At 45.1% G+C, this 56,305-nt stretch carries 55 protein-coding genes, 13 tRNA genes, 1 rRNA gene, 4 pseudogenes and 1 other annotated feature (2 of these 74 only partly in view); of the genes and pseudogenes, 48 read left to right on the forward strand and 25 right to left on the reverse strand.

Going from position 1 to position 56,305, the window contains the following annotated elements; translation table 11 throughout:
• The 14 genes from K3F53_RS04895 to K3F53_RS04960 form a co-directional block, all read left to right on the forward strand.
• Positions 1-95 (forward strand): 23S ribosomal RNA (locus tag K3F53_RS04895) (it extends 2,841 nt beyond the left edge of the window).
• Positions 96-190: 95 nt separating this feature from the next.
• Positions 191-266: transfer RNA gene (locus K3F53_RS04900), tRNA-Asn, on the forward strand.
• A gap of 4 nt (positions 267-270) precedes the next feature.
• Positions 271-347, forward strand: a tRNA-Glu gene (locus K3F53_RS04905).
• A 3-nt stretch (positions 348-350) separates the two neighbouring features.
• Positions 351-426 (forward strand) — tRNA-Val (locus K3F53_RS04910).
• 35 nt (positions 427-461) lie between these two features.
• Positions 462-537, forward strand: a tRNA-Thr gene (locus K3F53_RS04915).
• 10 nt (positions 538-547) lie between these two features.
• Positions 548-624, forward strand: a tRNA-Asp gene (locus K3F53_RS04920).
• 6 nt (positions 625-630) lie between these two features.
• Positions 631-704: transfer RNA gene (locus K3F53_RS04925), tRNA-Gly, on the forward strand.
• Positions 705-737: 33 nt separating this feature from the next.
• Positions 738-814, forward strand: a tRNA-Arg gene (locus K3F53_RS04930).
• A gap of 4 nt (positions 815-818) precedes the next feature.
• Positions 819-895 (forward strand) — tRNA-Pro (locus K3F53_RS04935).
• Positions 896-922: 27 nt separating this feature from the next.
• Positions 923-996 (forward strand) — tRNA-Met (locus K3F53_RS04940).
• 90 nt (positions 997-1,086) lie between these two features.
• Positions 1,087-1,160 (forward strand) — tRNA-Trp (locus tag K3F53_RS04945).
• 14 nt (positions 1,161-1,174) lie between these two features.
• Positions 1,175-1,263: transfer RNA gene (locus K3F53_RS04950), tRNA-Ser, on the forward strand.
• A gap of 16 nt (positions 1,264-1,279) precedes the next feature.
• Positions 1,280-1,355, forward strand: a tRNA-His gene (locus tag K3F53_RS04955).
• 3 nt (positions 1,356-1,358) lie between these two features.
• Positions 1,359-1,431: transfer RNA gene (locus K3F53_RS04960), tRNA-Ile, on the forward strand.
• 201 nt (positions 1,432-1,632) lie between these two features.
• Here the strand turns inward: K3F53_RS04960 and K3F53_RS04965 are convergent.
• The 3 genes from K3F53_RS04965 to recU form a co-directional block, all read right to left on the reverse strand.
• Entirely contained in the window at positions 1,633-2,916 is a 1,284-nt protein-coding gene (locus K3F53_RS04965; RefSeq protein ID WP_220559621.1) for an FAD-dependent oxidoreductase, read from the reverse strand.
• 207 nt (positions 2,917-3,123) lie between these two features.
• Positions 3,124-3,537, reverse strand: a complete 414-nt coding sequence (locus tag K3F53_RS04970) for a DUF309 domain-containing protein (RefSeq protein ID WP_220559630.1) — start codon at positions 3,535-3,537, stop codon at positions 3,124-3,126.
• Between the two features lie 48 nt (positions 3,538-3,585).
• Entirely contained in the window at positions 3,586-4,227 is a 642-nt protein-coding gene (gene recU / locus K3F53_RS04975; protein WP_246615687.1) for a Holliday junction resolvase RecU, read from the reverse strand.
• Positions 4,228-4,389: 162 nt separating this feature from the next.
• Here recU and K3F53_RS04980 point away from each other — a divergent pair, with 162 nt between their 5' ends.
• Positions 4,390-4,965 (forward strand): nitroreductase family protein, encoded by a 576-nt coding sequence (locus tag K3F53_RS04980; protein WP_091260143.1) that lies wholly within the window; start codon positions 4,390-4,392, stop codon positions 4,963-4,965.
• A 46-nt stretch (positions 4,966-5,011) separates the two neighbouring features.
• Here the strand turns inward: K3F53_RS04980 and K3F53_RS04985 are convergent, their stop codons facing one another.
• Genes K3F53_RS04985 through K3F53_RS04995 form a run of 3 tightly spaced genes read right to left on the reverse strand, consistent with a single transcriptional unit; the run spans position 5,012 to position 6,102 of the window.
• Positions 5,012-5,581: a manganese catalase family protein gene (locus tag K3F53_RS04985; RefSeq protein ID WP_057899577.1), complete on the reverse strand. Its 570-nt coding sequence runs from the start codon at positions 5,579-5,581 to the stop codon at positions 5,012-5,014.
• Between the two features lie 27 nt (positions 5,582-5,608).
• On the reverse strand, positions 5,609-5,869 hold the full coding sequence (locus K3F53_RS04990) for a spore coat protein CotJB (RefSeq protein ID WP_057899576.1): 261 nt from the start codon (positions 5,867-5,869) through the stop codon (positions 5,609-5,611).
• Positions 5,866-6,102 (reverse strand): spore coat associated protein CotJA, encoded by a 237-nt coding sequence (locus K3F53_RS04995; protein ID WP_057899575.1) that lies wholly within the window; start codon positions 6,100-6,102, stop codon positions 5,866-5,868. The genes K3F53_RS04990 and K3F53_RS04995 overlap by 4 nt, the downstream gene beginning before the upstream one ends.
• A gap of 245 nt (positions 6,103-6,347) precedes the next feature.
• Between K3F53_RS04995 and K3F53_RS05000 the strand changes: the two genes are divergently transcribed.
• Entirely contained in the window at positions 6,348-6,581 is a 234-nt protein-coding gene (locus tag K3F53_RS05000) for a hypothetical protein (RefSeq protein ID WP_057899574.1), read from the forward strand.
• Positions 6,574-7,020 carry a hypothetical protein gene (locus K3F53_RS05005; RefSeq protein ID WP_057899573.1) on the forward strand — a complete coding sequence of 149 codons (447 nt, stop codon included), beginning with the start codon at positions 6,574-6,576 and terminating at the stop codon, positions 7,018-7,020. Before K3F53_RS05000 ends, K3F53_RS05005 begins: the two co-directional genes overlap by 8 nt.
• 155 nt (positions 7,021-7,175) lie before the next feature.
• Here the strand turns inward: K3F53_RS05005 and K3F53_RS05010 are convergent, their stop codons facing one another.
• A complete protein-coding gene (locus K3F53_RS05010; RefSeq protein WP_162265040.1) occupies positions 7,176-8,684 on the reverse strand; it encodes a DUF4127 family protein in 1,509 nt (502 codons plus the stop codon).
• A 135-nt stretch (positions 8,685-8,819) separates the two neighbouring features.
• Here K3F53_RS05010 and K3F53_RS05015 point away from each other — a divergent pair, with 135 nt between their 5' ends.
• The 3 genes from K3F53_RS05015 (at position 8,820) to K3F53_RS05025 (ending at position 11,735) form a co-directional block, all read left to right on the forward strand.
• The gene (locus K3F53_RS05015; RefSeq protein ID WP_057899571.1) at positions 8,820-9,251 is read left to right on the forward strand and encodes a CBS domain-containing protein; all 432 of its coding nucleotides are present in this window, start codon (positions 8,820-8,822) and stop codon (positions 9,249-9,251) included.
• 103 nt (positions 9,252-9,354) lie between these two features.
• The gene (locus tag K3F53_RS05020) at positions 9,355-9,981 is read left to right on the forward strand and encodes a YhcN/YlaJ family sporulation lipoprotein (protein WP_057899570.1); all 627 of its coding nucleotides are present in this window, start codon (positions 9,355-9,357) and stop codon (positions 9,979-9,981) included.
• Between the two features lie 173 nt (positions 9,982-10,154).
• Positions 10,155-11,735 (forward strand): peptide chain release factor 3, encoded by a 1,581-nt coding sequence (locus K3F53_RS05025; protein WP_057899569.1) that lies wholly within the window; start codon positions 10,155-10,157, stop codon positions 11,733-11,735.
• A 13-nt stretch (positions 11,736-11,748) separates the two neighbouring features.
• Here K3F53_RS05025 and K3F53_RS05030 read toward each other — a convergent pair whose 3' ends face one another.
• Complete coding sequence (locus tag K3F53_RS05030) at positions 11,749-12,462, reverse strand: S1C family serine protease (protein WP_236781892.1); 714 nt, start codon at positions 12,460-12,462, stop codon at positions 11,749-11,751.
• A 239-nt stretch (positions 12,463-12,701) separates the two neighbouring features.
• Here K3F53_RS05030 and K3F53_RS05035 point away from each other — a divergent pair, with 239 nt between their 5' ends.
• Together K3F53_RS05035 and K3F53_RS05040 are read left to right on the forward strand one after the other, a co-directional pair.
• The gene (locus K3F53_RS05035; protein ID WP_057899568.1) at positions 12,702-12,911 is read left to right on the forward strand and encodes a hypothetical protein; all 210 of its coding nucleotides are present in this window, start codon (positions 12,702-12,704) and stop codon (positions 12,909-12,911) included.
• 74 nt (positions 12,912-12,985) lie between these two features.
• Entirely contained in the window at positions 12,986-13,366 is a 381-nt protein-coding gene (locus tag K3F53_RS05040) for a hypothetical protein (RefSeq protein WP_057899567.1), read from the forward strand.
• A 265-nt stretch (positions 13,367-13,631) separates the two neighbouring features.
• On the opposite strand, the gene K3F53_RS05045 is transcribed toward K3F53_RS05040, so the two are convergent.
• Together K3F53_RS05045 and K3F53_RS05050 are read right to left on the reverse strand one after the other, a co-directional pair.
• Entirely contained in the window at positions 13,632-15,164 is a 1,533-nt protein-coding gene (locus K3F53_RS05045) for a hypothetical protein (RefSeq protein WP_057899566.1), read from the reverse strand.
• A 116-nt stretch (positions 15,165-15,280) separates the two neighbouring features.
• Positions 15,281-16,360 (reverse strand): isocitrate/isopropylmalate family dehydrogenase, encoded by a 1,080-nt coding sequence (locus K3F53_RS05050; RefSeq protein WP_057899565.1) that lies wholly within the window; start codon positions 16,358-16,360, stop codon positions 15,281-15,283.
• 183 nt (positions 16,361-16,543) lie between these two features.
• Here K3F53_RS05050 and K3F53_RS05055 point away from each other — a divergent pair, with 183 nt between their 5' ends.
• The 3 genes from K3F53_RS05055 to ytxJ all read left to right on the forward strand — a co-directional run bounded on the left by K3F53_RS05055 (position 16,544) and on the right by ytxJ (position 17,573).
• A complete protein-coding gene (locus K3F53_RS05055) occupies positions 16,544-16,777 on the forward strand; it encodes a hypothetical protein (protein WP_057899564.1) in 234 nt (77 codons plus the stop codon).
• Positions 16,778-16,790: 13 nt separating this feature from the next.
• On the forward strand, positions 16,791-17,138 hold the full coding sequence (locus K3F53_RS05060) for a spore coat protein (protein WP_082706069.1): 348 nt from the start codon (positions 16,791-16,793) through the stop codon (positions 17,136-17,138).
• 114 nt (positions 17,139-17,252) lie between these two features.
• Positions 17,253-17,573 carry a bacillithiol system redox-active protein YtxJ gene (ytxJ, locus tag K3F53_RS05065; protein WP_091260147.1) on the forward strand — a complete coding sequence of 107 codons (321 nt, stop codon included), beginning with the start codon at positions 17,253-17,255 and terminating at the stop codon, positions 17,571-17,573.
• 117 nt (positions 17,574-17,690) lie between these two features.
• On the opposite strand, the gene K3F53_RS05070 is transcribed toward ytxJ, so the two are convergent.
• Positions 17,691-19,847, reverse strand: a complete 2,157-nt coding sequence (locus K3F53_RS05070) for a cell division protein FtsA (RefSeq protein WP_057899561.1) — start codon at positions 19,845-19,847, stop codon at positions 17,691-17,693.
• A gap of 194 nt (positions 19,848-20,041) precedes the next feature.
• Between K3F53_RS05070 and K3F53_RS05075 the strand changes: the two genes are divergently transcribed.
• The 4 genes and pseudogenes from K3F53_RS05075 to K3F53_RS05090 form a co-directional block, all read left to right on the forward strand.
• A complete protein-coding gene (locus tag K3F53_RS05075) occupies positions 20,042-21,133 on the forward strand; it encodes a bifunctional 3-deoxy-7-phosphoheptulonate synthase/chorismate mutase (RefSeq protein ID WP_057899560.1) in 1,092 nt (363 codons plus the stop codon).
• A gap of 118 nt (positions 21,134-21,251) precedes the next feature.
• Positions 21,252-21,887 carry a hypothetical protein gene (locus K3F53_RS05080; protein ID WP_139184920.1) on the forward strand — a complete coding sequence of 212 codons (636 nt, stop codon included), beginning with the start codon at positions 21,252-21,254 and terminating at the stop codon, positions 21,885-21,887.
• Between the two features lie 176 nt (positions 21,888-22,063).
• Positions 22,064-23,098 (forward strand): catabolite control protein A, encoded by a 1,035-nt coding sequence (gene ccpA, locus K3F53_RS05085; protein ID WP_220559647.1) that lies wholly within the window; start codon positions 22,064-22,066, stop codon positions 23,096-23,098.
• 12 nt (positions 23,099-23,110) lie between these two features.
• Positions 23,111-23,791, forward strand: a pseudogene (locus tag K3F53_RS05090) (5'-methylthioadenosine/adenosylhomocysteine nucleosidase); the annotation flags it as partial.
• A 44-nt stretch (positions 23,792-23,835) separates the two neighbouring features.
• On the opposite strand, the gene K3F53_RS05095 reads toward K3F53_RS05090, so the two are convergent.
• The 3 genes and pseudogenes from K3F53_RS05095 to K3F53_RS05100 all read right to left on the reverse strand — a co-directional run bounded on the left by K3F53_RS05095 (position 23,836) and on the right by K3F53_RS05100 (position 26,052).
• Positions 23,836-24,993 carry an acetoin utilization protein AcuC gene (locus tag K3F53_RS05095; RefSeq protein ID WP_057899556.1) on the reverse strand — a complete coding sequence of 386 codons (1,158 nt, stop codon included), beginning with the start codon at positions 24,991-24,993 and terminating at the stop codon, positions 23,836-23,838.
• Positions 24,994-25,185: 192 nt separating this feature from the next.
• Positions 25,186-25,338, reverse strand: a pseudogene (locus K3F53_RS19325) (CBS domain-containing protein); the annotation flags it as partial.
• An 81-nt stretch (positions 25,339-25,419) separates the two neighbouring features.
• Positions 25,420-26,052, reverse strand: a complete 633-nt coding sequence (locus tag K3F53_RS05100) for a hypothetical protein (protein ID WP_057899554.1) — start codon at positions 26,050-26,052, stop codon at positions 25,420-25,422.
• Positions 26,053-26,338: 286 nt separating this feature from the next.
• Here K3F53_RS05100 and acsA point away from each other — a divergent pair, with 286 nt between their 5' ends.
• Positions 26,339-28,054: an acetate--CoA ligase gene (acsA, locus tag K3F53_RS05105; RefSeq protein ID WP_057900392.1), complete on the forward strand. Its 1,716-nt coding sequence runs from the start codon at positions 26,339-26,341 to the stop codon at positions 28,052-28,054.
• A gap of 19 nt (positions 28,055-28,073) precedes the next feature.
• Here acsA and K3F53_RS05110 read toward each other — a convergent pair whose 3' ends face one another.
• Positions 28,074-30,485, reverse strand: a complete 2,412-nt coding sequence (locus K3F53_RS05110) for a transglycosylase domain-containing protein (RefSeq protein WP_057899553.1) — start codon at positions 30,483-30,485, stop codon at positions 28,074-28,076.
• Positions 30,486-30,603: 118 nt separating this feature from the next.
• Positions 30,604-30,837, forward strand: a binding site (T-box leader).
• Positions 30,838-30,890: 53 nt separating this feature from the next.
• Here K3F53_RS05110 and tyrS point away from each other — a divergent pair.
• Complete coding sequence (gene tyrS, locus K3F53_RS05115) at positions 30,891-32,150, forward strand: tyrosine--tRNA ligase (RefSeq protein ID WP_057899552.1); 1,260 nt, start codon at positions 30,891-30,893, stop codon at positions 32,148-32,150.
• Between the two features lie 48 nt (positions 32,151-32,198).
• On the opposite strand, the gene rpsD is transcribed toward tyrS, so the two are convergent.
• Together rpsD and K3F53_RS05125 are read right to left on the reverse strand one after the other, a co-directional pair.
• Positions 32,199-32,795 carry a 30S ribosomal protein S4 gene (gene rpsD / locus K3F53_RS05120; RefSeq protein WP_057899551.1) on the reverse strand — a complete coding sequence of 199 codons (597 nt, stop codon included), beginning with the start codon at positions 32,793-32,795 and terminating at the stop codon, positions 32,199-32,201.
• Positions 32,796-33,034: 239 nt separating this feature from the next.
• Positions 33,035-33,202: a hypothetical protein gene (locus K3F53_RS05125; RefSeq protein WP_156424081.1), complete on the reverse strand. Its 168-nt coding sequence runs from the start codon at positions 33,200-33,202 to the stop codon at positions 33,035-33,037.
• Positions 33,203-33,371: 169 nt separating this feature from the next.
• On the opposite strand from K3F53_RS05125, the gene trpB reads away from it, so the two are divergent.
• The 7 genes from trpB (at position 33,372) to K3F53_RS05160 (ending at position 42,600) form a co-directional block, all read left to right on the forward strand.
• The gene (gene trpB / locus K3F53_RS05130; protein ID WP_057899549.1) at positions 33,372-34,568 is read left to right on the forward strand and encodes a tryptophan synthase subunit beta; all 1,197 of its coding nucleotides are present in this window, start codon (positions 33,372-33,374) and stop codon (positions 34,566-34,568) included.
• A gap of 236 nt (positions 34,569-34,804) precedes the next feature.
• Complete coding sequence (locus K3F53_RS05135; protein WP_257721610.1) at positions 34,805-35,392, forward strand: histidine phosphatase family protein; 588 nt, start codon at positions 34,805-34,807, stop codon at positions 35,390-35,392.
• Positions 35,393-35,423: 31 nt separating this feature from the next.
• Complete coding sequence (locus tag K3F53_RS05140) at positions 35,424-37,733, forward strand: sensor domain-containing diguanylate cyclase (RefSeq protein WP_057899547.1); 2,310 nt, start codon at positions 35,424-35,426, stop codon at positions 37,731-37,733.
• A gap of 86 nt (positions 37,734-37,819) precedes the next feature.
• The gene (locus tag K3F53_RS05145) at positions 37,820-38,812 is read left to right on the forward strand and encodes an MBL fold metallo-hydrolase (RefSeq protein ID WP_057899546.1); all 993 of its coding nucleotides are present in this window, start codon (positions 37,820-37,822) and stop codon (positions 38,810-38,812) included.
• Positions 38,813-38,934: 122 nt separating this feature from the next.
• Positions 38,935-39,597: a TVP38/TMEM64 family protein gene (locus tag K3F53_RS05150; protein WP_057899545.1), complete on the forward strand. Its 663-nt coding sequence runs from the start codon at positions 38,935-38,937 to the stop codon at positions 39,595-39,597.
• Between the two features lie 32 nt (positions 39,598-39,629).
• Positions 39,630-40,256 carry a forespore capture DNA-binding protein RefZ gene (gene refZ / locus K3F53_RS05155; protein ID WP_057899544.1) on the forward strand — a complete coding sequence of 209 codons (627 nt, stop codon included), beginning with the start codon at positions 39,630-39,632 and terminating at the stop codon, positions 40,254-40,256.
• A gap of 103 nt (positions 40,257-40,359) precedes the next feature.
• On the forward strand, positions 40,360-42,600 hold the full coding sequence (locus K3F53_RS05160; protein WP_057899543.1) for a septation ring formation regulator EzrA: 2,241 nt from the start codon (positions 40,360-40,362) through the stop codon (positions 42,598-42,600).
• 262 nt (positions 42,601-42,862) lie between these two features.
• Here K3F53_RS05160 and K3F53_RS05165 read toward each other — a convergent pair whose 3' ends face one another.
• From K3F53_RS05165 to K3F53_RS05175, 3 genes are all read right to left on the reverse strand, one after another.
• Positions 42,863-44,392, reverse strand: coding sequence for a solute symporter family protein (locus K3F53_RS05165; protein ID WP_057899542.1), 1,530 nt, complete (start codon positions 44,390-44,392; stop codon positions 42,863-42,865).
• Positions 44,392-44,751: a DUF485 domain-containing protein gene (locus K3F53_RS05170; protein ID WP_057899541.1), complete on the reverse strand. Its 360-nt coding sequence runs from the start codon at positions 44,749-44,751 to the stop codon at positions 44,392-44,394. Before K3F53_RS05170 ends, K3F53_RS05165 begins: the two co-directional genes overlap by 1 nt.
• Before the next feature lie 259 nt (positions 44,752-45,010).
• A complete protein-coding gene (locus tag K3F53_RS05175; protein WP_057900391.1) occupies positions 45,011-46,324 on the reverse strand; it encodes a BaiN/RdsA family NAD(P)/FAD-dependent oxidoreductase in 1,314 nt (437 codons plus the stop codon).
• A 201-nt stretch (positions 46,325-46,525) separates the two neighbouring features.
• On the opposite strand from K3F53_RS05175, the gene K3F53_RS05180 reads away from it, so the two are divergent.
• The 7 genes and pseudogenes from K3F53_RS05180 to K3F53_RS05205 all read left to right on the forward strand — a co-directional run.
• Complete coding sequence (locus tag K3F53_RS05180; protein ID WP_057899540.1) at positions 46,526-46,705, forward strand: hypothetical protein; 180 nt, start codon at positions 46,526-46,528, stop codon at positions 46,703-46,705.
• A gap of 470 nt (positions 46,706-47,175) precedes the next feature.
• Positions 47,176-48,000, forward strand: a complete 825-nt coding sequence (locus K3F53_RS05185; RefSeq protein WP_057899538.1) for an electron transfer flavoprotein subunit beta/FixA family protein — start codon at positions 47,176-47,178, stop codon at positions 47,998-48,000.
• A gap of 1 nt (position 48,001) precedes the next feature.
• Positions 48,002-48,145, forward strand: a pseudogene (locus K3F53_RS19330) (DUF362 domain-containing protein); the annotation flags it as partial.
• Between the two features lie 141 nt (positions 48,146-48,286).
• Positions 48,287-49,354, forward strand: a complete 1,068-nt coding sequence (locus K3F53_RS05190) for an electron transfer flavoprotein subunit alpha/FixB family protein (RefSeq protein WP_236782033.1) — start codon at positions 48,287-48,289, stop codon at positions 49,352-49,354.
• Positions 49,347-50,642 (forward strand): FAD-dependent oxidoreductase, encoded by a 1,296-nt coding sequence (locus tag K3F53_RS05195; RefSeq protein ID WP_057899536.1) that lies wholly within the window; start codon positions 49,347-49,349, stop codon positions 50,640-50,642. Before K3F53_RS05190 ends, K3F53_RS05195 begins: the two co-directional genes overlap by 8 nt.
• On the forward strand, positions 50,624-50,938 hold the full coding sequence (locus tag K3F53_RS05200; RefSeq protein ID WP_082706066.1) for a ferredoxin family protein: 315 nt from the start codon (positions 50,624-50,626) through the stop codon (positions 50,936-50,938). Before K3F53_RS05195 ends, K3F53_RS05200 begins: the two co-directional genes overlap by 19 nt.
• A 24-nt stretch (positions 50,939-50,962) precedes the next feature.
• Positions 50,963-51,148: pseudogene (locus tag K3F53_RS05205) on the forward strand (efflux RND transporter permease subunit); the annotation flags it as partial.
• Between the two features lie 179 nt (positions 51,149-51,327).
• Here the strand turns inward: K3F53_RS05205 and K3F53_RS05210 are convergent.
• The 3 genes from K3F53_RS05210 to K3F53_RS05220 all read right to left on the reverse strand — a co-directional run bounded on the left by K3F53_RS05210 (position 51,328) and on the right by K3F53_RS05220 (position 53,249).
• The gene (locus K3F53_RS05210; RefSeq protein ID WP_204244839.1) at positions 51,328-52,209 is read right to left on the reverse strand and encodes an anti-sigma-V factor RsiV; all 882 of its coding nucleotides are present in this window, start codon (positions 52,207-52,209) and stop codon (positions 51,328-51,330) included.
• A gap of 1 nt (position 52,210) precedes the next feature.
• Entirely contained in the window at positions 52,211-52,711 is a 501-nt protein-coding gene (locus tag K3F53_RS05215; RefSeq protein ID WP_057899534.1) for an RNA polymerase sigma factor SigV, read from the reverse strand.
• Positions 52,712-52,841: 130 nt separating this feature from the next.
• Complete coding sequence (locus K3F53_RS05220) at positions 52,842-53,249, reverse strand: GerAB/ArcD/ProY family transporter (protein WP_057899533.1); 408 nt, start codon at positions 53,247-53,249, stop codon at positions 52,842-52,844.
• Between the two features lie 388 nt (positions 53,250-53,637).
• Here K3F53_RS05220 and K3F53_RS05225 point away from each other — a divergent pair, with 388 nt between their 5' ends.
• Together K3F53_RS05225 and K3F53_RS05230 are read left to right on the forward strand one after the other, a co-directional pair.
• Positions 53,638-54,183 carry a glutathione peroxidase gene (locus K3F53_RS05225; protein ID WP_057899532.1) on the forward strand — a complete coding sequence of 182 codons (546 nt, stop codon included), beginning with the start codon at positions 53,638-53,640 and terminating at the stop codon, positions 54,181-54,183.
• Positions 54,184-54,372: 189 nt separating this feature from the next.
• Positions 54,373-54,510 carry a hypothetical protein gene (locus tag K3F53_RS05230; protein ID WP_156424080.1) on the forward strand — a complete coding sequence of 46 codons (138 nt, stop codon included), beginning with the start codon at positions 54,373-54,375 and terminating at the stop codon, positions 54,508-54,510.
• 60 nt (positions 54,511-54,570) lie between these two features.
• Here the strand turns inward: K3F53_RS05230 and K3F53_RS05235 are convergent, their stop codons facing one another.
• Positions 54,571-54,768: a DUF378 domain-containing protein gene (locus K3F53_RS05235; RefSeq protein WP_057899531.1), complete on the reverse strand. Its 198-nt coding sequence runs from the start codon at positions 54,766-54,768 to the stop codon at positions 54,571-54,573.
• Positions 54,769-54,859: 91 nt separating this feature from the next.
• Positions 54,860-55,648 carry an SDR family oxidoreductase gene (locus K3F53_RS05240; protein WP_057899530.1) on the reverse strand — a complete coding sequence of 263 codons (789 nt, stop codon included), beginning with the start codon at positions 55,646-55,648 and terminating at the stop codon, positions 54,860-54,862.
• Between the two features lie 160 nt (positions 55,649-55,808).
• Here K3F53_RS05240 and fabG point away from each other — a divergent pair, with 160 nt between their 5' ends.
• Positions 55,809-56,305, forward strand: the 5' portion of a protein-coding gene (gene fabG / locus K3F53_RS05245; RefSeq protein WP_057899529.1) for a 3-oxoacyl-ACP reductase FabG. It continues 244 nt past the right edge of the window; 497 of the gene's 741 nt are visible here — the first part of the coding sequence; it begins with the start codon at positions 55,809-55,811; its stop codon lies beyond the right edge, outside the window.

Consider the following 56,305-nt stretch of genomic DNA (forward strand, 5'->3'; position numbering starts at 1 on the left):
AAGACCCCTTATAGATGATGAGGTGGATAGGTTCGAGGTGGAAGCGTGGCAACACGTGGAGCTGACGAATACTAATCGGTCGAGGGCTTAACCAAAGATAGACTGGATATCCTGTGCGTCATGTTTCTTCTGATTCAGTTTTCAAGGTGTGACCAAGCACTTTGACAAAAAAGCTTTCTTTACTTATTGTTCCGCAGTAGCTCAGTCGGTAGAGCAATCGGCTGTTAACCGATCGGTCGCTGGTTCGAGTCCGGCCTGCGGAGCCATTGTGGCCCGTTGGAGAAGTGGCTTAACTCACCAGCCTTTCACGCTGGCATTCAGGGGTTCGAATCCCCTACGGGTCACCATCTGGAGGGTTAGCTCAGCTGGGAGAGCATCTGCCTTACAAGCAGAGGGTCGGCGGTTCGATCCCGTCACCCTCCACCATTTATCCATTCCTTGAAAAAGAAAGCAAATGATACGCCGGTGTAGCTCAATTGGCAGAGCACCTGACTTGTAATCAGGGGGTTGAGGGTTCGATTCCTTTCGCCGGCACCATTTTTGATGCGGAGCCGTGGTGAAGTTGGAGTTCACGCTGGACTGTCACTCCGGAGGTCGCGGGTTCGAGTCCCGTCGGCTCCGCCATATATTGCGGGTGTAGTTCAATGGTAGAACATCAGCCTTCCAAGCTGAATACGTGGGTTCGATTCCCATCACCCGCTCCATATATTTGCTTTTGAGCAAGAGTAAAATTTATTGTGCCCGTAGCTCAACCGGATAGAGTGTCTGACTACGAATCAGAAGGTTGGGAGTTCGAGTCTCTCCGGGCACGCCACATACGGGAAGTGGCTCAGCTTGGTAGAGCGCCTCGTTCGGGACGAGGAGGTCGCAGGTTCAAATCCTGTCTTCCCGACCATGGAGGTTCAAAATGTATACGTATTGTGGCGGCGTAGCTCAGCTGGCTAGAGCGTACGGTTCATACCCGTGAGGTCGGGGGTTCGATCCCCTCCGCCGCTATTTTTCTAGTTTTATCTATTGATATTTTTAAGAAATATTGTAAAATCTTGAGTAAGAAATTACATAATAAAATTTTTATATAAGAAATACAGGGGCATAGTTTAATGGTAGAACAGAGGTCTCCAAAACCTCCAGTGTGGGTTCGATTCCTACTGCCCCTGCCATTTTTATATCCTATGGAGGGATACCGAAGTGGTCATAACGGGGCGGTCTTGAAAACCGTTAGGGCGCAAGCCCACGGGGGTTCGAATCCCTCTCCCTCCGCCAGTATCTTTTTCCTGTGGCGACCGTGGCGAAGTGGTTAACGCATCGGATTGTGGCTCCGACATTCGTGGGTTCGATTCCCATCGGTCGCCCCATATGGGCCCTTAGCTCAGTTGGTAGAGCGGTCGGCTCATAACCGATTGGTCGCAGGTTCGAGTCCTGCAGGGCCCACTACGAAGCTGAACGAGAAACCATTTTTTATTAGAATCCCATTCTCTAATAAAAAATGGTTTCTTTGTTTTGGTTTGGCTTTATTAAAGGTAATAGCGTTTGTGGAAATGGAATGGAAAATAATACAAAAGAACAGGCCAATTGGCCTGTTCTTTTGTATTATTTATAACCGTTAGAAACGGACGAGAGGAAACAATAATATTAACTGTATTGTGGGCGCAATTGGGAACGCTTGTTTACATGTTTGTCCGCGCCAAGAGCTGCGATGGCACCGTCAGCTGCGGAAATAACCGCCTGCTTAATCGGTGTACGGCGCGCATCTCCGCCAGCGAATACGCCTGGTACATTTGTTTGCAGCATTTCATCAACTTTTACATAGCCTTCTTCGTCGCGTTCCACCGCGTCCTTAAGGAAGTCAGTGCCCGGTTTCATTCCAGCAAGGTAGAGGAAAACGCCATCAATATCCCATGTTTCTAGCTCTTTTTGATCGTTTTGGACAACGACTTTTTCCACGCTGTTTTCGCCAAGAATTTCTTTTACACGGTACTTTTTATAAATTTTTACGTTGTCTTTCCCCTCAAGTATGGAAAGGTCAGCCTGTCCTTTCACGGTACCTGTCGGAAGCAGGAAACGGACTTCTTTGCAGAATTTGGAGAGTGCTTCCGCTTCGTGTACGGCTTCTTCATTGTCTCCCGTGACGACAACCGTACGATCCTGGAAGAATGCGGCGTCACATGTAGAGCAGTAGCTCACCCCGCGGCCCGTAAATTCTTCTTCTCCTTTAATTTTGCTGGAAGGCGCTTTGGCTCCAACGGCAATAAATACACTTTTGGCTTTAATGGTTCCTTCAGGAACTTCCAATTTCTTGATTTCTGCGTCGGAAAAGTCTACAGACAATACGTTTGTGCGTACGAACGTAGCTCCGAAATCGTGTGCCTGTGCCTGCATGCGCTGAAGCAGTTCAAGGCCTGTTAGCTCTTCGCGTACGCCCGGATAGTTAGCGATTTTGTGGGTAATTGCCAGCGTGCCGGCGGCTGGTGCCTTGTCAATGACAAGAGTCTTCAGGCGGCCGCGCGCCGCGTATACCGCTGCGGAAGCCCCGGCAGGACCACCGCCGATTGTAACAAAATCATATATTTCATCAAGAATTTTTTGATCAACAGCTTGAAAAATGTCGCCTGTTTTTTCTTGCGGTTTTGCTTCTGCATTGTTTTGTGCAGCTGGTTCGGCTTTTGGTACTTCCGTCTCTTCCGGCAGGTTTAGCAATTTTTTCATTTTTGCTTCCTGGAAACCGAGCACCAGTTTACCATTGATGTAAGTAGCTGGTGTTCCAAAAATCTTTTTTTGCTGCAATTCTTCGAAGTATTTGTAGTTCTCCGATACATTTCTTTCTTCAAAGGGCACGCCCCATGCGGTCAATTGTTCCTTGACTTTTTTGCAATACGGGCACCCTTGACTCGTATATACAATTACGTGATTTTCCATTTTAATCGCCTCCTGAATTCTCTCTGTCTTACTTTACACAAATTACGCAGTCATTAATCAATGGCAGTTATTTATTTCTTTTGATTATTAATTTATAATGGTTTTAAATAATTATTTATCTTTATTATACGAATGGTTTTTGGTGATGTCAACCATTTGATGCGAAATAAAAAATGAGGCTAATGAATCAGCCTCATTTTCTCAGAGTTAAAATTTGTCTTCTTCGGATACCCCTTTTGGAACGCAATTAATAACCGCTTTTTCAAGCTCAGGATCTAAAATGAAGATATGCAAAGGATAAAACGAAAAGGGAACTTTTTCGTACGCATATAGTTTCTTTACATATTCTCTCGTCTCGTTAAACAGTTTATCTGTATCGATGCCAAGCTTGCCGCTCCATGTTTCTTTTGATTTGGCCAGCGCTGCTTCAAACAGGCGGATAGCTCCCTCGACGTTTTCATTGCGGAAATGATGAAGTCCCACCGCTACTTGCAACAGTGCTTGAAGCAGGCGGTTCCGCCCTTCATTCAGCCATAATTCTTCCATCACTTCATGGCATTCATAATAATCTTGTTCAATATTAAAATAATATAGATATTCAATATATAAACGATGATACACAACGCCCGCTCCTTTTCCTTAGAATCAGAGGGTTCATCGGTAAGCAAACTAAAAGTAATGCCGCTTAATGACCGATAAATAATCGAGACGCGGTCGGAAGCCCTCTGGAATCAAATAACCATGCTTTTGAATATAACTATACGGAATGGATTTGCGGCCACCGCAGGCAGCTTCCTCCCAGAAACGGATAATATGAGCGGCATCCAGCACATATGTCTCATCATGTAAGATGAAACGGATAATCGCAAAGGCAATGCCCTTTTGCTTCAGTACAAGTCGCATGTGATTAATTTGGTGGGCATGGAAGTTGTTGAGCGGAAGCGACGTTTTGTTGCGGGTCTCTTTCGCTTCGAAGTCGAGGTAGCGTCCTTCAAATACCCCGTTATAGTCCGTTGTCGAAGGTTGACGGAAATATGCTTCCCGGATAACGGCTGAAGAACGAGAAGGATAATCGACTTTTACGATTTGAACGGGTGTCGGCTTTTTGTGGACGGAAGCAATTTCATGTGCTACATAGTATGCATTGCTCTCATTAACATCCTCCTCAAGCGACATGCCGCGGCCCGCTGCTGATGTTTGCTTATCTTGGATAAGCGTGAGAAAATCTTCCGCTCTCATGCGGTTAGGAAGTTCGGCATCGGAATGTTGCAGAGCGGGGAATTTTCCATTTGGATAGCGAATGTTCCGCAATGTGCTCCCTCCTTTTTCATCTATTGTATAATAACAGAAAGAAGAAAAAAGTTATACCTGTGGGCAAGTCAAGAGCTAAAGAAAAGGAGAAGGGATACGCATTTGTTTGCCGAACCGCTTGCAGCGTTTTTGAGAGGAACAGACATATAAACGAAGGAGGATATGATGAACGACCTGTTAGAATTGATCATGACAAGACGGACGATCGGAAAAGTAAAAGATGATCCGGTGCCGCGCGAAGATATTGAGAAAATTCTCGAAGCCGGCAATTGGGCACCCAGTCATTTCAATACACAGCCATGGAAATATTTTGTAATAACTGGAAACGGAAGAAAAAGGCTAGGCGAGGCGTACGCAAAAATCGCTTTATTAGAAAAAGGGGAGGGGCTCACGGATGCAGAAACGAAGGCATTGTATGAAAAAAGCATGAATAAGGCGTTCCGTGCGCCACTTGTCATCGCAGTAGCCTGCTTGCCGCATGAAGAGGAGTACGTGGTGGAAGCGGAAGAGTTCGCGGCGGTTGCGGCCAGCATCCAAAACATGCTTTTGGCTGCTCACGCGCTTGGATACGGTGCGATTTGGCGAACAGGGGCGCCGAGTTACCATCCTGTTATGAAAGAATTATTTGGACTTGGGGCAAAAGATCGGCTAATGGGGCTCGTTTATATTGGCAGACCGGATATGGTGCGCGAATCCCGCCGCATTCCTGTCGAACAAAAGACTGAGTGGTGGAGCTAAGAAAGAGGGATAAGACCATCCCTCTTTTTTTGCTTTTTATGGCAGGCTAAAAGATTTTTTTGTGGTCACGTTCTTCTTTGAGGATTTCGACAGCCTCGCGGAAGCGTTGGGAATGAACGATTTCTCGCTCACGCAGGAAACTGAGCGAGTCTTTCAAATCCGGATCATCTGTCATGTTAATAAGCCATTGGTATGTGGCGCGCGCTTTTTCTTCGGCAGCAATATCTTCATACAAATCGGCAATCGGATCGCCTTTGGCCGCGATATATGTCACGGAAAACGGTACTCCAGCGGCGTTGTTATAAAATAGCGCTTTGTCATGGTTAGCATAGTGTTCACCTAAACCGTGTTTCTCCAACTCTTCCGGTGTTGCGTCCTTTGTCAGTTTATACACCATTGTCGCAATCATTTCTAGATGAGCCAGCTCCTCGGTTCCGATATCATTGAGCACGCCGATCACTTTATCCGGTACGGTGTAGCGTTGGTTCAAATACCGGAGTGCCGCCGCCAGTTCCCCGTCGGAGCCGCCGTATTGCTCGATTAAAAATTTGGCCATGCGAACATCACATTTGCTGACACGTACCGGATATTGCAGCTTCTTTTCATAAAACCACAAAGTAGAAAGCCTCCTTCGCGTATATTTTTAGATTTGCCAGGGCCAAGGAGATTTCCCCCATTTCCAGGGTGTTGGAGAATAGCTGTAACCAAAACTTGTAAGCGGCCCATATATTGATTCAAAATTTTTTTTCAGTTGCATACTTCTTTGTACGTATTCGTTATACTGGACGATAGCTGCCTGGTCATTTGGATGGGTATTAAGATAAAGATTTAGTTCTAAAATAACAAAATCAGTCTGTTGAATTTCAAGAAGAAGGTCATAGTATTTCTCATCCACTTGCTTCATTCATCTGTCCCTCCCCGGCCGTATTTATCTTTGTATGGACTTTGATAAGGCGCGTACAGTGCGGGCCACAGGGTACCAAGACGTAGGGCTTCGGCAGGGGGGACTTGAGGAAGACCATAAGGCTGAAAACCCATATAAAGCTGAGGCGGAGTTTCATATGTCCTTTTTATTATTGGAGGGCAGGGATCAAAGGGACTTACATACGTACGATATCTTTTGCGAAACGTATGCATGCGTGCGCGCTCCTTTCTTTCATATTCAATCTTTTTTATAAATATGGAGGTTGTTTTTCAATTAGTACAAATTGGATAAAAATGGGGCGATTTTCATTGTTCGACAAAATTCGTCTTTATTTATGTACAGAAATTGGTTCTTATATTGATTTTCCCTTGCCTTTTCAAAAAAGTATGGTATATAAAGAAACAGAGTAAAAAAAAGAATACCCCATACGCAAAAAATAATTGAGTTGGAGGAGAGTATGGAATACGCGATTATTGGTTTGCTTTTGTTGGGCATTGGGATTTTGGTTTATTCCTTCTATAAAGAGAAAGATCAGGCTGTGCAATTGGAAGAAAAAATGGAGAATCTCTCTATTCAGATTCTTAAAGAAATCCATCAGATACAAAGTACGCTTGTGCCGCAAGGAAACAACAAATTGGGGGAAAACCGCCGGTCAAAAGAAAGTTTAAAGGAGAAAAAAGAAGGTGCTTAAGCTTCAGGTAAACAAAAATAGTTTGCGCGGCTTCGCTGCGGGCGTTTTATTTTCGACGGCGGTACTGTCGTTTGTATATTATAGCGAATCGCCAGAGAAAGCAGCTTCGGTGCAGGCGGAAAACGTGGAACGAAAAGATCCGGCTACGCAGCCGATCAAGGCGATTGAAATGCCGAAAGCCGCAACTTCTATTCCTAAACAGACACAGCCTGAGCCAAAAGTATATACATACCGGCTGGTTATTGAGAAGGGCATGAGTCCAGAGAAGGTAGCGGAGATTCTTGAGAAGGCACATATTATTCCTGATAGGAAATTGCTGAATAAATATTTAAACGATACTGGTCTGATGGGTTTGGTACGTTATGGAACATATGACCTTAATAGCAACATGAAAATTCCGGAAATCGCAAAAATCATTACGACACCGAAAGCGGAATAAAAAAAGGGCGCGGATTGCACATGATGTTGTGCGATTCGCGCCTTTTTTATCGAACAGAAAAATTTCCTAAATATTTCGCTTATTATTTTGCAGTGTCGCGGCTGTTTTGCTTCGCGGCCGAAAAAGAACGAGAGAAAAAGCTTTGTGCATTTTGTCTAGCGAAAGGTGTAGCCGATTTCAAAGATGCGATGCCACGGAAGCTCAGCCTTTGCGATGCGCGGAGCGGGAGAAATAGCGACATATCGCCCGTTTTTTCGCGTGGCGAGAGAGAGGGTGGCGAGAAATTGATTGGTGCGCTTGGTCACGTTCTCCATTAACATCTTCTCTTCGAGAGGTGGCACTTTTTTGCTAGAGGAGTAGCGCAATGCGTATTCGTAACGTTTAATTGTATTGTAATAGTAATCTTCGGCGTAGCGGAGTGCAAGCCAACGTTCATGAGCTTCATTCCATGTTGGTTCATCGCGGATCATCTCCAGGTGCGCCACCAGCAGCCCGATGGTATTTCCACTTGTATTCCACGCCGCATAACTGTGAATTTTGCTGGAGAGCTTCTGTCGTAAATAATTTTCCATCCAACCTGTTTCAAGAAAGCTTGCGTAAGAGACATCAGCCACACCGCGCAAGTTGTTAGGATGTGCACGAATCCAGTTCTGCAGATTTTCTATTGGCTCTTCGTGCGAATGAACATAGAGAGAAAGAAGGGCGGGCTGTCCGGAAGCAGGGGACTTCGGCTGGACAAACGCGATTTTTTTCCGGATTACTTCTGCAAGCGGTTGTCCATCATACGCTTTGATCGTATTTTGTAATTGTTCGTGTGAAAATGTTACGTCATAACGTGAAGCAGAGCCGGACAATTCGTTTTTGTAACGGGCCAGCAGCAGTGCTGTAATATCATCTGCTCCAGGCATGATGTACACGTTTCGTATGTTTTGCTCTTTGCAGTACTGGAGAAGACGCATTTCATTAAATTTTGGAAGACCCATATCGCTTGTGTCATCCAGACCGATCACGACGCCGTCGACCAACCCTGCTTTCGCCCAATCCGCCATAGTATAAAGAACACGGGTGTTTTCGTTAAACAGTTTCAAATAATCTCTAACATATGAAAACGGGATGGTATTCTGCATTTGACGCAGAAAGTAGAGCATATAATTCCTGCCTTTGACCGTGTTAGCCATCATGTACTGTGCATACTTACGGCCGTATTGCGTAAGCTCCGTCGAATATTTGAAAGCGGGAGTGATGTACGAAGGCTTCTCCCTGGGAATAAGCCCAATAAGGTATATGGTTTTATATTTATATGCACTTAGAATGCTTTGTAACTCAGCCAGACGGTATGCATTTCGCACATAGCTTTCCGCATGCCGTCCTTCAATTAGACTCCCGTTTAGCCACTGCGGAACGCAGATAAAAACGGCATCAGCTGTGGGCAACTGCTGTATTAAAAACGACTTTATTTTTGCGTAATCGGACGGGCGTTCATAATGATCGAGGCCATCTTCAGGGTAAACGACAGACGCGCCGCCGATTTCGCTGAGCATTTTTATGTATTCAGTATTGACCGGACGGCTGTCAAGCGGGATAAGCACAATCTTTTTTCCGGCGAACGATCCACTTGCCGATACGGATGATGCGGAGCATGCGAGCAAAAAAAAGAACATCATTATCCAAACCCCAAAAAACTTCACTTCATCTCTCCTTGGTTTACAGAATTGACCATGCATACGTTTTAGTTATATTCATCACGCTATAAAAGGATTCACATGAATCCGACACAAGCATACGGGAGGGAAAAGCACATGTCGCAACGTTTGCAGGATATTATGACAAGGCAAGTTGCTACCGTTCAGCCGAACCAGACATTGGAAGAGGCGGCACGAATCATGAATGAATATAACGTTGGCGCTGTTCCTGTCGTTGAAAACGGTCAGTGTGTCGGTATGATCACCGACCGCGATATCGCCACTCGCGCATCCGCACACAATCGTGATAGTCAGACGAAAGTGCGCGACGTTATGACGCACAACATCATCACCGCACCCGCTGATATGGACGTTCATGAAGCGGCTGATTTGATGGCGAAAAATCAAATTCGCCGTCTCCCGGTTGTGGATCACAATCAACTGGTCGGCATCGTTTCCCTTGGCGACCTTGCCGTGCAAGACATTTATCAGAACGAAGCGGGCATGGCTCTCTCTGATATTTCCCAAAACTATCCTAACAGAGGATAACATGGGAAGGAAGGGCCGGGGAAAATTTTCTCGGCTCTTTTGCCATTTATTTTAGTAATCATGAAACTTTCTTCTACGCAAACTAAGCGTGGAGGTGAAACGCATGCACAAAGCATTCAAGCAAGTGATTATCATGTCTTTAGCACTTATGATGGCTGGATCGCTTGCGGCGTGCGGTCCGAGAAAAGATGGCACGACCAAAACGCAATCCGAAACGTACCGCCTCAATCAGTATCGTACCAACGGCACGGTCATGGATGATAATTTCGGCATTCGCCCGTACGGTACACAACAGTACAGTCTGCGTCCAGATATGGCGTATATGTACCCGAATGCCAGAGCAGGGCAATATAACATTTATGGGGCCCGTCCCCATAGTACCGTCGAACAAGATCAAAAAGCCGCCGAAAGAATGGCACAGCTTGCGGCCAATGTCCACGGTGTGACTCGCGCTACAGCGATTGTGTACGATCGCGATGCAGTGATCGGCGTTGAAGGAGCGACTGCATCCAATATGAAAATGTTGGAGCGCAGCGTTCATGAAGCGCTAAGGCGAGCTGAACCGGGATATACGATCCATGTTACCGCGGATAAAACGCTCACCCAGCGCATCCGCACGCTAAGCGCTAATATGGGAAACAAGGGGACGAATGCGATGCGTACGTTTGGACGGGACATTACTCAGTTAATCCGTGATATCGGCCGTTCTGTTACCGCGCCGTTTCGTTAAGTTAAATGGAAGAGAAAGGGAATGTCCGGATGGGTATTCTCTTTTTCTTTTGCGATGGGAGGAAACATGGTATCATAGTTAAATGTGGACAATGAGAAGAAAAACAGGCGCCAGAACTGCCGCCTGTTTTTCCTTTTGCATAAACATTACAAAACGGAGGCGTTTTCACATACATGGCAACAGCAAGACCAAGAAAAACGTTTGCAATTATTTCTCACCCGGACGCCGGGAAGACGACATTGACTGAAAAACTGCTTTATTTTGGTGGAGCCATTCATACGGCAGGCATGGTAAAAAGTCGTAAATCCAAACTACAAGCGACATCCGACTGGATGGAAATCGAAAAGCAGCGCGGAATTTCGGTAACCTCCAGCGTAATGCAGTTCTCCTATAATGGATATGCGGTTAACATTCTGGACACTCCAGGGCATCAGGACTTTAGCGAAGATACATACCGTACGTTGACGGCAGCTGATAGTGCGGTAATGTTAATTGATGCCGCCAAAGGAGTAGAACCACAGACCATTAAGTTGTTTGAAGTATGTCGGATGCGAAAAATTCCGATTTTTACTTTTATCAACAAAATGGATCGTGAATCGAAAGATCCGCTAGCTTTATTAGAGGAACTGGAAGAAGTGCTTGGCATCCGCTCCTGTCCGATGAACTGGCCAATTGGTTCTGGCATTGATTTTAAAGGAGTATATGATCGGGAGAGGCAGCAGGTGGAACTTTTTAAACATGGAGAAAAAGGACGCCATATTTTCCCCGTATTCCAGGAGGGAAAAAGTAATGAGAAAGTGAAGGAACTGTTGGGCGAAGAAAGATATATGAAGCTGAAAGAAGATATTGAGCTACTTGATATCGCGGGTGATCCGTTTGATCGTGAAAAAATTGACAATGGATTATTGACGCCTGTCTTTTTTGGGAGCGCGCTGACAAACTTCGGTGTAGAGTCGTTCCTTGAGTATTTCCTCAGGCTGGCTCCGGGACCGGCTCCCCGTATGAGCGATAAGGGCCTCATTTCTCCAGAGCACAACAAGTTTTCCGGATTCGTGTTTAAAATTCAGGCAAATATGAATCCTGCGCACCGTGATCGAATCGCTTTTTTGCGCATTGTTTCGGGCAAATTTATTCGAGGGATGACCGTACAACACGTGCGCACTGGAAAACGTATCAAGCTTTCTCAGCCTCAGCAATTTCTGGCACAGGAACGCAACATTGTGGAAGAAGCGTATCCAGGAGACATTATTGGCTTATTTGATCCAGGAACGTTTGGCATCGGCGATACGCTGGTAGAAGGAAATCAGACGTTTAGCTTTGCGGATATTCCACATTTTTCGCCTGAGATTTTTGCGAAGGTACGCGCCAAAGACACGATGAAATATAAGCAATTTCATAAAGGAATGCAGCAGCTTACGGAAGAAGGGGCTGTCCAATATTTCACGACGGCCGCTCCCGGCGCCGAAACGTTGATTCTCGGCGTGGTGGGCCAATTGCAGCTTGAAGTTTTTGAATACCGTATGCGCAACGAATATGGGGTAGATGTAGAGCTTCAGCCGCTAGGTTTTACACTTGCCCGCTGGGTGAAAGGGAACAAAAAAGAACATGAATTAAATCTCATCCAGTATGGAGGCAGTCTTGTTGTACGCGACCGGGAAGGAAGGCTGGTCGTGCTGTTGGAAAACGAATTCGCTGAACGCTGGGCGAAGGAGAAAAATCCGGATGTGGAGTTCGTCAGCACATCGTACGAATGATAAGGTAAGGAATCTAAAGGAATTTTCGGATAAACGGCTTGATGCTATCGATGCCGATGGCGAACCCAAGCCCATGGTTGTCCCGGATAATAAAGGCGTTCATGCCGATTGCTTCACCGTTCATATTAATGAGCGGGCCTCCGCTGTTTCCAGGATTGATCGCGGCGTCTGTTTGAATGATGTCTTCATACTTCCGGTCGGCGATTTGAACCGGCCGGTTTTTTGCGCTGATAATGCCGGTTGTAACTGTATTTTCCAGACCGAGTGGATTGCCGATGGAGATGACAAGTTCCCCGACCTGTGCTTCTGTGGAGGAACCAAGAGGAAGTACAGGTAGCGGATTGCGGGTTTGTATGTGAAGTAGCGCGAGATCGCGTTTCGGATTACTCCAAACGACGTTCGCCTTTTTCACTTCTCCTGAATAGAGCTTAACGTAAATTACGCGGGCGTTATGAATCACGTGCTCGCTCGTTAAAATATAACCGCGCGGATGAATGATAAAGCCGGTGCCGAAGCTGCGGCGCACTTCTTTTTCGTGAGGCTGTGAATTCGGAAATAAAAAATTATGAAGAATTTGTGTCATTTTTTTGTTGACCGCGTAGTCTTCCGTTGTAATGGAAATAATGGCAGGTTTTACTTTTTCAACGATTGGAACGAAAAAATTGGCGGGATGCATGTAGGAAGGTTTGCGGAATGTACGCGTTATATGCGTTACTTTTCTTTTCAATCTCTTTCCTCCTTCCTGCACTGGGGCGAAGAATCGGCCTCTAGGCAAGGATAGCTTCTTCTGCCAAGTATATGATTTGCCTTTGACCATTTGGGATAAGAGCGAATCTTTTTTCTCCATATAGTTTATGTTGCTTGTTGGACAGTGTGAAAGTATTTATTTTCTTATAATTCGTATAAAGCAGACGTTTCTGGTACATGCTAGAAAATACATACAGTGGAATACCAAGGAGGTCTGTAATGATGAATGAAATGCCTTTATCTATTTATACGGGACAAATTTTTAAACCTTTCGCCTGGAAAGCGAATTTTGACATGGAATTTTCTTCAGAATGTATGTACTGTGATTCCAATAAGAATCTTAAAGGGTATGTGGTAGAAGATGAAACAGGTGGTTCAGTACGGGTAGCGATTTGCCCGGTGTGTCAGAAAATAAATGCCAGATATTAAAGTGGGTTAAAAGTCGCCTTTCCTGAATACATATAAGGCAAACTGATAGTGTGTGTCGGGAAAGGGGAACGACAATGGAAAAGCAGTGTAACCGTTGCGGCCATGTAATGCATTTGTATTTGCGAAAGCTTGTCTATATGAACCATACGCAAATCGAACATGTGCCTATGTACTGGTGCTGCTATTGCGGGCACCACGAATTAGTTGAACAAATTAAAGAAGAGTTGAAGCAATGCTTACAGCGGCTGCACACCGAAAAAGGAACAAAGGCGATTTCGTTTGCTGAACATTCCATATTTACGCGCATGATGCTAAAGACCTGCGCGCAAAAACCTTGCTTTACCGTTGATGAATGGCTCGACCTATATCTTCTGGCCAAATCGCTGGGGGATAAGCAATGGCTCAGGCAGGTGCTTGTTTCTTTACGGGAAGTAGCGCGCTCGAAATGTGAATAAAGTTTTACAATTTATTAAAAAAACGGGTAGATAGAAGGATATTTATCCGTTTTTTTGGTAGACATTTCCCTAATCTTTTTATTACAATAGAAGTAAATAAATGTGGGAGGTACGCTTAAGATGGGTGGGCAACAAATTGCCATGTTCGGTTTGATTGCATCGATGGCCATTCCGCTCATTTTGTTATCCATGATGTTTATTGCCGCAAAGAGAAAGAAAAGCTCTTAAAGGCGTGAACATAGAGGAGCCCCCTGACGTTCGGCTGTCAGGGGGTTTTGATATCCGGGAACGTAAGCGTAGGAACGGGGTGTTTTTGCATCCATTTTTCTTTTTTCGTGATAAGATACTGCAACGCATCGCTCGGTTTTCCATAGAGCAATACAAGCAGTTTTTGCGAATGCAACAAATCATCGTGCGTTAATTTATAATAATCTTCCGCCGGGTAAGGCATGAGACCCGGGGTTAAGGCATAGTAAAAGTTGGAGTCGGGACGTACCCATTTTTCCTTGGTTGCCTTAATAGCGGCGAACAGCTTGGAGGCCGCCTGTTTTTTGGCCGGGTTTTGATCATATAAATATGCTTCCAGCAGATAATTCATGTTGGCAGCCAGATGGTTGAGCGACGTGTGCGTCCGCCTGCTGTTTTGAGCACCTACATAATCAGGAATAAAGCTGATCGTTTTATCGCCAGCTTTCTGACTATATTTGTCGATATAGCGCAGCATATAATGGTCCCACTTGCGCAAAGTTTCCCTAATATCCGGATCGGGTTTTTGCTGCACGTAGCGCAATAAAAACAGCGCATTGTCGGCGTTTCGACGGTTATCCATATAGGCGTAATCAATGTTATATTCGCGGCGGAGCCATTGTGAACGCGGATACGTGGGCCAGTAGCCCTCTTCGTTCTGTGATTGCACTGCCGTATAGGCTAGATGAGTGGCGATATCCATAAACAGGCTGCCCATCGCTGGATAAGATACGAAATCATTAGCGTGCAACCCTTCGCCATTAGCAGGGTTCCGGTAGAAGGCCATTTTCGAACTTGGTTCGTAGTTTTCCGGAATAATGGAGTATGCACCGTCTGCCCGCAGTTTTTTGTCATGTTCGAATTCGATTTCTAACGCTTTTTTGTACGCTTTTGGCTCATTCCAGTTAATTAGAGGATGGCCGGCGAGTATGCCCCAGGCAGTGCTCATGGAAGTGCTGTCTGCGGGTAAGGTGACTTTGTATTGCGTGTATCCGTTTTGCACCACCTGCACATCGGATGCATAATATGGGAGCTCTTCGTAGACAGTATAGCCGAGAGGACGGTATACTTCCGCTTTACCAATCCGGTAGAACAATTTTTGGCCGTCCACGTACGCGGCTTTAGATAATGAGTTGGGAAGTTCATCCCATCTTTGCCAGGCCGGGGGTTTACCGGGTGCGAACATATGCACGTATCTTGGTTCGTTTTCTTTGACAGTAATTTGAAGGAACGCTTTGTTCGCCTTAGGAGTAGCATGGTTTTCGGCGAAGTATAAAATATCTCCGTTTTTTATCTTGGCTATGGTCAACCGGAAGAAGCGTCCGTCTTTTTTGTAATCGTAACGCGTATAGATAGCATGTTCGTAACGTTTCTCGGTTGTTACTGGTTTAACGTCCTCCATCCAGCCACCTAAATTGATTTTATAATCGCTGAGCACGAAACTTTTAATCCGGTAGGAAAAATCAGCCGATATATTATTTGCGACAAGAACAAAGGAGCATAGGAGTACCGTTATAGTGCTGATCACCAATATACGCTTTGCATATCTCAAGCTGTATCCCTCCTTTCCAGACCACAGAGCGCATGGCAGCGATGAAGTATAAGAGGCCCATATCCTCACAGAGGAATGGACCTCTTATTTTTATTATACCTATAAAAGGATACAGATTAGAAATTTTGCATGGTAGCCCATACGTCTAGTTTTGTTTTTACACGTTTGATTACTTCATCCGTAAATTCGGTTGTTGTTGCACTTCCGCCTAGATCGGCCGTACGCACGCCTTGGCTTACGGCTTCAATGGTCGCTTCGTAAATTGCGCGGGAAGCTGCATATGCGTTTTGTTCATGGAAATATGTGAGCAGGGATGCGGAAGCAAGAATCATCGCCATCGGGTTCGCGATGTTTTTGCCTTGGAGAGCCGGAGCGGTACCGTGCGGTGCCTCTACCATTACGGCTTGTGTGTTGAAATTTTCGTCGAAACCGAGCAGGACGGATTCAGCGCCCGCGATAGAACCAAACATTTGCAACACCATATCGCTTAGGCAGTCGCCGTCGCGGTTCAAAGCCGGAATGACCATCGCGTCACCAGCGGAAGAAAGCAGCAACGCATATGTAGCGTCAATGAGTTGTGGTTCGTATTTTACATTTGGGTAGCGTTTGCTTACGGCATCCATTTCTTCTTTCAGCATGCCTTCATAGATCGGGCTTACCGTGTATTTTGGACCGCCGAATACTTTAGCGTTTGTTTTTTGTGCATGGCGGAACGCGAATTCAGCAACGGCACGGCACGTTTTGCGATCAATTTTTTCGGTGCGGTATGCGATTTCATCTAAGCCTTCACCTTCGCGCCATTCCTTTGCACCGTAAGCATCACCGACAGCCATGCGAACAACGGAAATTGGAGCGTAAGCGCCCGCTACCGGACGGATGCCAGGAATTCTGCGGCCTGTCCGCAGGATGACTTTCCCATCGATTTCGCGGCGGAGAATTGCGTTCGGGCTGCCTACAGAGCCCTTTTCTTCCGGCGTGATTGTGGCCGCCTTTAAGCCAAATCCTGTTCTTTTCATTGCGCGCGCTGCTTCGTGTACGACTTCGTTATTTGTTTTTATGCGATTTTCGAGGCTTAAATCGTATGTCTCAAAATCAATTTCAAAGCCGATAACATCAGGCTGAAGTACGCGCAACGCTTCTTCAAGCAGTTCTTGGCCAGTCTGGTCGCCTTGCATAACAACAACTGTTTTTTTCATGTCTGTACCACCTCTTCTGAAATCTTTCTCTTCCTCTTTTATTTAACAAACAACCTTACTTATTATGCATGATTTCATAAAATATCTCAATTATTATTGACAGGATTTGTATGAGGAATACAAAGAAATTTTGGAGAAACTAACGAATGCATAAAGTCTGACTTTTTGCCGGAGGTTAAGAAAATGGTACAGAAGATACGCATGGAACCGTTGACCGCCAACGAACTTGTACAACTCGAAGCGCGGATGAGCCAGGAAGAAATGATTTGTCAAACATATATGAATGCGGCTTCCAATGTGGTAAGCACGGACTTGAAAGAATTATGCGGCCAAATGGCCGCACGTCATCAAAAAAATTATCAGCTGCTGTGTCAAATGCTGAATCAGCATCAGCATCCGCCGCACGGGGTACAGTAGAAAGGGGGCTGGAATGATGCCAGTATCAGATAAACAAATTGCCAGTGAATTGTTGGCATACGAGAAAATGATGGTTACCGCGTATGCGCAGACAATGACGGAGACGAACTGCCCGGAGCTTCGACAGGGGATTCAACAATTGTTGAATCATTCACTGCAAAACATCGTAGAAATTGGACAGATTATGGCAGCAAGCGGATGGGTGGCTCCGCGTTATGCATTGCCGGATGAAATTGCAGAAGCAGCAATTCGTGCCAGACAGACAAATCAGAATTTGCAACAAGCCGTATCTGCTTGGCAGGCAGCGGAAGCATCAGCCGGACAGCAGCAAGGGGCACGGAAGCAGCAGAATGGAACATAAAGCGGGTACCCGCTTGTATGTAGAACATACAGGCGGCTTTTTGTATTTATACCAGAGAAAAAAACAGGTAATATAAAATAGGAAGATGAACAGAATGAAAGGAGAGGAACAACGATGCAAGAATTGACTTCTATCGAAGAATTAAACCAATTTTTAGAGAAGAATCCTGAGGCCATTTTGTTGAAGCACAGTACAACTTGTCCGATTAGCAGCCAAGCTTACGACGAGTTTATGAAGTATGTCAAAAGTGTGGAGACAAAGCCGTGGGCGCTCATAATTGTGCAAACCGCCCGCCCGGTATCCAACGAAATTGCAGATCGTTTTGGCGTTAAGCACGAATCGCCGCAAGTATTGTATATAAAAGACGGCAGCGTGGCATGGCATACTTCCCATTGGAATATTACGGAGAAGAATCTGCAAGAAAATATAGTATAGGAAATTTTTGTAACATTTTAGCTATAAGTCAGATTGAAGACAAACTCCCTTGTCTCGCAAGAAACAAGGGAGTAATTAAAAAAAACTTTCATTAAACATAGAGATAAAAATTTGCAATTATTCCCACCTGCACTCCAATACGTCTCCTGTTTTGATGACATCCTGGAATGAAGCTGGATTTCCGTTAATTGTAATTACAAGATTTTTTCCTGAATCCATCGTTTGCAAGCTTTCATCTACATAGCGAAATACATCGCTGAAGATCGGATCGCCCGTGAAGCGAACTCGCACCGCGATGGACGCGTGCGCCCGGATCGGTTCCGTTAATGCAACGCGTTCCCCGTCCAAGTAAATTTCCATTTCACTTGCAGGGATTTGAACTGTTTTTCCATTGAATGTTATGATTGTGTTCACTTCTGTTCGTTCTTCAGGTGGAAGCACATCCTCGATCGTAGGAAGTGCAGTTGTATGTCTGCGATATAAAATCTGATCGTTTTTCTTAATTTTGTTATCCAGACTGGCTTCTTTTCCGTTGATAGTAAAAACGTATGTGGAATACGTATAATGCATTGCTTTTCCGTTGACGGTAAACGGCAGTTGCTGGGTTTCCATTTCCGGTCTGTATGCTCCTGCGGCGATGAGTACTTCGCGCAGTGTAGACGGCAGTGAGATTTCTATCTCATCCCTGTCCTTGAGAGGCGTATCCCATGACGCTTCCTGACCGTTAATAAAAATGAACGGAGAAAGGGATAACGGAGTATCATTTAGCATGATGTCCAGCGTGTCGGTGTCTCCTGCCAGTTCAATTGGTTTAGCTGAAGCGGGAACGCCATCTTTTCCCGGCTTAAATATGATCCGATCCTCCGCTTGAACAGGCGTATCCAGTTGTGCTGGCTCGTTGTTAAGGAGCAGAACGGGTGCTGTGCCATGCCCGCCAGGAATGATTTTCATTTTGCCGTTTACGTGTACGGTCATCGCCAGACCGGGACGTCCGTGCAGACGCTTGATGTCTATCCCCGCGTACAGCAGCACATCGCCGACAGTCATTTGTTTTAAATCAAAGATACGCAGCGTTTCCCCGTTAAGATGAATGGATAAATATTTAATCGGGTGTTTCACTGCCGCTACCGCAATTCCCAGCGGCGTTACGAATTCCGGCCCCGTTAGGTTCGCTTTGCCGATAAAGGCTTGGATAGCATCCGCGCCTCGTACAGCAACGCGCGCGGGAGGAAGATTCAAGCGTTCGGCAATTTTGGAGGGCAAGGTTGGTGTCAGGCTACCGCCGCCGATTAGTATCACTGCTTGCGGGGGATTTCCGTTTAACTCCAGAATGCGTTCGCTGATTAAATTGGCAAGGTTATGAATATCGGTTTCAATATTACGAATGACTTCCTCGCGGCTATAGGTGTATTCTATGCCGAGGATGTCGGAAAATGTGACCGTGTCCTGTGTCGACAGTTTCCGCTTGATTTCTTCAGCTATTGGAAAGTCAAGCAGATACGCCTGACTGAGCGCTTCCGTAATTTCGTCTCCAGCGATCGGCACCATGCCGTATGCTGTCACTGTTCCCGCTCCGGTAATGGCAATATCCGATGTACCTGCTCCGATATCAACCAGCGCCACATTAAGGCGGCGCATGGTGGGCGGAACAAGCACATTAATGGCTGCAATCGGTTCAAGTGTAAGCGCGCACATCCTGAGATCCGCTCGTTTTAGTGCAGCAATTAGGGAGTCGACAACTACACGAGGGAGAAACGTAGCGATAATTTCCACTTTTGCCTCGTTGCCGCGTTGGTCGATCAGGCTACCGATGATCTCCCCATCAAGAAAATAGTTGACCACGCTATAGCCAACACAATAATACTGGGTAAAGTCATTCGCTTTATGTTGTTTGGCCAGAATGCGCTGGGCTTTCTGGATGGCGGCAAGTTCAAGTGCGATACTATCGTTGTGTGATATTGGGCCTGCCCCGGAAATATCTTTGCTTACTTCGATGCGTTGTGTATGGAGTGAACGTCCCGCAGCCGCTACGGCCACGTCCGTGAGCTTTACATTTACTTTCGTTTCCAGACGCTGCTTGACACGAGAGATGACTTCAGCTACTGCCACTACGTCGTGGATTTGTCCGTCCAGCATTGAGCGCTCCGTATGCTCTTCGCATTCATACCCGATAACCTCAAATTTGCCTTCCGGGCTAGGGACCACCAGCAGTCCAACTACACTGCGCGTTCCGATATCAAGAGCGAAAATATGTTGTGAATGTCCTTCGCCCATACTTTACAACTCCTCCAATTATAAAGCGTGTCCTTCATGGTTTATTTGAAGGAATATGTAAGATATTCGCTGCGGGATAGAAAATTCCTTTTTTCTTTTATATAAAGGCTGACAAAGAACAAAGAATAAGATATAATACACTTCAAATATTTTTTTGAAAATTGTCTGAAAAAAATACAAGAGGTGGAGAGAAGATGAGCAACGAAAAGTTGGAGCAGCTTCGCAGTGATCTGGATGCGGTAAATCTTCAGATTCTGGAGCTGATTAACAGGCGAGCGGAGCTGGTGCAGGAAATCGGGAGGGTCAAGCTCAAGCAGGGGATTAATCGTTTTGACCCTGAGCGCGAACGTCAAATGCTGAACTTGATTCTGGAGCATAATAAAGGGCCGTTTGAAGACAGCACCATTCAGCATCTTTTTAAACAAATCTTTAGCGCCTCTCTTGAATTGCAAAAAGACGATCATCGCAAAGCATTGCTTGTAAGCCGCAAGAAGAAGCAGGAGGATACTGTGGTGGAAATTGGGTCTGTGCGGGTAGGCGATGGAGATCCGGTGCTTGTGGCTGGCCCGTGTTCGGTCGAATCGTATAATCAAGTTCGTCAGGTTGGGGAAGCGCTAAAAGCGAACGGCATTACCCTTTTACGTGGGGGTGCATTCAAGCCGAGGACGTCGCCGTATGACTTCCAAGGACTTGGCGTGGAAGGTTTGAAGATTTTGCGGCGTGTGGCAGACGAACTTGGCTTAAAAGTAGTGAGCGAAATCGTGAATCCAGCTGATATTGAAATGGCGACCGAATACGTGGATGTCATTCAAATCGGGGCGCGTAACATGCAAAACTTTGAGTTGCTGAAGGCGGCGGGCCGTGTGAAAACGCCGGTGCTTTTAAAGCGCGGTTTATCTGCTACCATTGAAGAGTTTATTCACGCTGCTGAATATATCGTGTCCGGTGGAAACGATCAAGTCATGCTTTGTGAACGCGGTATCCGCACATACGAAAAAGCGACACGCAATACGCTCGATATCTCCGCCGTTCCGATTTTGAAACAAGAGACGCACTTGCCAGTGCTCGTCGATGTGACGCATGCAACAGGACGCCGTGACATTCTGCTGCCGACAGCGAAAGCTGCGCTGGCTGTGGGAGCGGATGGTGTCATGATCGAAGTGCACCCGGATCCGGATGTGGCGCTTTCCGACGCAAAACAGCAAATCAATATCCCGCAATTCAACGAATTCGTCACTAAATTGCGCGAATCCGGCTTGTACAAAGAGAGCGCATCTGTTTTATAAGTGTGAACGGGCAAAAACCGCTGAGATGATTTCAGCGGTTTTTCTTATATACATAAAAAGAATAAGAGAGGTGCACCCTACAAGTATCATATTTCTAAGGAGAAACAGGGTGACGCATATGCCGCGACAGTATACACGAGCACTTGTTCTTATGACGATTCTTGTAACTGCATCGCTTGCTACAGGATGCGGCGGGCAAAAAATCCAGAGCGAGCATGGGAAGACACCGATTGAAGGACCGATGTCATTTGATCATCAGCTTCCAAAGCTAAGAAAAGCAGAGCGGCAGGAGCTGATCAATGCCATTCGCGAGGCGGAAGAAAAAGTGTGGCGTGCTACGGAGCATACAAAAGTTGCGTATGTAAAGGGGCAGCCAGTTCGTGTGTATAGCGATTTCACAAGCAAAAAACAATTATATAATTATTATAGACAAAGCTGGAGCGAGCAACTGGCAACGCAGCTCACGCATGAAACAATTGATTTGAATTATTCGATTCCTAACAAAGCGTTGGCCGTGCATCCTGCATTTCGCCATGTTAGCCTGCTTTCCATGAAAATGCCGGAAATCCGCGTAACTTCTTATTATAAAAACACAGCGGTTGTGGAATGTATAGGAACGCTTATGACAGGTGAGCGGCACCGCATCCAGTACACATTAATGAAAAGCAACGATAATAGCCGCTGGATTGTCGCTCACAAGGCTATTAGCGACGGCGGAATCGGGCCTTATATTGGAAACAAGAGAGGAACATAAGCGCTTATGGACAAATCTCATGTGAGAGTATGGATTTGTCTTTTTCCTTTTCATGAGGTTTACATGAATACGATTGCATGCAAGAGTGATTTATAATATGATAAATGAAAAATTATGAAAATGGGTGAAAACTGATATACAATAATTATGCATAAAGAATATAGGAGGAGTTACGATTGCCGGTTACAATTTATGATGTAGCAAGAGAAGCAGGTGTATCGATGGCGACGGTTTCTCGTGTTGTGAACGGAAACCCGAATGTAAAACCATCGACGAGAAAGAAAGTACTTGCGGCGATTGAGCAATTGGGCTATCGTCCAAACGCGGTGGCACGCGGTCTTGCCAGCAAGCGGACGACAACGGTTGGTGTTATCATTCCTGATATTTCCAGTCCGTTTTTTGCGGAGCTTGCGCGCGGTATTGACGATATTGCCAGCATGTACAAGTATAACATTATTTTGTGTGATTCGGATGAGCGTGTTGAGCGAGAAGTGCATTTAACGAATACGCTGCTGGAAAAACAGGTGGATGGCATTGTTTTCATGGGCCGTGAAATTACGGAAAGCCATATGCAGGTCTTTACAACCGCTTCTGCGCCGATTGTTCTCGCCGGAACAAAAGATCCAACCGGAAAGCTTCCATCGGTTGATATTAGCCATTACGACGCCGGTTACGATGCAACCAAGTATTTGATTGACAAAGGGCACAGGCGGATTGCGATGGTGACTGGACCGCTGATTGATCCGCTCGCGGGTATGCGCCGATTTGAAGGATATAAGCAAGCGCTGACAGAAGCCGGTTTGCCCTTGAAGGATAGCTATGTATACAATGGCAATTTCCGTTACGAATCCGGTCTGGCCGCTGTTGAACAATTTTTGTCTTTGGTGGAACAGCCGACGGCGATTTTTGCAGTTAGCGACGAAATGGCGGTCGGGGTTATCCATGGCTTGCAGGACCGCGGCCTGCGCGTTCCGGATGATATAGATGTTATCGGTTTTGATAACATTCGCCTGGCAGAAATGGTGCGGCCGCGTCTGACGACAGTAGTACAGCCGATGTATGATATTGGCGCGGTAGCGATGCGTTTATTGACTAAGTATATGAATAATGAAAAAGTTGACCATCATATCGTGATTTTGCCGCATCGGATTGAAGAGCGTCAGTCTACCAAAGGACGTATGACAGAAGAACAGCAAGATGAATTGGAGTAAGGAGAAGCGGAGATGAAAATCGGAATCATTGGAGCAATGGACGAAGAAATTGAGCTATATAAAGAAGGCATGGAACTTACGCGTGAGACGCATAAAGCCGGCATTGCATATTATGAAGGGAAATGGGAAGGCAAAGAAGTCGTTCTCTGTAAATGTGGGGTCGGCAAAGTAAACGCAAGCGTATGCACACAGATTTTAATTGATACGTACGAAGCAGAGGCGGTTATTTTTACCGGTGTGGCGGGCGCATTGCACCCAGAGTTAGAAATCGGAGACATCGTCGTGTCATCGGATTGCCAGCACCATGATATGGATGTAACGGCGCTTGGTTTTGCGCGCGGTCAGATTCCTTTCGCTGATGTATCGGTATTCGAGGCGGACGGGAAACTGGTGGAAGCTGCGGTAAAAGCGAGCAAAAAGGTAACGGAAGGTAGAACGATTATTGGACGCATTTTATCGGGGGACCAGTTTATTGCAAGTCGTGAGACGGTACGGGAATTGTACGAGACAATGAACGGTGTCTGCACGGAAATGGAAGGGGCAGCTGTGGCCCAAGTGTGTGCAATGAACGGAGTGCCATTTGTTGTGATTCGTTCCATGTCTGATAAGGCTGATGGTTCGGCGCATGTGAATTTCCCGGAATTTACAAAGTTAGCGTCCAAGCGCTCTTATGAAATTGTAAAAAATATGCTGGAGCATTTATAAAGCGAAAGCGGAAGGACAACCCTTCCGCTTTTTTATCCACGCGGGCAATATAAAAGTGCTTTTTCGATTGTATTTTTGTTCTTGGCGGTAATCTCGGCCCGGCGCGGAATTGGCGGAAACAGCCCTTCAGGATCAAGAATTGTAGGCGCGAGTTGTACCGGGCTTTCTTCTTGATATTTAGCAATCCACGCCTGTGGGATGGGCACATTATTAACGATTCGCTGACCAGATAATTCAGCCCACAATAAAGTCCAGGCGCGCGGCACCACGCGCCAGATGTCATATCCTCCCCCTCCGGTTGCGATTAATCTGCCATCGCATAATTCTTCTGCAAGTTCCCTTGCCAGCTTGGGAATCTCCTGATAAATCCGCATTGATGTTGACAGATGTGTCAGCGGATCGAACATATGGGAATCACATCCATTTTGCGTCACGATAACATCCGGTTTAAATCCGCGAGCTACGGTCGGAAGCACGGTATCGTATGCTTCCAGCCATGAGTCATCTTCTGTAAACGCATCCAGCGGGACGTTGACCGAAAAGCCGTACCCTTGCCCATCCCCGCGTTCAGTAATATTTCCGGTACCAGGGAAAAGATATTTCCCTGTTTCATGAAAGGAAAGGGTCAGCACGTTCGGATCATCGTAAAATGCCCATTGTACGCCGTCGCCGTGATGTGCGTCCGTATCAATATAAAGCACGCGGGCGTCATATTTTTGGCGCAAATACGCAATCGCAACCGAGCAATCGTTATAAATGCAGAATCCGGAAGCTCGTCCACGAAAGCCGTGGTGAAGCCCCCCAGCCAGGTTGACAGCGTGGCGGTATTCGCCGGACATGACCAATTCAACGGCGCGAAGGGTTCCGCCGACCGCCAATGCCGATGCTTCATGCATATTAGGAAAGATAGGACAGTCCTCTGTTCCTAATCCGAAGCTTGCGGCAATGGGGATTTCCTGCTTCGAATGGCCGCATTCTTTCACTGCTTCGATATATTGCCGATCGTGTATAAGCGCCAGTTCGTCATCAGTCGCCATCCGCGGCGGCACAATATCGTTTTCGGAAAGCAAATTCATCATTTGCAGCAAATCCAGCGTCAATACGAGACGCTTTTGGTTAAACGGATGCTCTTCATTAAAAAAATAATGTAAATATTCGTCGCTGTAAATAAAAGCTGACTTTATTTTCATAGTAATCCCTCTGATTCTCTGGGCCAAATCATACGATAGCCGGCCTTCTCGATTTTGGAAACGATGTTGCGTGGATCGATTGTTTGTACGCGGAACACAAGATTTTTCTTGCATGGAAGAGACAGGCGTGTCTAAAATTTTTTCGTCCTCATTATGCGGTGTGCTGATAATGGAAGGACATGCATCCCGCACATCGCGGTCGGAGATAATTCCAACCAGCTTGCCTTCTGAAACAACCGGCAAGTGGCGAATCCGGTGCTGATGAATTTTTAGAAGTGCGAGTCGAATTGAATCTTCCGGCTCGATGGTTATTAAACTTCTTCTCATAATATCTTCTACGAGCATCGGATATTCCTCCCTGACTATAGAAATATTCGTGATATATATGCAGCCGGATGCCGAAGAACCTTGTTTCTTAGTATCGGTTTAATACATAAAACGATTTTGAAAGCGGATGCGATCAAAGGCTTGCACCGATTCCATGGGAATGTTCTTTCCGATTCTTGCCATTAAGCAGTTCGCGGGATGGGCACAAATCTCCGGATCGTCGGTGGCGAACCACTCAAGACCGACGGAAGCCATTACTTTTTCCATAATTTTTCTGTATTCCCATACATCGAGTCCTGTGCCTTTTAAATCCCAGTGCCAGTAATACTCGGTCGTAAAAACAATGTAATTTTCCATCGCATCATCACGGAAGGCGAGCATCAGCATGTCTTCCCCCACATGTTGATGACGAAAACACTTGGTCACTTCAATGGCTCCTAGTTCTAGCAGGTCTTCCATTCCAGCCTGTGCCCATCGTTCCATTGGATCGGGGTAGAGGAAAGTGACATAGCCGACGATAGTATCATTATGAACTGCTAGAATAATGCGTCCTTCGGGAAGACCCGCGATTTCTTCCAGCGCTTTTTGCTGATCGCGCGGCTTGCGAAATGCTGTCAACCCTTCATCCATTTTAAGCATTGCGACACGTTCAGGCGAAACGGGTCCTTCGATTAGAAGCCTGCCTGCTGATTTTTCTATTTCTTCTCGATAATACGTTTTTTTGTGCTCCATATTCGTTCACACCTTACTATTCAGATATAAAATCGTTTTGTTATGTTTCACCGTTTGATTCAATCTATCATTTTTTCTTTATAATTAGAAATTATCTAATATTAACTATCATCCTGACAATGCATAAATTTGAAAAACCTGTGAATGATAATAATTGATAAAATAACAGATTATTTGGTATAATCGAAATAACGAAAGGGTTTTCAAAGGAAAAAATAGAGTATATGAATTTAGGTTGGGATCAAGTAAAAATTAGTGGGAGAGGAGCTGCAATATGAAAGAAACGATGCACAGCAAGATACTTCCCGTGGTTGGGAGCGGTTATAATATGCCTGCGTATGAAGAGGCTTATAACAATTTCAGCTGGGAAGATGTAGAAAAGCAATTTACATGGTATGAAACGGGCAAAGTAAACATGGCACACGAAGCAATTGATCGTCATATAGGCACCCTCCGCGAAAACAAGGTAGCGCTTTATTATAGCGATGCAACACGCGATGAGAAATATACATTTGCAGAACTGAAAACTTTATCTGATAAATTTGGAAATGTACTTCGCAAATTGGGAGTTCGGAAAGGGGAGCGCGTGTTTATTTTTATGCCCCGTACACCGGAACTATATGTAAGCGTCCTAGGTACGATTAAAGTCGGCGCCATCGTTGGTCCGTTATTCGAAGCTTTCATGGAAGGCGCGGTGCGCGACCGTCTGGAAGACAGTGAAGCGGTTGCGATCGTCACGACGCCCGCACTGTTGCCACGCGTTCCGGTAAAAGAGCTTCCGGCGTTGAAGCATGTGATTCTGGTTGGTGCAGAAGGAGAACTAGAAGAGGGACAGGTAAGCTATGAGAAGGAAATGGAGCAGGCTTCGGAAGATTTCCAAATCGAATGGGTAGATCGTGAAGACGGTCTTATCTTGCACTATACGTCCGGTTCTACCGGAAAACCGAAAGGTGTGCTTCATGTTCATAATGCCATGATTCAGCACTATCAGACAGCCAAATGGGTGCTGGATCTGAAGGATGACGACATTTACTGGTGTACGGCTGACCCGGGTTGGGTAACCGGGACATCGTATGGTATTTTTGGCCCATGGCTCAATGGGGCAACTAACGTTATTCGTGGCGGCCGCTTCAGTCCGCATGATTGGTATTCCACCATTGAGAAATACAAAGTTACCGTTTGGTATAGCGCTCCGACCGCGTTTCGCATGCTGATGGGAGCGGGTGACGAAGTGGTGAAGCAGTATAATCTGTCCAGCTTACGTCATATTTTGAGCGTAGGGGAGCCGCTGAACCCGGAAGTCGTATATTGGGGCACGAGAGTATTCAATAAGCGTATCCATGACACATGGTGGATGACAGAGACGGGCGCCCAGCTAATCTGTAATTATCCGAGCATGCCAATTAAACCAGGTTCCATGGGTAAACCATTTCCAGGTATTGTCGCGGCAATTGTGGACGATGAAGGCAATGAATTGCCGCCGAACCGCATGGGCAACCTGGCGATTAAAGTCGGTTGGCCGTCAATGATGCGCAAAATTTGGAACAACCCGGCCAAGTATGAGGAATATTTCCGCTTGAAGGGTTGGTACGTATCCGGTGATTCAGCATACATGGATGAAGACGGATATTTCTGGTTCCAAGGCCGTGTGGATGATGTGATTATGACGGCGGGTGAGCGTGTGGGCCCATTTGAAGTCGAAAGCAAGCTGGTTGAGCACCCGGCGGTAGCAGAAGCGGGGGTTATCGGTAAGCCAGACCCGGTACGCGGGGAGATTATCAAAGCGTTCATCTCACTGCGTGACGGATATGAAGCGACCGATGAACTGCTGGAGGAAATCCGCCAGTTTGTCAAAGTGGGGCTGGCTGCGCACGCAGCGCCGCGCGAAATTGAAGTAAAAGATAAATTGCCAAAAACGCGTTCCGGTAAAATCATGCGCCGCGTCCTTAAAGCGTGGGAACTTGGGTTGCCGACCGGAGACCTGTCTACAATGGAAGATTAAACATAAAAAAGGAGGGGAATTAATCCTCTCCTTTTTTTCCTTCTTTTTTACTATCTGTTTTTTTCTCTTCCTTCGGTTTGTCTTCAGACGGCTTGGATTGCTTCTTCGAAGATGTTTTTTCGCCGTCATCATTACTCGTCTTTTTGTCGGAAGGAGTTTTTTGTTCATCCGACTGCTTGTTGTCTTCTTTTGGCTTATCGGCATTATCACCGGGCTGCTCGGATTTTGTTTCGTCTTCTGGCTTCTCTTCTTTCGCTTTGTTTTTATCCACTGTTTCGCCTTCAGTGTTTGGCTTCTGTTCGCTGTCGTTCTTTTTCTCTTCTTCCGTCTTTCCATAGGAAGCAGGATTTTTTGAAGTTGCCAAATCGGCGTTATAAATGGCTGCCATGGACGTTCCTGGCGGACGCTTCATATAATTGCCGGCAGGCGAAAGATTCGGGTCGATTTTCAGAGCGGAGCTGAAAATTTTTCCCCAGACGTATTGAGCGTTATAAAATGAGCTCTTATATAGTTTGTATTTTTTATCATAGCCAATCCATACCCCAAGAGAAATGTCGGGGGTGTAGCCCACAAACCATTTATCTCGATAATCCTGCGATGTTCCTGTTTTTCCTGCGACATCGCGTCCCATTTTGTAGGGACGTACCCTTGTTCCGGTACCACTGTCGATAACATCGCGCAACATATCCGTAATCATCCAGGCGGTCTGTGGTGAGAACACGCGTACCGGTTTTGGTTTGTGTTGGTATATCACTTCATGCTCGCTGTTTTCGATGCGCTCAATTAAATAAGCATCGATGAAGTTCCCTTCATTTGGGAAGGTAGCATACGCATTTGTTAGCTCTTCCACAGAAATCCCATGCGTAAATCCACCGAGTGCAGTAGGCAGGTAGTAGTCGCTGTCCACAATTGAGTTTATGCCCATTTTCTTTACGTAAGAAAGCGATTTTTTAACCCCGGTTTCGAAATACACTTTAACGGCCGGTACGTTACGTGAAAATTTCAGAGCATGGCGTATGGTCATCGGCCCTTTAAAGTTATTGGAGTCATTTTTCGGGGTATATCCACCAGGGAACACAGTCTCCTCATCGACAACGATTGAATCAGGTGAAATAATGCCTTCCTCAATAGCAGGGGCATACACGCCGACAGGTTTGATTGCCGAACCCGGCTGACGGGGCACGGTTGCATGGTTTGTTTTCTCAATTTCGAAGTCACGTCCTTCGATCATGCCGAGAATAGCCCCTGTTTTATTATGGATTAGGATAGCTCCTACCTGTTCCGGCATTCGCTTGCCACCGATTGGTGGACGTTCCGGGCCAAAGTTATCAGAATCAGTGGCGATTTCCTGCATTTTTTCATAAATGCGTTTATCAATGGTGGTATAAATGTGGTAGCCACCCTGACGAACCGCCATTCGTTTTTCTTCCAGAAGTTTTTCATACGGTTGATTTTTTAGTTCCGGCTTTTTCTCAAAATCTTGTTGTAACAGGATTTCCGCTGCGCGTTTTTCGATTTCCATCATAAGGAATGGATATTTCTCAAACGCTTTAGGTGTTGGTTTAGCCAAGTGCGCTTCAATATCATAAGCCAATGCTTCATCGTATTGCTGTTTCGTGATCTTGCCGTTTTCCAGCATGCGGTTCAGCACGATTTTTTGGCGCTCTTTTCCCAGTTGAAGACCCCTCTTTTTAAATGGAATATAAGAAGAAGGTGCCTGCAACATTCCAGCCAGATAAGCCGATTGGGCGATATTCAAATCTTTGGCATTCACGCCAAAAATCCCTTTAGCTGCCGCTTGAACGCCATATACATTCGAACCATTGGCGTTTTTTCCGAAGTACATTTTATTAATGTACGCGTCGAGAATTTGTTCCTTACTGAACATGCGCTCTATTCGCAATGCAAGGAAGATTTCTTTAAATTTTCGCTCCATTGTTTGTTCGGGCGAAAGGATCGTTTGTTTTACAAGTTGCTGGGTTAGGGTGCTTCCTCCTGTCTGCACCGATGCTCCGGTAATCTGCTGGATTCCGGCCCGGGCGATGGCGGAAGGAACGATCCCGTTGTGCTCAAAGAAATATTTGTCTTCCGTTGAGATGATAGCATCAATTAAATGAGGTGAGACCTCTTTATGCGATACAAGCCGACGGTCTTCTGCTGTGATCAATTGGCCGATCATTGTTTTGTCTTTGAAATATGCGAATCCGGTTAAGTTATTGGTAGAGATTTTTTGGTAAATTTCATTATAACTGCGAACCGGGTCGTCTTTGACAAGCGAAGCGACATAACCAGCGGCGGTACCGCATGCGAAAAGCACGCCCATAAAGAATAGAATGGCAGAAACTTGAAAAATAATGAGAAGAGTATGCCAAATGCTTTTTTTGCGCCTTGGCCTATCCGGCGTACTTGCGGAACCGTTTTGTTTTTCCATACAATTCCCCCTTACCTGTAACAGAGACATTATATCATAAAGACGATTCCTGAGGTTAAATGTTGCATTCTCTTATTACTTTTAGTTATTATGGTAATAACAAAGGCATAATATCATTTTATTCACGATGAAGGCGTATCAGTAGTGGCTTTGGAACCGGAAGCAGCAGAGAGTCGGTGGAAGGTGAGAACCGGCCCGGCCAGGCAGCGAAATACAGCGTTGGAGTGAATTCCGCTCCGTATAGATGTGTGGGCGGACGGTATATTCGTTTGGAATAGGCCGTTATCCGTATGAGTGAAGGGCTTTTTTGCCCTTAAGTAAGGGTGGTACCGCGAGCAAACTCGTCCCTTTTTGGGACGAGTTTTTTATTTTGTTTTAAGAAATTAGGAATTGGAGGAAGCAGACATGATTGAAGAAAGCATTGCTTTGACCGAAGAGCAGGCGCGTGAAGTAGAGCGTCAGATGAGCATTATCCGCCGTGGTGTGGCAGAAATTATACTGGAAGAAGAAATGAGAAAAAAGGTGGAGCGTTCTGTCGTAACTGGAAAGCCGCTAAAAATAAAGCTTGGGCTAGATCCATCCGCACCGGATATTCATATTGGCCATACTGTGGTGCTTCACAAGTTGCGTCAATTCCAGGAGTTAGGACATAGAGTGCAATTGGTTATTGGCGATTTCACAGGACGAATCGGTGACCCGACCGGGAAATCCGAGGCGAGAAAGCAACTTACAGAAGAGGAAGTCAAAAAGAATGCAGCGACATATGTAGAACAGTTTGCGAAAATCCTCGATACAGGCAAGATTGAGGTCAATTATAATAGCAAGTGGCTAGCGCCTATGAATTTTGCAGATGTAGTAAACTTAGCTGCGAAAATAACAGTAGCTCGAATGCTTGAACGGGATGATTTTGAAAAACGTTATTCAAATAATCAACCGATTAGCGTCCATGAGTTTTTCTATCCGTTGATGCAAGGATATGATTCGGTAGTATTGGAAAGCGATGTGGAACTGGGAGGGACGGATCAGAAGTTTAACTTGTTGATGGGCCGTCAGTTGCAGAAGGAATTCGGACAGGAACAGCAATGCGCGCTGATGATGCCGATCATCGAAGGATTGGATGGCGTACAGAAGATGAGCAAAAGCTTGGGCAACTATATCGGTATTAGCGAGCCACCGAAAGAAATTTACGGCAAAGCCATGTCAATTCCAGACGAACTGATGGTAAAATATTACGAACTAGCGACCGATATTTCTATGGAAGAATTGGAGAGGCTCAAGAGAGGGTTAGCTGACGGTTCCGTGCATCCGCGCGACGCTAAAATGCGCCTTGCGTATACGTTTGTAAGAATGTATTGGGGTGAAGAAGCGGCAAAACAAGCGGAAGAACATTTCAAAACCGTGTTCCAGCAGCGCGCGCTACCTGCGGATATTCCGGAAAAAGAAGTAGCCGTAAGCGAATTGGAAGACGGCAAGATGTGGGTTATCAAGCTTTTGTCTGTGCTGGAACTCGTGCCGTCAAATGGCGAAGCGCGCCGCATGGTGCAACAAGGTGCCGTAAAAATCAACGAAGAAAAAGTGACTTCCGTGGATGAGCATATCGCCGTGGAAGACGGTATGATCGTTCAGGTCGGGAAACGCAAATTCGTGAAAGTAGTGATTAAATAATAATAAAACTCCCGTCGGAGACGACGGGAGTTTTGCTTGAATTTAAGATTAACGAGAGTAGAACTCGACGATCAACTTTTCGTTGATTTCAGCCGGCAGTTCTTCACGGTCTGGCAGGCGAGTGTACGTACCTTCCATTTTTGTTTCATCATAGCTCAGATAGTTTGGCAGGTATGCACGAGCTTCCAGCGATTCTTTTACTATGCTTAAGTTGCGGCTCTTTTCGCGCAGGCCAATTACATCGCCAGGTTTCACACGGTAAGAAGGAATGTTTACTTTCTTGCCGTTTACTGTAATGTGGCCGTGAGTTGTCAACTGACGTGCAGCCGGACGAGTTGGTGCGAAACCAAGACGATATACCAAGTTGTCGAGACGAGACTCAAGCAGCTTCATGAAGTTTTCACCGACAACCCCAGGCATTTTTGTTGCTTCGTTAAATGTTTTGCGGAATTGCTTTTCCATCAAGCCGTACATATGACGAAGCTTTTGCTTTTCAGTAAGCTGAATCGCGTATTCGCTCATTTTACGACGGGAATGTCCATGTTGTCCCGGTGGAAAATTACGTTTGATGTCTTTGCCAGTTCCGTCTAGGGAAATGCCCAGACGACGAGCCAATTTGTGGCGTGGTCCAGTATAACGTGCCATAAAATTCCGTTCTCCTTTACATTTAGATTTAATAGGTGTTTACTTCCGCCTGGCTAGTTCCTAACTTTACTGCATGCTCTTCGGACGGTAGCGTTTCCGCCGCATGCTCCATTAAGGGATAAAACAGCCGCTGCCCTTAAGGGAGGAAGCTAATGAATTGACCAGACGTTTTTACCTAAAATCATTGCTACCCTAGGATGAAGCACATAAATAATATTATATTCCCTTATAATAGAAAGTCAATATTTTTCCCGGTTGACAATAATAATTCCGGTCGCAACGAACAGCAGAGTCAAAAATACTACGAAATGAAGCGTTTCATTGAGGAAAATGGCAGAAAACGATGCGCCGAACATCGCTGTAAAAGTGATGTCTATCCGGTTTGCAACAAATTTCTCCGTATTCAATCGTATGTAATCTTTTTTACTAAGAAAAAATAGATTGAGAAAATACAGAAAAATTATGTAAATCACAAAGAAAAAGATGAAAAGGGAACATAAATATAGTACAATATCAACCAAGATAAGTTTGCTGTAGAAAGTAATAGAAGAGAATCGTTGAGAGGAGTTAGAAAAGATGAGTAAAGTGGAAACAAAAAAGGGATACTTCGGGGAGTTTGGGGGGAGCTTTGTACCAGAGCCGTTGCAGGCTGCGCTCGATCATTTGGAGCAGGAGTTTGAACGGTATAAGGATGAGCCTGACTTTAATGCAGAACTGGAACATTATTTGAAGGAATATGTTGGGCGCCCGAACCCGCTTTATTATGCGCAGCGCTTAACTGAGAAGCTTGGAGGCGCGAAAATTTATTTAAAACGTGAAGACTTAAACCATACGGGAGCGCATAAAATCAATAATGTGATGGGCCAAGTTCTGCTTGCCAAGCGCATGGGCGCAAAGCGTGTGATCGCGGAAACAGGGGCAGGTCAGCATGGAGTGGCGACAGCGACTGCATGCGCGATGTTTGGAATGGAATGCGTCATTTATATGGGGGAAGAAGATACTCGCCGTCAGGCATTGAACGTATTTCGTATGGAACTTTTGGGGGCGAAAGTAGTAGCGGTAAAAGACGGCGCCCGCACGCTGAAGGAAGCGGTAGACGCTGCGCTCAAGGACTATGCGGAGAATTACGAAAGTACGTTTTATTTGCTCGGGTCGGCTGTCGGACCGCACCCATACCCCACTATTGTACGCCATTTCCAATCCGTTATTGGCAGAGAAGCACGTGCGCAACATCTTGAAAAAGAAGGAAAGCTGCCGGACTATATTATCGCGTGTGTGGGTGGCGGAAGCAACGCCATTGGTTTGTTCGCTCCGTTCTTTGATGACAAAGAAGTACGCATTGTCGGCGTTGAACCAGGCGGAAAAGGGCTTGCACCGGGGCAGCATGCCGCGCCGCTTGTAGCTGGGGAGCCAGGGATCATTCACGGTTTCAAGTGTTACATGATAAAAGATGAAAATGGTGAGCCTGCCGCTACACATTCGATTGCTGCTGGTCTCGACTATCCAGGCGTCGGACCTGAACATAGCTATTATAAAGCGATTGGTCGTGCGAAGTATGTAACGATCGACGATGCTGAGGCGCTTGAGGCGTTTCACGCTTTGTCGCGAACAGAAGGCATTATTCCCGCGATTGAAAGTTCTCACGCGGTGGCATATGCAATGAAACTTGCCCCAACATTATCGCCGAACCAAACGATTATCGTTAACCTTTCCGGCCGTGGAGACAAGGATGTGCAACAAGTTTTCAACATGATGCATAATAAAGGACAATAATGATGAAAAGAGGCCCGAACCCCCGGGCCTTCTTTCATTATATAATAGATCAAAAGGTTCAAAAGTTTTGAAGCGGTGAGCCGCTTAAACTTTCTTGGTATTTTACGTAAAACATATGCTATCATCTGGAAATGTATAGAAATAATGAGTGAAACCTTATTTGATATTTCGTATAATTATTATATGATAAGTAATATTAAGAAGGGACTGAATTTTCTATTACCACTGTAAAGCACATTTATCTTGTTCGTCACGGGGAAACCGAATGGAATGCCAAACGTTTAATTCAGGGACATAGCGATATTCCACTGAACAGGCGAGGCAAAGAGCAGGTGCGACGATTAGCGGCGCGCTTAAAACAATCGCCTATTTCCCAGATTTGCTCCAGCGACTTGCAGCGGGCTTATGATACGGCGCAGGCGGTGGCCGATATGCTTGGTTTATTTGTTTGCCGCCATGTGGAACTTCGCGAGCGGAATTACGGGGACTGGGAAGGAAAAGATTACCGCATGATCCAATCGCAGTTTCCCGACTTTAACCCGTGGATGGATACAGAAAGCAAGTATAATGTTGAGACGTTTTCCGCGATGCAGCAGCGGGGAATGTGTTGTTTGCAGGAAATTTTGCGGGAGAGCGAAGCAGAGCATATTTTGGTGGTTAGCCACGGGGGCTTGATTAATGCGCTGTTGCATCATATAAGCGGGGGAGTGCATGGAACCGGAAAAACAAAGTTGGTAAATACAGGAATTAGTTACGTTCGATACGAAAAAGGCAACTGGACAGTGCATACAGTGAATGACGGAACGCATCTAGCCGACCAGTAAGAGAGTGGGAGAGAAGGGAGAAGGCGGGACTGTGAAGAAGCACACGGTGGATCAAAATTGTGGAGAGATTGAGTCTTCTTATTTTTACAGGGAACGACTTGCGCATATTTTTCGAGATAGTTTCCAGTTTATATTCTCCCCTTTCTTTTTGGCAGATAGGGGATGGGTGTTTGTAGCAGACCGTCATGGCTATGTAGTTGCTTGTGAAAAAGCAGGTCAGCCGGAGTTTGATGTGAAGCCGTTTTATCCGTTGCATCCAGAAAAAATGTATATTCAGAACAATGTGGAGGAAGATAGCCGGACGGTGTGTGTTCCGGTGCTCCAGGATGTTTGGTTTCCTGGCTATATAGGAGTTGTGCTGCCTGCGTGTATAGAAGAAAGGTGTGCGTTTTCGTTTTTGCAGGGAATGACGGCTGTTTTCCGCCTCATACAGGAGCAATACATCAGCAAGACCATTTCTTCATGTATTAAAGCCGTAAGCCAGAATATGGGCCTGAATAGTGCTATGCAGACGATTGTCCGGCGGTTTGCCGAAAGCTTGTACCAAGTCGAATGCATTGCAGTCGTATTTGATGAAGAACAGGATGGAATGGTGCCGCATTGGTCTTCGAGTGAGCAGAATTGGCTGTGTCGGGAGACCATGAAGATGCGCAATCTTAGAAAAATATATGAGCAGATCGTTTCGCAGTTCTCCGTGGAGCGTAATGTTTTGCGTAGGGAAGATATTGATATACAAGGACTATTGGAGTTAGAAGAGCTGTCTGAGGCGGATTGGTTAATTTCTCCTTTTGACTATAATGACAAAATTATCGGATTTTTAGTCGTATTGCGTGATAAGAACTTTCCATTTACAGACGAGGAGCAAAAATTTATCTTTCGTTTCACGAAAGCCCTTGGCCCTTCCGTTCACAACTCTGCCCTTTATATGCGTGTTCAACGCGACGAACAAAAACGGAGCATGATGTTTGAAATTACAAAAAAACTCCATTCATCTATCAATGTGAATGATGTGTTGCATGCCGTGATAGAAAATACAAAAAAACTGTATCCGGAAATGCAGGTTGATTTATGGCTGTCCCATGATTCATTTTCCACGAAGCTGCCCGTCAAGCCATTTTCTTTTTCGACCGGAGAAAGCAAAAGCAATGTAAGTGCCCGAGCGTTTATGGAAGCACGAACGATCATCGTGAAATCCTGGGGGAAGCGCAGTGTGACGTTAGCCGCTCCGCTCAGGGGCAAACAAGGGGTTTATGGTGTGTTGGAACTTTACAGCGACAAGCCGATATCTCTTCCAGCGCGAGAGATAGAGTATATTACGATGCTGGCAGATACGGCAGGTAATGCATTCGAAAATGCTCAGCTTTATCAACAATCCTGCCATTTAATCAAAGAATTGTTGCTCATTGATGAAATGACGCGGCAACTCAATAAGAATATTAAGCTTAACGATTTACTTACATTTATCACGCGTAAGCTGACGGAGACGTTTCGTACGGAACATTGCTGCATTTTTTCTTGGTCAGAAGAAGAAAAAGCATATGTCGCGTGTGCGTCCACTGGACAGGAAAACGTTCCGCTTGTTTTGCGGATTCCGGAAGCAGGCAAACTTCATGATTTGTTTGTCAAAAAGGAGTCGATTTTAATTGCGGATACGAAAGAAATAGATTCACTTCTCCCGTCTTTTTCTTGTCGGTCGTTAATGGCTGTGCCGCTTATGGGTAAAGGTCAAGTAGAAGGAGCCATTTTTCTGATAGATTCTCAGCCAAATCGTTACACATTCGATGATTTTAAGCGCCTGGAGATGTTGGCCCGTCATGTGAAAGTCGCGGTGACGAATGCTTCCCTGCATGCCGAAGTCGAGCGAATGGTGATAACGGATAATTTGACGGGCCTGTATAATCGAAAGTATTTATATGACTGTATCCGTCATTCCCAGCAGCGTGACATCTGTGGCTCACTTATTTTAATTGATGTGGATTACTTTAAGAATATTAATGATACGTATGGTCATCAGATTGGCGATGAAATTTTGATCCAAGTGGCAGAAGTGCTTGTTGCTTCAATTCGCACATCTGATGTTGCCGCTCGTTGGGGCGGAGAAGAGATGGCTGTATACTTGCCAGCGGTACAGGAAGATATTGCCCACCAAGTAGCGGAGCGGTTACGCATGAATACAATGAGCAGCACGAGACCGGCTGTTACGATTTCCTGCGGGGTGGCTACCTGGTTGAAAGAAAACGGCATTCCGAGCGTCGAACGATTGTTCCAGCAAGCGGATGAGGCTTTATATCGCGCGAAGCATAGCGGGCGTAACCAGGTTTGTTTGGCAGGAAAAGTATGAAACATGCACGGAAAGAGCTTCTGGCAGGGAAGTTTCTTTCTTCCCTCATTTTATGAATGAACATTCAATCAGTAGGAGGAAGAGACATGCAAAAAGCAGTGAATACGCAGGTTTTTCGGCTTGAGATCCCGACTCCGTTTAGCGTTGGAGCGGTCAATATATTTTTAATAAAAGGGGAAAGTTGCACGCTTGTTGATGTCGGGCCAAAAACGAGGGAAGCGCGTGAGGCGCTACGAGTCTTCTTAAAAGAGAATGGGCTTACATGGCGGAATATTGACCAGATCTTTCTTACACATCAACATGTAGACCATTCTGGTTTGGTAGCGGAAGTAGCAGAACGTACGGATGCGCAGGTGATCGCCCATCCGAATGCAGTGCCGTATATTGAAGGGGAAGAAACATTTATGCGGCATCACGATGCATTTTTTCGCGAACTATATGAAGAAAATGGCGTTCCGGAACAATTGCTGGGGCATGTAGAGCGGTTTCAGAAAATGTTGAACATGTATAGCGATCCCGCACCGGTTCATCGAATTGTGCGAGGCGGCGAGCTGTTGGGAAGTTGCGGGGAGTGGCGTATTATTTTTACGCCGGGACATACACAAACCCATTTGGCTTTATACCGAGAGGCAGACGGTTTGATGCTGTCAGGCGATTTTTTAATTAAAGAGATCTCATCCAATGCTTTCGTAGAGCCTCCGGCGCGAGCTGGTGAAGAAAGGGAAAAGCCGCTGGTTGTATACAGGCGAGCAATGCAGGAAGTAAAGATGATGCCAGTGCGGCGCATGCTCCCGGCACACGGCGAAGAAATTGAAAAGCCGTCTGAACTTATCGTTTATCGCTTGCGTAGACAGGAAGAGAGAGCGGAAAAAATTTATGGTTTACTTGCGGATGGTGCCAAACATGTTTTTGAGTTGTCAGCATTATTATTTCCTAGCATTTATATTAAAGAGTTACCACTTACGTTTTCGGAAACGCTTGGACACCTCGATTTGTTAATTGAACAGGGAAAAGTAGAGCGAGTATGGTCAGAAGAGAAAAATGTGTATCTTTATCGAACGAAAGAATGGGCTAGATAAATATAATTTGATATACCGACTTACCATCATACAAATGATTTGTAAACTCTCTTGAGGAAGGAGAGTTTTTTGCTTTTTTGGTGATATAATAAAAAATACGAAATGATAAGGGAGACGGTGAATTGAAGCGTTTACTACTTTCTGCCTTTTTCCTGATTGTCACGATCTATTTGGTTATGCAGACTGAATTCGGTCATTTGATTCGTACCGGAAACTTGGAGCAAATTGCCGCGTATATTCAATCGTATGGTTGGGTTGCGTTTTTTATATCAATTATCGCCATTGTCTTGCAAACGTTTTTTCCGATTGTTCCTTTCGTATTGCTGGCGGGTGCGAATGTGGTTGCCTTTGGTCTCTGGCCCGGATTTGCAATCAGTTGGGTTGGTGCGGTGTTGGCCGCGCTGGCCAATTTTCTTTTGGCCCGCTATGTTGGGAGGGAGTGGGCGGACAGAAAATGGGGCCATCATTCGTTTGCAAAAAATTTAAACAAGTATGCAGAAACAAAAGGGTTTATTGTTATTTTGTTTGCGCGGTGGGTCCCCGTATTGCCTTCCAGTGCGGTAAATACGGCAGCTGGCATTTCAAAAGTGTGTTTTCGCACATTTTTACTGGCGACAACGCTAGGCAAAGGCCCGGCTGTTCTGTTTGAATCGGTTGTTGGACATTATTTGGTTCATTGGGAACAGCACAAAGGCAAGCTTCTTTTTATTGCGTTTGGTCTTTGCTTATTTATGCTAGGGATCAGCTATGTGAAGAGGAAGAAAAAATTAACCTTGCTTTCATAAGAGAAAGGCAAGGTTTTTGGGAGGGACAGGCTGTGAAACGTTCACCGAAGCTTACCAAACAAAAGATTGTTGAAGCTGCTGTCGAACTGTTTGATTCACAGGGATTCGACGGTACGACAGTACGGCAGATCGCTTGTAAGGCAGGGGTGAACGTTGCGCTTATTGCCTATTATTTTAAAAATAAAAAAGGATTGCTCGAATATGTTATGGTAGAGTATTATGAGGCTTTATTTCGAAAGCTGGACGGTTGCCGCCATGACACGGAATGGGAATCTCTTTATGATTTGCTGCGCCACATGTTAGAAAGCCTCGTCCGTTTCCAAAGTGAATTTTATCAGGTAACACGATTGATTCATCGGGAATTATCCGTAGAATCAATGCTCGGGCGGGAGATTATGAGCACTTACCTGGCCAAGCTTAAACATTATTTTGCTGCGGTGATTGAAGAGGGAGTTGAGGAAGGGGAATTTCCGCCGTTACAGGTAGAAGGCGTGGTCATTCAACTGATGGCGATTACAAGTTTTCCTTATACATACCCGCAAATTATTCGTGAAGTATTTTATTTGGAGCCATTGGATGAACAATTCGTGGAACAGATGGTGCATTATACATATGACTTTTTACACCATATGATGACACCGCTCAACACATTTCGCTAGGTTTTTTCATAAAAAGCTTGCTTTCAAGCAGGAACTTTCTCGTTTTATACCTAATTATTATTATAATAAGATAGGTTGACTTTTCCAAAAGGAGTACGGCACAATGTCATATGCAATACAACGAATGTTTCGTTTTTTTATAGCGCTTGTCGCGTCAGTTGCGATTCTGGCAGGCCCTTGTTATGCACAGGCCGCCCCAATGCCAGCCTCGCTTGATAAGCCGGTAATAGATATAAACAATGTAATGAAAAGCGAAGAAGAAAAAAAATTCATTAATCTGACGTCTGGCATGAAGCAGACGTACAAGCTGGTCGTCATCGCCGATGCCAAACCACTGACGCTTCAGCAGTACGCACAGAAACTGCTTGAAACTTTTACGATCGAAGATAAAACTATGGTCATGGTTTTGTCAGCCAGTGAGAGAAACATGGTTATTTTAAGTGGGAAATATTTCAAGGAAAATGGGATTAACCAGGAAGTGTTACAGCATAAGATGGAGCATTATTTTGAACCGTATGCGAAGCAAGGCACGCTAATGACCGGCGTTATATCGTTCGTAGAAGCGGTTGATGAAGAATTAAAAGCGTTCGCGCAGAAACAGGGAAGCGGAGAACAGGTTAAAATGGCGGGAATTTCAGCGTCTGCGGCTACTAAGGACGTTACGTCTTGGCCTGTCTGGTTGCTTGGCGGATTGATTTTATTGGCAGTCGCTTCCGTAGGAGCTGCCATGGCTTACACGAAACGTGGACGAATTTTGAAAGAAGTCGATGAAGTGGACGAATGGCGAGGGAAAGTCGCTGATCAGCTTAATTCATTTGAAATTGATAGTTCATGGAAAAAAGAACCGGGAAGAATTAAAGAGAAGTATCTGGCGATTTTGACCTCGCTTGATGACTTAAAAAAAGATGCCATTGCCGATGTAGAACTCATCCTGGTGGATGCTGAAGAAAATCTTATGAAATTCCGTTTTAAAAGAGGCCAGGAAATTATTCAGGAAGCAAAAGATAAACTGTTCCGCATTGAAGAAGAATATCGCAATTTACATATCCGGCTGGGTAAACTTCAGGAAACATTACAAGATATCGTTGCTTTAAAGGAGGAAACAAAGCAGCTTCAGCAGAAAAACGAACGCCGGCTGGACGAGCTGCGCATTCAATATAGCGTCTCTTTTCATGTTTTAAAAGAGGAAATGAATCAGTTTGATCGTGAAATGCAGGCGGTGAAGCAGGCGGAAGAAAAAGGGGATTTCGAAGATGCAAGAGCTTGTTTGCAACAAGCGGCAGAGAGTCAGCGAGCGTTGATGGATGTGATGCAAAAAGTTCCGCTTATTCGTCAGACAATCGTCAAAGATCTGGATCAGGAAATTCGACAGCTGGATGAGGATGCAAAAGAAATGGTGGCAGGTGGTTATACAAGCGGGGAAGAATTCTTTAATGCGCGCATTGTAAAAATTCGTGGAAAGTATGAAAAGCTGCCGATTTTATTCGAAGAAGGGAAAATAACGGAAGCCGAGGAATTAATTATAAAAATACGTGAAGATATTGAATCGGTCTATCAGACGATGGAAGAGATCGTGACAAACCGCCACCAGTATCGGCAGTATGTAGTCGAGCTTCCGTACTATCTTAAAGTGCTAAAGCAGGATGAAGAATATTTAGCAGGTGAATTGCACGATCTTTCACAACGGTATTTGGTAGAAGATGGTGAAGCATTTCATTATTATCAGCAAATTCCTGCTGTTATTGCAGATATCGAAAATGCGCTGGAGCAGATTAGCGCAAGCACAGAAAAAGACAATTATGAACGACATGGTGAGACGCTAACTCAGGTGGCCGAACGCGTAAATCAGATGATGGAGCGGCGTGAGCTTGTGATGAAAGAATTAAAAGTGTTTCGTCAGGGGGAAGTAGAGGCGCACGAAGAATTGCAGGATATGCGTGCCAGCGTTACACGGGTGGAGCAGCAGTTGAAACGATTGCATCTGTCGAAAGTGCCGTATAGCGTTACCAGCAATATTCAGATTTGCCGTCAGGCTATTGATACGGTAGAAGAAGCACTTGGAGAAGTTCCGCTGAAAATGCAAAAAGTTGATCATGTGCTGAAAGAAGCAAAAGAACACGTTTCCGAACTGTTGGAACAAGCGGCAGAGATGATTCGTGATATCCGGTTAGCAGAAGACAAAATTCAACGAACGAACCGTTTCCGGCGCTATGATAAGGAAATTGCCAGACTTTTGCAGACAGCAGAGGACGTGTTCCGTGAAGCGGAGTACGGAGAAGCGCACGAACTGGCCGATCAAGCGTTTCGCCTTGCACAAGAACGGTATGGACTGGATGTAGAATAAAAATGTTGCAAAGAGAGGAGACAGTTCCCTCTCTTTTTTGTTGCCTTGTTTTTCCTCGTTTACTCATGGAGTGAAAAGATATGTTGCTTTATTACTATAAAGTAGCATATCCTTTCTTATACAAAAAAAAGACACATCAATGCGATGTGTCCAATATAAGGGAGTAGAGGTGTGAGAGTCAGTTGCAATTTTAAAGGGGAGTAGGTTTACTATTATGTTTCCCCGTCTGTTTTTTATTTAAACAACAAAATGAAAAAATTTTTTATGCCGAATCGCGGATTCCTGTGTTGGCCTTGACTAGGACTTCGTCAAATTTCGCATCGCTTTCGCGGCGGCCAAAGATAATAGCGCCGAGATAAGCAGCAATGAAACCGGCCGGCACGGAAATGAGCGCCGGGTTAGTCAGGCTGATTAGTGGCGTGCCGACGAGGATTGCTTTGCCTGGTGTTGGATCAAGCACATTTGGACTTACTACAACAAGAATAAGCGCTGTGAAGAGACCGACAAGCATGCCGGTAATGGCGCCTGCCGTGTTAAATCTTCGCCAGAAAATCGTGTACATAATAACCGGCAGATTTGCGCTGGCGGCTACGCAGAACGCCAACGATACGAGGAACGCTACGTTCATTTTTTGCGCGAACAGAGCCAAGATAACAGATGCAACTGCAACGCCTACGGAAGCATAGCGGGCAGCCAGCATTTGTTCCCTTTCCGTGGCTTTGCCTTTACGGATAATATGGCTGTAGAAGTCGTGCGCGAACGCGGAGGCCGCCGCCAAAACAAGGCCCGCTACTACCGCTAGAATGGTGGCAAAAGCAACCGCTGCGACGAATGCCATCAAAAAGTCGCCGCCCAATTCACGCGCAAGCAGCGGAGCCGCCATGTTTCCAGCTTTGTTTGCCTCGATAATCGTTTCGTTGCCGACAAACGCGGCAGCACCGAAGCCGAGGAAAATCGTCATAATATAGAATAGGCCGATGAGCCAGGTTGCGTATACAACTGATTTTCGTGCGGTTTGCGCGTCCTTCACTGTAAAGAAACGAATCAAGATATGCGGCAGTCCCGCTGTTCCAAGGACGAGTGCAATGTTAATAGAAATCGTATCAAGTCCGTTTTTATACTTGACGCCTGGATTCAGGAACGCGTCGCCAAGCGGTGTTGCTTTTTTCATGTGATTAAACATTTCCACAAAGTTAAAGTGAAATTTCGCGAATACCATTAGGGAGATGATGAACGTACCAACCATAAGCAGTATTGCTTTTACGATTTGTACCCAACTGGTGGCTGTCATGCCTCCGAAGATGACGTAAATTGTCATGAGCGTGCCGACAATCAATACAGAGGTGGTGTAATCCAGGCCGAGCAAAAGCTTAATTAATGCGCCTGCGCCTACAAGTTGAGCAATCATATAAAAAATGGAAATGGCAATGGTACTTAGCGCCGCCACCCCGCGAACTTTTGCATTGTTGAAGCGGGCGGCAATCATGTCTGCCATCGTGTATTTGCCAAGGTTGCGGAGCGGTTCGGCAACGATGTACAGAACGACCAAATATGCGACGAGATAACCTATGCTGAAGAAGAAGCCGTCAAAGCCGGTCAACGCGATGGCACCAGCGATGCCGAGGAACGAAGCGGCCGACATGTAATCGCCGGCAATCGCTAGACCGTTCTGCCATCCGGTCAGGCCGCCGCCTGCTGTGTAGAATTCGCTCGTCGTATTGGTTTTTTTCGAAGCGTAGTATGTGATAACAAGCGTTGCAGCCACGATGAGAAGAAAGAATGTAAATGCCATTACTGTTGCCCCCTTTTTTGGAGCTCTTCGATAATTTCATCGGCGAGTTTGTCAAAAGAGGAGGCTTTGCGGGTATAAATCATACATAATGCCCATGTCATAATAAATTGGCCGAAAGCATACAGCCACGCCCAAGTGATAGAGCCAATCGCGGGAGTGTTTAATATGTTGCTATATGACGTCAGAATTGGAAGTGTGTAATAAAAAATTATGAAAAAGACGCACATAGGAACGATAAAATTTCTTTTCGCTTGTATCAAACTTTTGAATTTTTTACTTTGAGCTATAGCTGTATAGTCAATGTTTTGCTCTTGGATTCTTCCCGTGCCGGAAGATTTGTTTTGTGCGAGGTTTTCCATACAGTTTCACCCCAATCTTTATTAGTTTTTTCTATCTTTCTTTGTGTAGAAACATTCATCACCCCCCCAGTAATAAAGCGTTTACAAAATTGTTCGTCCGAAAGATATGTTCAGAACTCACCATAATATTAAAATATTTTTAAAAAAATTAAAACTAAATATATTCGACATATTTAGACAAATAATACAAATGATAGAAAAAGAAAGCAAGCAGAGAAAGTTTAGCGTTTTTCTGCTTGCTTGGCGGATAGCAAAGCGTTTATCGTTCTTTGTTTTTTTGCTTTAACGGAACAAAGCTTTCTTCTATTCCGAGAGCCTGTCTGGCAGCAGCCAAGCCTGCTGCGTGGCCGGTTGTAAAAGCGACAGTAATATTGTAGCCGCCTGTATGTGCATGCACATCAAGCACTTCCCCGGCAAAAAAGAGACCGCGCTTTAATTTAGATTGTAAGCTTTTTGGATCGATTTCTTTTACGCTGACTCCGCCGCCTGTCACCGTAGCTTGTTCAAGCGGCAACGTGCCTGTAATCGTAACGGGAAACTGTTTGATAAGCCGCGCCATTTCGTACCATTTCGTCCGGGAAATATGTGGATACGTTATCCCTTCATCAATACCGGACAATTCAAAAATAAGCTGAAGCATTCGTTCCGGGAGATAGGCGCGCAGCACGTTTTTGATCGCTTTTTTTGGTTCACGTTCCATTAGGTTCATCATTTCTTGGACGATATCATCCTGTGTTTTTTCCGGTAAAATGTCAATGGTTAAAAGGAGCGGAACAGGTCCGAATTTCCGTTGTGCAACGGAAACGTAATGACTTACGCGTAGCGTAGCCGGACCGGAGATACCAAAATGGGTAAACAGCATGTCGCCTTCTTCGGTGCAGATTTTTTTGCCTTTTGGGTTCCATAGCGTTAGATAGACGCTGCGCAGCGAGAGACCCTGCAATCTCGTTTCTTTAATATAGTTATCACAAGCCGTCAATGGTACAGCTGTAGGAAACAGATCGGTGATGGTATGGCCGACAGCCCGGGCCCACGGATAAGCATCTCCAGTAGAGCCGGTGCTCGGAACGGAGCATCCGCCTGTCGCGACGATCACATGGTGACAATGAATGATTTCACCGGATGCAAGCTCTACACCTGCCACTTCGGCATCAGTATATAACAGCTGTTTGACCGGCTCATTTGTGCGTATCGTTACGTTGAGCCTGCGCACTTCGCCAATGAGCGCATCCACTACGGTTTTTGCTTTGTCGCTGACCGGAAACATCCGACCGCGATCTTCTTCTTTCAGCCGGATGCCCAATCCGGTAAAAAAGGCGATAATATCTTGGTTTCCGAAGCTGTTTAGCGCGCTGTACAAAAATTTGCCGTTGCCAGGCACGTTTTTTATGAGTTCTTCCAGCGGTTTGGCATTGGTGACATTGCATCGGCCTCCCCCGGAAATCATAAGCTTTCTTCCAAGTTTATTTCCTTTATCGAGAAGCAATACTTTCGCTTTTTGGGAGGCGGCAGCTACGCAGGCCATGAGGCCGGCCGGCCCTCCGCCGATTACGATAACATCCCACTGTGACATAAAACCACCGTCTTTCTTTTGTATATGTTTGTCTTGTGATATCGTATCTTGATTCGCACTTTTATATTTTTGACATGGTTCTTTTAAATTGCAACTATCCTGAATAAAAAAGTTCTGGTTTTTCCGCACACTTTATATCCAGTAAGTGGTATAATATTTAAAGAAGCGCTTCAAACATTAGTGGCATGGGAGGGGTCTGCCATGGAAAGATACTTGAAGCTTTTATCAGAAAATGCGCAAAAGAACGGCAATATCTATCAATTTGTGCTTGAGTTGATTCGTCAGGTTACGTTTGATGCAAGTTTATCATCCAAAGAGCGCATGGATGAAATAAAAAAAATATACTGGGCTTTGGAAGAATATGTTGCTGTGCAGAATTAGACCGTTCTTTTGAACGGTCTTAGATTGAAGGCAAACTCCCTTGTTACGCAAGAAACAGGGGAGTTTGCCTTCAATCTGAGGCGCTTATCAAGCGTTTCCTTCTTCTGCCCAAATTGCAGATTTTCCGAGCAGGAAACCCCATCGCCTTTATATATTGGAGTGTCAAATGCTCCAATATATAAAAGAAAGTGTAATTTTTCACAAAAATATTAGCAGGAATCCTCGTGTGGACAGCGAATAAAATAATTATAGTAAATGGATTAAGAAACAAATGCTGCAGATACATATTTTCACACATCCCACCATAAATACTATTATTATGATAATAAAACTCAGAATATTCAGTTTTCCTCTACTATATCTCTTCTCGGTTGCACAATCCAGTTCTTTATTTCTTGTTAGCATCATAGCTCAACTTGTGTATGTAATTTTTTTCACGATATATTCATTTTGCACAAGGAGGCTTTTTTATGCACATTCTCGTTTGTGTCAAGCAGGTGCCGGATACGAAAATTATCAAGGTAGATCCCAAGACGAACACGCTGGATCGGCGTGGCGTGCCAGCGATTTTAAATCCGTATGATACGCATGCTGTTGAAGAAGCGGTGCGACTGCGCGCCCGATACGGAGGCAAAGTATCTGTACTGTCGATGGGCCCTCCCCAGGCTGTAGTCGCGATTAAAAAATGTGTGGAAATCGGTGCGGATGAAGGGTATTTAATTTCGGATCGTGCATTCGCCGGTGCGGATACGCTGGCGACTAGCTACGCGCTGTCGCGGGCGATTTACCGCATTATGAAAGTAGAGCCGATCGATCTAATCATATGCGGAAAAATGGCGATTGACGGTGACACAGGACAAGTCGGACCCGGTATCGCGCGTCGGCTCGATATTCCGCCTTTAACCGGCATCAAAAAAGTGGTTGAGATAAATAAAGAGAAACGGCGAATTATTGTGCACCGCAAATTGGAAGACGGCTATGAAGTGCTGGAGTCATCCATCCCCTGTTTGCTGACAGTGGAGAAAGAAATTAACGAAGTGTCTTATTCTCCGTTGCCGAACATGATTCGCGCTGCACGCTACAAGCCGGTGGTTTGGACAGTCGATGACTTGGAAGACGTAGATCGTTCCCAGCTTGGATTGAAAGGCTCGCCCACGATTGTGGGCAAGATGTTTACCCCGCCGAAACCGCAGGGTGGAAAACGCCTTGAAGGCACGGCAGATCAGCAAGTAGAGCAGCTTGTGAACGCATTGTTGAAGGAAAAACGCGAATTGTTTGTGCAAGGGGGCAGGTAAGATGGCTGTTACGATTTCCAGCGCCTGTATTTCGTGTGGCACATGTGTTGATACATGCCCGGTTAGCGCCCTGTATTTAGGCCCGGACAAATGTGAAGTAGACCCGGCAAAATGCGAAGAATGCCAGGAATGTATTCCCGTATGTCCAACGGAAGCGATTAGCTTGCCGAATCCGACCAAGAAAGCCGTATCGAAATCTTCTCCGGCAGAAGCGGCTGCCTCAACGGAGACGGTCGCGCTGCCAAAGCAGGATGAAGTGAAGCATGCGGCGCAGGAACCCATCGCCATGATTGAAACAAAGGCACCCACGAAAGCGAAGAAGCCGACAGATAAGTTTGCCGATTATGAAGGGGTGTGGGTGTTTATTGACCAGACGGACGGTAAAATTGCAGGCGTTTCGCTGGAACTGCTAGGTGCAGGGCGCCGGCTTGCTGATAAGTTAAATGTGCCGCTTTCCGGATTTATACTTGGCTATCAGATTGAGCATTTGGCACAGACGTGTTTTGAATATGGCGCGGACGTTATGTACATGATTGATGACCCACTTTTGAAAACATACCGTTCCGAAACGTACATGAAAGGGACGGTAGACCTGTGCAATAAATACAAGCCGGAAATTATTTTGTACGGAGCCACCACGAACGGCAAGGATTTGGCCAGCGCCGTGGCGACAGATCTTGCGACCGGCCTGACCGCCGACTGTACCATCCTTGATGTAAACGTAGAGAAACGGCTTCTGGAAGCGAGCCGTCCCGCTTTTGGCGGTAATATCATGGCGACCATTCTTTGCAAGAATCACCGCCCGCAGATGGCGACAGTCCGTTCCAAAGTGATGAAAGCGCTCGAACCGCAGCCGGGGCGTACCGGTGTTTTGATTCATGAGCCGTTTGGCTTGCGTGAGGACGATGTAAAAACGAAAGTACTAGAAATTGTACGTGAGGCTGGAAATAGGGTAAAACTGGATGAAGCGCACATTATTGTCGCTGGCGGAAAAGGATTGGGCGACGCACGAGGTTTCCGGATTTGCTATGAATTGGCGGAAGTGCTTGGTGCGAGCGTTGGTGCCAGCCGGGACGCGGTGGAAGCCGGATGGATTAGCCATCAGCATCAGGTCGGGCAGACCGGGGTGACTGTTACGCCAAAAATTTATTTTGCGATCGGAATTTCCGGAGCCGTGCAGCATGTGGTGGGTATGCAAAATTCCGAAATTATTATTGCGATCAACAAAGATCCGAATGCACCTATTCATAATGTTGCTACGTACAGCATTGTCGGCGATGCGTTTGAAATTGTGCCGAAACTGATTACAGAGTTCAAAAAAGTGGTCAAAGGTGGTGAAGCGGTCAATGTCTGAGAAGTTTGACGCGATTGTTGTTGGCGCCGGCCCGGCTGGAACGTCTGCCGCGTATACGATGGCGAAAGCCGGATTGAATGTGCTAGTAATTGAAAGAGGTGAGTATCCAGGTGCCAAAAACGTAATGGGTGGAGTGTTGTACCGCCATCAGATGGAAGAAATGATTCCCGGTTTTTATAAGGAAGCGCCGGTCGAGCGTCCGGTTGTGGAGCAGCGTTTTTGGTTTTTGGGCGAAGAGTCTGTATTTACAGGTGGATACAAAGGTCTGGAATGGGCGAAAGAACCGTACAATAATTTCACCGTTCTGCGTGCTAAGTTTGACCAATGGTACGCAAGCAAAGCTGTTGAGCAAGGCGCTTTGCTTATTAATGAAACGGTAGTGACAGAATGTATTGTGGAAGACGGACGGGTAGTTGGTGTGCGCACGGATCGTCCGGACGGCGATGTATATGCAGACGTTGTGGTGCTCGCTGATGGGGTAAATTCGCTTCTCGCTAAATCGCTTGGGTTTCACAAAGAGTTTAAGCCGGATCAGGTGGCGCTGGCGGTGATGGAAGTGCTCAATCTGCCTGCGGAAAAAATTGAGGATCGTTTTAACTTAGAGCCGAATCAGGGTGCGACAATTGAAATTTTTGGCGATGCGACCAAAGGTGTGCTGGGAACAGGCTTTATTTATACGAATAAAGAAAGCATTAATATTGGTGTCGGCGCGACATTATCCGGAATTATTAAGCATAGACTGCGTCCGTACGATTTGTTGGAGTATTTAAAAAAACATCCGATTGTTCGTCCGTTGATTCGCGGTGGAGAACCGATGGAATACGCGGCGCATCTGATTCCGGAAGGAGGTTTCCATGCGATGCCAAAAATCGTAGGCAATGGTGTGATGGTTGTCGGTGATGCCGGACAGATGGTTAACAGCGTTCATCGTGAAGGAAGTAACATGGCGATGACATCAGGGAGACTCGCGGCGGAAACGATCATTCTTGCGAAAGAGGCAAATGATTTTTCAGAGAATATGCTGGACACGTACCGCGTGCGTTTGCTTGATAGCTTCGTCGGTCAGGATCTCAAGAAATACAAAGATGCGACACATACGTTTGAAAACTATCCGCAGTATTTCAAAGAATATATCCCGATGATTAACAAGGCGGCCAGTCAGTTCTTTACAGTGGACGGCGTGCCCAAGAAAGAAAAACAGAAGAAAATACTGAAGAGTTTGATGGAAAGGAAGAGCAAACTGAGCATGGTGCAAGATATTTATCGTGCATGGAAGGTGATGAAATAATGGATATCATACCGCGTACAAATACGATTGAAGAGAAACAATATCTGGTGAGATTCAGGGCGGATACGCAGTCACATTTGCATGTGCTGGATCACGACATTTGCGCGACGAAGTGTCCTGATAAGCTGTGTACAGTGTTCTGTCCAGCGGAAGTATATAAGTGGGAAGGCATGCGAATGGCGGTCGGTTACGAAGGTTGCCACGAGTGCGGCAGCTGTAGAATCGGCTGCCCATATCAGAACATTAAGTGGGAGTATCCGAAGGGTGGTCACGGCATAGTGTTCAGGTTGGCATAGGAGGAATAAGTAAAAGACAAAAGAGGGTTACTGGGTCTATTCATTACACGCACGCCGCTAGGTTTTATGAGCATCATGGGATTAATCGCCTTGGCAGGCATTGTTGTACGCAACGGTATTGTACTGATTGAGTTTATTGAAGATTCGAAGCAGGAAGGAATGGATGTAAAGGAAGCGGTTATCAAGGCCGCATCCGCCCGTTTCCGTCCTAATAAAACAACACCCAAGAACTATCAAAGATCATGAGCCGCCTGTTTAACCTTCTGCGGAAAAACGGGTGGAAATCCCATTGATACGGGAAGAAAATGGTCTTTGATATATTGGGTGTTGTTTATTATTATACCGCTTCTGCTTGTAAGATAATGAATGTTCAGGTTAACGCAATTTGTTTATTTAATGTATTCATTGCTAACCAAAATATTGGAAATCACATCTGTCGGAATCGTAAATTCGACAGTACCCATATAGCCGGGAGCGACATCGTATTTATTAAAAGAAATTACTAATTTCCCATCTTTGTTTATATAAAAATTCTGGTTCTTCGCAATACTTTTAAATTCCATACCGGGTATGACTTCCGGTCCTCCAGGGTAAGAAACCCAATAGACTTTCCCGGGATCCGCTTTCATTTGTCGTATCATCTGTTCCTTGATATAGTTACTGATCACCGCAATATAAGAGTCATCTTTGAACAAGCTGGGCAGCGTAATTAAAATCTGCTTTTGCTTGTCGATCGTATCGAATTTTAATGTTGTTGAGGACGATCCTACCGTATTTACAACGTATCTGCTGATGGATAGTATTTTCTCATTATTTGTTTTCACTTGGTATCCGCTATCTATACCTAAATGACCGCCACCATTCTTTTCTAAACTGTCCATTTGAGCCTTGAAATCGGCATATAGCTTTTTATTTTCTTCAAGATATTTTTGATTCAAACCATTTTCTAATGATTTATTTTCCAAATTAGCAACAGCAGGTACTTTTAAATCTGCATGATAATTTTTATCCTCTATTTTAAATTCTCTAAAAGTAAACACCTTCACAATATTTGCGACAACGGGCACTTTTGAAAAAGCATTTGCTATCGTTGGACTACTATTAATCCCTATTACAAATACAATAGCCGCCGCTCCTGTTCCAGCAAGACATTTCAAAAGCCTCTTTCTTCTTTTTCTTTGATTTAATGCTTTTTTCACGACAAAATCTAGTTCATTAGGGATAGGTATATCCATATATTGCTTTTTTAATTGCTCCAACTTTTTATCCACCCTACTTTACCTCCTCAACGGATTCAGCATTCATTTTGACACGCAGTAGTCGAAGAGCCTGATATAACCTGGTTTTTATGGTGTTTACATTTTCATCCAACACATCTGCAACTTCTTCTATTTTCAAATCTTCAAAATATCTAAGCACGATGACACTTCGATATTTGATGGGTAAATCATCCAATGCTCTTTCTAAATCAATATTGTTATAAACATCATTTATTCCTGGGCTATAGGACTCCAGTGTTTCTTGGTCTACAATATAAACCTTCTTTTGTTTCCTCAAGAAATCTAAAGAAGTATTCACAACAATTCTATAAAACCAACTCTTAATCGCTTTAGGGTTTTTAATTGTTTGTATGGATGATATAGCCCTATGAATAGAGTCTTGAACGATATCCAGAGCATCCTCAGAATTTTTTACGTAGCTATAAGCTAATCGATAAATATTTTCCTTATTTTCTGTTATATACCGAATGAGTGAGTTTTCTATTTGTTTCATTAAACTAAAAACTCCTTTTTCATACGTATCCATTATTTATTGTCTTACATTGTATAGACGAATGAAACAGCCTAAAAAGTTTTTAAACAAAGCAACCATTTATATAGAAGCAGCGAGAAGTCTTCTTGATTCAGGAGTTGGCAGCGCTTACAAATGCAATGCTTACCACTTCAATTGGTGTCTTTTCTAACACATGAAGACGGATCGTTTCCCCGAGAATCCGTACCTGATATCCTGTTATGAGAATGAAATAGATAATCAGCGCGATACTGAGAATGGTACCGATAAATCTCCCAGCAATGATTTGATTGTACTGATAGAAAGTCTGTCCAGGAAACTGCTGGCTCAATTTGGCGGCAACATATCCGAAGAACAGGGAAAGAAAGCCACCCAGAAGTACCGAGATCCAGGCATCAGATGTTCCGCTCTTATCGACAACGATGCGTGGTAAAACAAGAATACTTACCCCAATAGTAAAATGAGCCACGGTTAAAGCTGTCTGCGTTGGTGTGATTCGATCTTTCGGGTGAAGAATCATGGCAGGGCTCCTTGTATTGCGTCTTCGTTCCTCTTGTTCTGAATTTACGCTTTTGCGTTAATATCTACAGGTCTTTTTCTAAAACGTTTATCCCAGTCTTTTTTATTTTTTCCTACATATGAGAGAAACATGTAAGACGTATAGAATTTTTAATTCCAGAAAGAATGTCCGGTAGTACGCAAAATGTAGACAAGCCAGGTTAATTAAGGCTGGCTTATTCATTTATTGAATCGGGAATTTCGATTCGGGGGATTTCCAATAATTAAACGACTTCTTTGAATTTAACTTTTTTCACGTTTACATGCGTGGCATTATCGGATATTTAGTTGACAAGTCGTTGTTTATTTGTAATTATTATAAAAAGATAATGATTGTGGAGGTGTTATATATGACGATTTATAATTTTACTGTAAAAGACATTACCGGAAAAGAGATTAAACTGGAACAATATAAAAATAAGGTAGTAATGATTGTGAATACAGCAAGCAAGTGTCGCTTTACCACCCAATATAATGATTTGCAGAAATTGTATGATCGTTATCATTATCGTGGATTTGAAATTTTAGGTTTTCCTTGCAATCAGTTCGCAGAGCAAGAACCGGGCACTAATGAGGAAATTCAAGCATTTTGTCAACTTAACTATGGTGTGAAATTTCCGCTGTTTGAGAAAATAAAGGTACGAGGGCCTCAAGCACACCCGCTGTTTACATATTTAACAGAGCAAGCACCGTTTATGGGATTTGACTTTACTCAGATAAGCGCAAAATTGCTTCATACGTTCTTGCAGGAAAAATTTCCTGAATTTTTAATTGGTGACTCTATCAAGTGGAACTTTACAAAATTCCTGATAGATAAAAATGGCTATGTCGTGAAAAGATTTGAACCAACTGTGGAATCGATAGATATAGAAAAGGAAATTGAAGCTTTATTATAAAGTTAATTTTATATACATTTGTTTTAGGTATTGAAATGACAAATATTGATGATGAAACGGACTGCGGACGCTAACGACCCAAGAATTCCACGCTTTCAAGCGTGTGGAGTGTCAGTTGTTAGAGATAAATTCCATGTTTTGGCCGTTTCTTATCCGGGTATAAAATAAGATAGGGAGTGAATTGTCCATATGAGCAAATACCCGGAAAAATGTAAAAAATTGTATGATAAGAAACGGCAGACAAGGCTTAACCGGACGCTCAGCGAATTGCGCAAGGAATTGGAGAAGCCGATTTGGAAAGATATTATTAAGAAAAGTGGCAAGTGAAAAAGCACCGGAACATCCGGTGCTTTTATTGTGCGTTCCAAAGCAGGCAACGCAAGCGCGTTATGACGCCGGGCGGCGTTCGCGGAACAGCAGGCTAATGCAGTACAGCCCTGCCAAACCAATGAGAGAATACACAATACGGCTTACAACAGAACCTTCACCGTTAAACAAACCTGCTACCAAGTCCCATTGGAAGAGACCTACAAGCAGCCAGTTGAGAGCTCCGATGATAACAAGAATAAGGGCCAAACGATCCATGATGCATTCATCTCCTTTCTAAGCCTGTACTTTCAGTATGTCCATTTTTTTCGTCGATAATCAGAAAGGAGAACATATCCATAAGACATTCTTATTTTTTGTTTAAGCGCGGAGCGATGACGCGATCGAAAAAGCGCGGAAACAGGTGAAAAAGAATAACGCCGATGCGCATATAACGCGGGATTATCGCTTCTGCTTTGCGGTTATGTATGGTGCGTAGAACGCTTTTTGCCACAGTTTCCGGGGGTAGCATAAACGCTTCTACACTGCGCCGGTATTCTCCGCTTTGGTCGGCGCGTTCAAAAAACGGGGTTTGCACCGGACCGGGGTTGACTAGCGAAATCGAAACACCGCTCCCCTTCAGCTCTTGGCGTAGGCTTTCCGTAAAGCCAACGACGGCGAATTTACTGGCAGTGTAGCCGCTTGACTTCGGCGTGGCTAATTTTCCGGCTACGGAAGCTACATTAATAATATGTCCCGATTTTTGTCCGAGCATATGGGGAAGCACCGCTTTTGTGCAGCGCACTGTTCCCAGATAATTCACGTCCATCATGTTTGCTATGTCTTCGAGCTTTGCCTCCGAAAATGGAGCAAAAATGCCGAAGCCTGCGTTGTTGACCCAGATGTCAATCTTTCCGTATCTGCATATGATTTTCTGAACAATATCGACAATCTGCCTATCCTTAGTTACATCAAGCCTATAATAGCCGACATCGGGCGCGCTATGCTGAAGGTTGTCTGCCAGGGCGCGCAACGTATCTACGGAGCGGGCCAGCAGCACGGGCGTCATTCCGGATTCAGCGGCCAGGATGGCGGTTGCTTTTCCGATGCCGCTGGAAGCTCCGGTAATGACGATTACTTTTTTGTTTTTTGTCGTCATTTTTCACATTACCTCCTGTTCATAGTTTTGACGGTAAAGTGCTAATTCCTGCTTGTCAGCTAAGTGAAAAAAGTCAGTACTGGAAATTTGACAATATGTGTCACATTTCGTTTATGGACGAATAGACTATAGAAGACTACCTTTGCGGGGAGGGCTTTTCATGGAATTTGCGAAGCAATCGGTGGTTATCACCGGGGGAGCTGGCGGTCTGGGCAAGAAAGCGGCACAGCTGTTCGGTGAGCAGGGAGCGTACGTTATTATCGCAGATATTAATAGCGAACAAGGTGAACAAGTCGCCGCGGAGTTGGGGAAAACGGGCATGAATATTGACTTTGTTCAGGTGAACGTCGCCGATGAGACATCAGTGCAAGCATTGATGGAAGCGGTTAAACAAAAAGCGGGCAGGCTCGATATTCTTATCAATAACGCGGGAATTACACAGGACAGCATGTTGCATACATTGACAAAAGAAAAATGGGAGCAAGTCATTGCCATTAACTTGACTGGAGTATATTTATGCACAAAAGCAGCGGTGCCGCTTATGCTTGAGAACGGCTACGGGCGCATTATTAATACTTCATCCGTGGTTGGCCTATATGGTAATATTGGGCAGACGAATTACGCGGCAACAAAAGCGGGTATCATCGGGTTAACCAA

It is taken from the genome of Aneurinibacillus thermoaerophilus (assembly GCF_019603355.1).
GTDB classification, from domain to species: Bacteria; Bacillota; Bacilli; order Aneurinibacillales; family Aneurinibacillaceae; genus Aneurinibacillus; species Aneurinibacillus thermoaerophilus.

Bases quoted from the DNA above. Each gene is read 5' to 3' on its own strand.
- K3F53_RS05060 (WP_082706069.1), top strand. From the start codon at position 16,791: ATGATGCCAGTATCAGATAAACAAATTGCCAGTGAATTGTTGGCATAC.
- K3F53_RS04965 (WP_220559621.1), bottom strand. From the start codon at position 2,916: ATGGAAAATCACGTAATTGTATATACGAGTCAAGGGTGCCCGTATTGC.
- tyrS (WP_057899552.1), top strand. From the start codon at position 30,891: ATGATTGAAGAAAGCATTGCTTTGACCGAAGAGCAGGCGCGTGAAGTA.
- trpB (WP_057899549.1), top strand. From the start codon at position 33,372: ATGAGTAAAGTGGAAACAAAAAAGGGATACTTCGGGGAGTTTGGGGGG.
- K3F53_RS05235 (WP_057899531.1), bottom strand. From the start codon at position 54,768: ATGGATCGTTTGGCCCTTATTCTTGTTATCATCGGAGCTCTCAACTGG.
- K3F53_RS05165 (WP_057899542.1), bottom strand. From the start codon at position 44,392: ATGGCATTTACATTCTTTCTTCTCATCGTGGCTGCAACGCTTGTTATC.
- K3F53_RS04990 (WP_057899576.1), bottom strand. From the start codon at position 5,869: ATGAAGCAAGTGGATGAGAAATACTATGACCTTCTTCTTGAAATTCAA.
- K3F53_RS05225 (WP_057899532.1), top strand. From the start codon at position 53,638: ATGACGATTTATAATTTTACTGTAAAAGACATTACCGGAAAAGAGATT.
- K3F53_RS05095 (WP_057899556.1), bottom strand. From the start codon at position 24,993: ATGAAAATAAAGTCAGCTTTTATTTACAGCGACGAATATTTACATTAT.
- K3F53_RS05040 (WP_057899567.1), top strand. From the start codon at position 12,986: ATGGAAAAGCAGTGTAACCGTTGCGGCCATGTAATGCATTTGTATTTG.
- K3F53_RS05160 (WP_057899543.1), top strand. From the start codon at position 40,360: ATGTCATATGCAATACAACGAATGTTTCGTTTTTTTATAGCGCTTGTC.
- K3F53_RS05010 (WP_162265040.1), bottom strand. From the start codon at position 8,684: ATGATGTTCTTTTTTTTGCTCGCATGCTCCGCATCATCCGTATCGGCA.
- K3F53_RS05050 (WP_057899565.1), bottom strand. From the start codon at position 16,360: ATGAAAAAAACAGTTGTTGTTATGCAAGGCGACCAGACTGGCCAAGAA.
- K3F53_RS05170 (WP_057899541.1), bottom strand. From the start codon at position 44,751: ATGGAAAACCTCGCACAAAACAAATCTTCCGGCACGGGAAGAATCCAA.
- K3F53_RS05100 (WP_057899554.1), bottom strand. From the start codon at position 26,052: ATGGAGCACAAAAAAACGTATTATCGAGAAGAAATAGAAAAATCAGCA.
- K3F53_RS05195 (WP_057899536.1), top strand. From the start codon at position 49,347: ATGTCTGAGAAGTTTGACGCGATTGTTGTTGGCGCCGGCCCGGCTGGA.
- K3F53_RS05220 (WP_057899533.1), bottom strand. From the start codon at position 53,249: ATGATTCTTCACCCGAAAGATCGAATCACACCAACGCAGACAGCTTTA.
- K3F53_RS05145 (WP_057899546.1), top strand. From the start codon at position 37,820: ATGCAAAAAGCAGTGAATACGCAGGTTTTTCGGCTTGAGATCCCGACT.
- K3F53_RS05215 (WP_057899534.1), bottom strand. From the start codon at position 52,711: ATGAAACAAATAGAAAACTCACTCATTCGGTATATAACAGAAAATAAG.
- K3F53_RS05000 (WP_057899574.1), top strand. From the start codon at position 6,348: ATGGAATACGCGATTATTGGTTTGCTTTTGTTGGGCATTGGGATTTTG.
- K3F53_RS05025 (WP_057899569.1), top strand. From the start codon at position 10,155: ATGGCAACAGCAAGACCAAGAAAAACGTTTGCAATTATTTCTCACCCG.
- K3F53_RS05035 (WP_057899568.1), top strand. From the start codon at position 12,702: ATGATGAATGAAATGCCTTTATCTATTTATACGGGACAAATTTTTAAA.
- K3F53_RS05230 (WP_156424080.1), top strand. From the start codon at position 54,373: ATGAGCAAATACCCGGAAAAATGTAAAAAATTGTATGATAAGAAACGG.
- K3F53_RS05020 (WP_057899570.1), top strand. From the start codon at position 9,355: ATGCACAAAGCATTCAAGCAAGTGATTATCATGTCTTTAGCACTTATG.
- rpsD (WP_057899551.1), bottom strand. From the start codon at position 32,795: ATGGCACGTTATACTGGACCACGCCACAAATTGGCTCGTCGTCTGGGC.
- K3F53_RS05200 (WP_082706066.1), top strand. From the start codon at position 50,624: ATGGAAGGTGATGAAATAATGGATATCATACCGCGTACAAATACGATT.
- K3F53_RS05190 (WP_236782033.1), top strand. From the start codon at position 48,287: ATGATTGAAACAAAGGCACCCACGAAAGCGAAGAAGCCGACAGATAAG.
- K3F53_RS05055 (WP_057899564.1), top strand. From the start codon at position 16,544: ATGGTACAGAAGATACGCATGGAACCGTTGACCGCCAACGAACTTGTA.
- ytxJ (WP_091260147.1), top strand. From the start codon at position 17,253: ATGCAAGAATTGACTTCTATCGAAGAATTAAACCAATTTTTAGAGAAG.
- acsA (WP_057900392.1), top strand. From the start codon at position 26,339: ATGCACAGCAAGATACTTCCCGTGGTTGGGAGCGGTTATAATATGCCT.
- K3F53_RS04980 (WP_091260143.1), top strand. From the start codon at position 4,390: ATGATGAACGACCTGTTAGAATTGATCATGACAAGACGGACGATCGGA.
- K3F53_RS05110 (WP_057899553.1), bottom strand. From the start codon at position 30,485: ATGGAAAAACAAAACGGTTCCGCAAGTACGCCGGATAGGCCAAGGCGC.
- K3F53_RS05070 (WP_057899561.1), bottom strand. From the start codon at position 19,847: ATGGGCGAAGGACATTCACAACATATTTTCGCTCTTGATATCGGAACG.
- K3F53_RS05240 (WP_057899530.1), bottom strand. From the start codon at position 55,648: ATGACGACAAAAAACAAAAAAGTAATCGTCATTACCGGAGCTTCCAGC.
- K3F53_RS04995 (WP_057899575.1), bottom strand. From the start codon at position 6,102: ATGCATACGTTTCGCAAAAGATATCGTACGTATGTAAGTCCCTTTGAT.
- K3F53_RS05080 (WP_139184920.1), top strand. From the start codon at position 21,252: ATGCCGCGACAGTATACACGAGCACTTGTTCTTATGACGATTCTTGTA.
- K3F53_RS05175 (WP_057900391.1), bottom strand. From the start codon at position 46,324: ATGTCACAGTGGGATGTTATCGTAATCGGCGGAGGGCCGGCCGGCCTC.
- K3F53_RS05185 (WP_057899538.1), top strand. From the start codon at position 47,176: ATGCACATTCTCGTTTGTGTCAAGCAGGTGCCGGATACGAAAATTATC.
- K3F53_RS05015 (WP_057899571.1), top strand. From the start codon at position 8,820: ATGTCGCAACGTTTGCAGGATATTATGACAAGGCAAGTTGCTACCGTT.
- K3F53_RS05075 (WP_057899560.1), top strand. From the start codon at position 20,042: ATGAGCAACGAAAAGTTGGAGCAGCTTCGCAGTGATCTGGATGCGGTA.
- K3F53_RS05180 (WP_057899540.1), top strand. From the start codon at position 46,526: ATGGAAAGATACTTGAAGCTTTTATCAGAAAATGCGCAAAAGAACGGC.